The following is a 56,407-nucleotide window of genomic DNA, read 5'->3' on the forward strand; positions in this document are numbered from 1 at the left end:
CCCGCTCCGCACGCTTGCGTTCGTCTGCCTTGTCCTTCTGTCGCCGTCGCTTCCGTTGTGGAGCGCGCATGCTGACGATTTGCCTGATCGTTCCCGCGAAGCGGATGACCTGCCGTCGCACGACGACCTGCCTAAACGGGTCCAGGAAGGGCAGATTCTGCCTCTAGCCGTCCTGAAGGCGAAAGTCCTCGCCAGGCTGCCCGGCGAATTGATCGATGTCAGTGTCGATCGGCATGACGGTGGCATAGTCTACGAGTTCCGGATTCTGAGGAGCGGCGGTCAGGTCACCGAGGTGGAAGTGGACGCCGCGTCAGGCAGGATCGTCGAAATCGAGAACGAATGATGCGCCTGTTACTTGCCGAAGACGACCCGCTCATCGCCCGTGACGTGACCGCCCAGCTCACCAAGGCCGGTTTCAACGTCGTCCACGAATCCGATGGGGAAGCCACCCTGTTCGCTGGCGAGCATGACGACTTCGCGGCCGTCGTCCTTGATCTGGGTCTGCCGAAGATCGACGGCCTAACGATCCTCAAAAAGTGGCGGTCGAACGGTCGTGACATGCCAGTCATCATCTTGACGGCGCGCGGCAACTGGGAGGAGCGCGTCGAGGGCATCAATGCTGGCGCTGACGACTACCTTGGCAAGCCATTCCGTAGCGCGGAGCTTCTCGCTAGGCTCCACGCAGTCCTGCGCAGGTACTCCGGGCACGCCAGTGCGGTCCTATCGTCAGGTCCCGTTTCAATCGACCCCCGTCGACGCACGGTCATGGTCGACGGGATGCCTGTCGACGTCACGCCAATGGAGTATAGGTGCCTGTCGATACTGATGCAAAATCGCGGCCGCGCGATGTCCCAACTCGAGCTTACTGAACACCTTTATACTCAGGACTTTGAACGGGAGAGCAACTCGGTGGAGGTCCTGATCGGACGGCTGAGAAAGAAGCTTGGAAGGGACGCGATCCTCACGCGCCGAGGCTTCGGATACCAGATAGCATCGGGCGAGGGGACATGAGGTCGCTTCACGGCCGCTTCGTCATCACGTCGCTGATAGCTGTGTCGATATGCCTTGCTGCGGCATCCATCGCTCTCGTCCAGATCTTTGCGGACAGCTACAGCAAGCGCGTGCAGAACGAGCTGACCGGACACATAAACCGTCTAGCGGCTGTGATCCGCTTCCTGCCCGGAGGCAGGCTGCAGGTGCCCGAGAACCCTGCGGACAACCGTTTCCTGACACCCTATGGGGGGCTCTACTGGCAGATCGACGATCCTGTGGGGAAGGCGGAGATCCGATCTCCCTCGCTATTCGACTATGTCCTGCCTCTGCCGGAGGAGGAGTCACATCCTGTCGGTATCATGCACCAATATCGTCTCTCCGGGCCGGAGGGGAAAGATGTCCTTGTTCAGGAACGCGTGCTCGCGTTGCCCGCGCCTGAGGGCAGGAGGCCTATTCGCATCGCGGTGGCGGTGAATGCCGACGAGGTCGACAGCGCTCGCCTTGGATTTGCTCTCGACATTCTGCCCTATGTTGCGGTTCTTGCCGCGCTCCTCGTGTTGATGTCGATCGGGCAGCTCTGGATCGGATTGAGACCTCTCGACCGCATAGGTCGTGATCTTGAAGCAGTCCGCGACCGGAGGGCTAGCCGACTGGCGGGGGCCTACCCGCGCGAGGTCCAACCACTCGTCAACCAACTGAACAAGCTGCTGCAAAGCCAGGCCGCGGCGATGGAGAAGGCCAGAAGCAGGGCCAGTGATCTCGCTCACGGGCTGAAGACGCCTTTGACCGTTCTCACAAACAACGCGTACTCACTCAGGGAGAAGGGCGAGGTCGAGATCGCAGATGAACTCGACCATCTTGCCGAGACCATGCTATCGCACGTCGAGCACGAGCTCGCCCGAGCCCGGATCACTCCGAGCCCTGATCAGCGAAGTGGTGATGCTGACGTCGGGAAGATCATAAGCGAAACCGTACGAATCCTCCGGCACACTGAGGCAGGCGAACATCTCACATGGGAAATAGACGTGGCTGGGGACTTCAGCGTTCCCGTCGATCCGCACGACTTCCGCGAGCTCGCGGGCAACCTGCTCGAGAACGCCTGCAAGTGGGCCAAGACCAGGATCGACGTCAGCGCGGTTCGAGATGACGGGCGTTCCCGCCTCGTGATCGAGGACGACGGCCCTGGCGTGTCGCCAGAGAGATTGCCCGATCTTCCTCGACGGGGCGTCCGTCTCGACCGCCTGAAACCAGGCTCTGGTCTCGGTCTCGCCATAGTGTCGGAGATTGCAGTAGTGTACGATTTGACGCTCAGGTTGGAGAACCGCGTCGAAGGTGGCTTCCGTGCGGAAATCGTCTTCCCTGACGTCATCGCCCCCGGACGCTCCATTCCAGAGTAGCGGCGACGACATAACATCTCCGAGGGGATCGACGCCATGTTTCCGCGTTTGACGACGTGCGGGTATTCTTCATCAAATTGCGCGTAATCGTGGCAGGTGCCGGACGCCTGCGTCGATACGGTCACAGTTGGTGTCTTGCACTGGGGGAGGCACGAACGAGCGGAGCCGACAACAAGCCTATGTTGACATCGATCGCGGTGTTCTCTATATGTTCCGATATGGCACACGCTTTTCGAATATCCACAGTCCGTTGACACTGAACGCCGCTTGCGCGGCCGGTATCATCGTGTGTTGGATTTTCAAACATGGAAAAGCGTGCTGCTGACCACTCCGTTCTCGACGCTGCCTTTCGTGAAGCGTCGCTAAAAACCTTCCTTCCCCTATCGACCGTCCGCTGCCCTGATCGACCTGCGTTCAGGAACCAGATCGCTCGCGATCTTGGCTGCCTGCTGGATGTGGACGATACGGTCGTCGCCTGGTCCTGCCTTTGTTTCGGCGCTCATGTCGAGGACCGGGTACATGTGGTCGATTTCATGGTCGACCATTTCGATGGAACACGGGAGTTTCTGGACGTCGCCGAGTTCTTCGGAGACCCCGCGGTGACGGAGACGCTCGCCTGTATGAAGCGGCGGCACCGGTTCGTCACGCTTGGTGAAATCTATTCCGGACATCGGCTTCAGAATGCCAGGGATCTGCTTCGTTATGCACGGCATCGCACGCCCCTCAACGATCGCGTAAGACTGCTCGCCGCGTTGGACGAGGCCGGGTCCATGACGATCGGCGAAACGTTCCACCTTTTCCGGGAGGTGCCGCCTCTGACGGCGATCGCCTGGATGACGCTTCACCGGTTCATTTCCGTCGATTTGGACGAGGCGCTGATCGGGCCTGAAACCATGATCCGCCGTCACAGCAACGAGGTGGCGCGATGAACTTGCCTCGCTCCGCTACTATGACCGCTGCAAGCGCAACCTACGGCGTCGCGCTGAAGGCTGCGATGAGGCTCGGAGGTGCCTTCCAGAAGAGGGTGACAACCCGGCTGACCGTGGTCATCTTGAGGTTGCCTTCGAACGCAGATGTAAGAGGCTATGAAATCGCGGCGGCGCTGCTGGTTAAGCGCACTCCCGAACTCGCTGGCTTCCTAGTTTTCAGAGCAGATGTCACGCGGAGGGGCGTTCTCGACGTCAGGAACCTGGAAGACGCTCTCGACCTCGGTCGTCCTGTCATCTTCCTGTGGCCCTCCGCTTTGAATGTGCCCAACCACATCGTTGCCGCTGCGGACATGCTCGTGGACGTGCACCCAGTCAGACCGTACCATCTCGTTTCCGCGGTCAGGCAAGTCGAAGGACGGACGTTGGATTTTGGCCAGGCGGCCAAGCTTCTTGAATACCCTCTCGCGTCGGTGTTCGCCTCGCTGCGCGCCGGACGTCCCGTCGACTTGGTTCTGAAGCGCCTTGAGGCGTCCCGCCCCGCGCCTGGTTCGGCACCTTCGGGTCCGAGCCTCGACCAGCTCGAGGGCTACGGGGACGCCCGAGATTGGGGACTGTCGTTGGCGGAGGATCTTCGAGCTTGGGGCAGGGGTGAAATCGCGTGGTCGGAGGTCGACCGAGGCATTTTGGTCAGCGGGCCTCCAGGATCGGGGAAGACGCTGTTCGCCTCGGCGCTGGCGCGTACCTGTGGCATCGAGGTCGTGGCGACGTCCGTCAGCCGCTGGCAGTCGATGGGACACCTTGGAGATATGCTGGGGGCCATGCGGAAGAGTTTTCACGAGGCTGCTGCAAAGAAGCCGTGCATTCTTTTTCTCGACGAACTCGACAGCATCGGTAACAGGGCAGCGTTCAGGGGCCACAACGCCGAATACTCGACCCAGGTCGTAAACGGCCTGTTGGAGCTTGTCGACGGACATGATCGTCTTGAGGGCGTCGTGGTGGTGGGAGCAACGAACCATCCAGAGAAAATCGACCCGGCTCTCTTGAGGGCGGGCCGGTTGGATCGGCATGTCGCCATCCTCCTTCCGAACGCCGAAACAAGACGATCGCTGTGCCGGCAATATATTCGCGATGACATGACCGAGACCGATCTCGAAACGCTCGTCCATGCCACCGCCGGATTCAGCGGCGCCGACTTCGAACGGATCGGACGCGATATCCGGCGGCGGGCAAGGAGGGGCGGGACGGAGATCACGGTCGAGCTCGCTCTGTCGGTCTTGCCGCCTTCGCTGAAAATCGACGGCGAACGGCGGCGAACGGTATCTGTGCACGAGGCCGGCCACGCGGTCGTCGGCATTCGCGTTGCGGTCGGAAAGCTGGATTCCGTCGTTGTCGCTCGCGAGGTGACAAGGCACGGATCCGCCGCCGGCTTTGCGCACTTTGTTCTCGACGGCGACGTTGAGCGAGATCGACAGACCTTCCTGAGCCAGATCGCGATGCTGCTGGGAGGAAGGCTGGCCGAAGAGGTCATTCTCGGATCGGCTTTCGAAGGATCCGGCGGCGAGGGATCTGATATCCACAAGGCGACCGACCTCGCAACTGTCATGGAGGTTCAACTCGGCATGGGCGAGACGTTGGGATACTTCCAAGCAAGTTCTTCCGCAGACCTAGAGGAACTTCGTCGTCGAATTCCTGCCGTGCGCGAGCGCGTCGAAAAGGTTCTTCTTAAACAATGGAAACGCGCACGCGCCATCATCGAGGAGCATGTCGACGTGATCGAGTTGGTGGCGTCCCAACTGGCCGCCAAGGGCCATCTCGATGGGAAGGAAGTGGAGCAGATGATGGCGGCGAAGCTCCAGGAGAGATCGCCATGACGGATACAAAGGACGTGCCCTGGAAGTTTGTCGTACAGGGCTTGAAGAGCAAGATGATCGCGGGCCGGAAGGGGTCAATCGCCCAAGTGCTGAAGGAGGTGGGCGGTGACGCCGCGTCTGTCCGACAGGCAAGGAGAATGCTGCTGACGATGTCCGTCGACGCCCTCTCCGGTACGCCACGGTTTATCGACGTATACGGAGAAGGTGAAATCTGCCTGATTTCCTTCGATGATCTTCTAGATATCCTGGCCGATCGTCCGCCAACTCTGGCGGAGGTCATGGGTCGTGTCACGCGCTGATCTCAGCGGACGCTAATACGCCTAACTCCGCGACGTCCGTCGATCGAAAATCCGGGACGATAGGAGGAGCATCGATGAAGCGCTGTCCAAATGGCTCCTCGATGCAGCCTCGCTCCCGCAGCATAACGGAATAGTCAAATCGCTTCCCGGTCAGCGCAGACCGCACCGCAAGCCCGATCGCTTGACCGATCACGGGAGGAACCGCATTTCCGACCTGCCGAGCGGTCGAATCCTTCCCGCCGACGAAGTCCCAGTAATCTGGGAATCCCTGAAGCCGGGCGCGCATCCGAAGCGTAAGTTGAGGCAGGAATCCTGCGCCGGCCTGGTCAGCTTCCTCCTGTGTCGGCGCGGCGTCGGCGACAGTGGCGATGTCGATGCCCTTCTTTGCCCACCGCGCGGCCTCCTTCTCGCGAGAGCCTCCCTTTCGCCCGACTACTGTCGAGGCCAGCGCGCCTCGTAGCTCGACGCCATTTCGAACGACCACATGGTTGCGGCGCGCTTTCGCCCAATCCTTGGCGCCCGTCCAGCCGTTGGCGGCCATGAGGTCTTCGAGGACATCGCCCAGGTTCGAGCGCCAGTGAGGGAACGTCGGCGGAGCGCGGAAGGCGCCCATGGCCCCCTGGCGCAGTCCCACGAAGAGCATCCGGGTCCGTTCTTGGGCCACGCCGTAGTCTTCCGCTTCCATGCGAACGATTTGAACGGCGTATCCAGACTTCTTCAACTGTTTGAGGAAGTTGCCAAGATGGTCTGCGTGTCTAGCATTCAGGAGCCCGACCACGTTCTCGAAGACGAATGCCCGAGGTAGCATCTCGCGCACCGCCCGCGCACATTCCAGTAACAGATCCCTGGGGTCGTCCTTGCCGAGGCCTTTGCCATCTATGGAATAGCCCTGACAAGGCGGGCCTCCGACGAGGAGATCGACTCCCGCAGACCTATAGGCCGTAAAGTCCACTTGGCGGATGTCGCCTTCGACCACGTTCCAGAGCGGCCGATTCAACCGCAGCGTCGCGGCGGCATGCTTGTCGAACTCGAAGAGGGCGAGAGGATGATACCCTGCATCTTCGAGGCCCAAGGACATTCCACCCGCGCCTGCGCATAACTCGACGACGTTCAGCTTCCGAGTTGGAAGGCGGGTGAGCGGCGCCGCCTCCTTCGTCACGATGTCGAATATGTCCGGCGCGACGGTCGACGTGATCGGCTGGATGCACTCTTGGAAGTTGGTCGACCATTGCGCTTCAAGGCTGGATCTGTCGAGCGCCAGTCCGAACTGGCCGCCGAAGCGTCCCTGAGCCAGGGCGTCGATAGCGGCATAGGCAAGCGATAGCCGGCGTTCGCTCGCGTGCATAGGCATCCTGAGGACGTCTGAGAGTGGAATGTCATACGACCCGTAGGCACATACAAAGTCCGGAAGAAGAGCTCTTGCCGAGGCTCGGATGCTCGCATGGGCGTCCGAGCGGCGCTCGTTAGTCATGTTGTTCGAACGATATGCTTGGAGGAGGGAGAGGAGTTCGGCGGCACTCCTGTCGACGTTGCGCGTGGCGTCAACCGCTCTCCGTCGCGCCAACGTAGCCGAGCTCTTGAAGGCCGAGGTGACGGTCTGCTCCGCGAATGTCATCTTTCTATTTCGAAAATTGGCGCGGATGGCTGAAACGTCACGCGTCCCCAACGTTGCGCCACCGGCAATCCTGGATATAGCCTCGCTTCGCGTTTCATCATCCGCAGACGCCAACGCCCTCAGAACCGGAAACTGGATGCGTGCTTCGCGCAACAACACCCCGAATTCTTTCAAGGTCTTGTTGACCTTTAGAAATGTGTTCGCGTCGGCCACATCCATTTCACAGCCGGCATGAAGGAAGGTTGCAACCTCCTTCGGCGACAGATGCTCAAGCAGCCCTTCGACCTCGTCCGCCATCCTGAATAGCCGGTCAGACATCTGCTGTTGAAGGCTCCGGATCGCCTTCTTCGCCTTACTAAGGGCTTCGTTTCTCAAATCTGACATCTGCAACGTCTCGCACGTGAAATCGGACGTGTCATATCGGGACAATCATTGCAGGACCGGCAACCCAATCGCTAAAATTGCTTGCAACTGCAGATTTGTCTCGGTCACACAATTGCCTGCAAGGACGGAGCGATCTACAACCGTTCGGGCGATGCACGACGTCGGACTTTTACAACCTGCAAACTGCCGGTTCTCTTTGGCAGAAGCGCTTTCGGGGGATACCTTTCACGATCGTAAGTGTCGCGCTACTTCGTATTTTACTGAAGTCTTTGCAGACCTTGAAACCTCCAATGTGTATGAGCTCGGTCATTTCCAGAAACGGATGCAATGACCTTGGAGCGGAAACAGATGGCGAAATCGTATAAAAACAAACAAAAGTTTCTGCCTCTCGAACACCGGATCGCGGAACTCCTATCTAAAGAAGAATTTCGCCCTTTCGACAGCCGCCTCAAGGAGATACTTCGAAAGCCTGGTGTTTTGGTAAGGCTGCTGGCGACCGCCAAGGACTTGCCCTCACTGGAACTCGGATTGACGGTGGCCGGCTCGGCGGAGAACCATGACTTTGAGCCGCTTGGCGAAGAGTACCGCACGACACAGATCACATTTCGTGCTGACATTGTCGGACAGATCGGGCCTAACCACATCGTCCATGTCGAGCAACAGACCAAGCATTCAAGGAAGCCGGCCCTCCGACGCATGATGCAATACGGCGCGCTCATCGCCTCGTACTACGACTTTCAAAAGTGCGTCACTCAGCTCTACTACCACACGGGCGACACACCTGCTCGTTGGCACGAGAAGGATTTCGAAGGCGGCCTGATTTTCAATGGCAACGGCAGTATGCGAAATAGCTTCATTTTTATCGACGCAGCCCGCCATGATGCGTGGTCGATGCTTCGAGATCCAAACTTCTTTTACGCAATGCTTGGCCTACTTGCCGAAAACATTCGCGACGAGGCGCACTACTGTTCTAAACTCGTCCAAGAGGCCCGTAAGCGTTTCGCGGACGAAGAGTTGCGGGAGGTTCTAGTAACTTGCATCGTGGTCGGCCAGCTTAGGAATCGAGGGCGGTTGATCTGGCCTCATGTTCTGGATTCCGAGGCTGATCATATGTTCGATGAAGAATTTTTCGCGGGATGGGAGGAGATCATCCGAACTCGCAACGCCGATCACTTTGCGAACATTGCTCGGGCGGTTGAGCTTATCAAAGAAACCGTTCTCTTCGATCTGCCGGAAGATTTTCTTGAGCGCGCGATGAAGTACATGAGCCGCAGTCAAGTGGCGGCGGTCAGGAACACGAAATACGAAACTCTTTCCGAGATTTGTGAGGAGGCAGGCATTCCCGTGGTCTACTTCGACGATGGCCGAGCTCCCGAATATTTTCCTCATCCGAAACAGGCTCCCGTCCGCGAACAGCGTGTGGCAAAGATTTAGGCTCCAGACGGTCGCGGGGTCGGGGGCGCCTTATACCCATCGTCGTGTCGATCGATGGGGTCACCTCCACAGGACCGCGTCCTAGACTTTTCGAAGGTCCAAGAACACCAACGATTCCTCACCCGGCCTGTTGAGGCAGCACTACGACAAGCCGAAATGAACGAGGCAGTCAGCAACTCCCAATTCTACGGGAGCTGACGATGTGGCATCTGCCACCTAATCCCCACATCAACTTTCGTTGCTCTTCTTTGTCTTCTTGTTCGACGCTTCCTTCTCACGACCTTGCTTAGAAGCGATTTTCTCAAGTTTGGATTTCAGCTTCCGGTGATGAGCCAGATTAAGTTTCTGATCGCCGAGCTTCACCTCGAGCTTAACCTCTCTATGGTGATCGCCAAACTCCTTGTTCACTCTGAGCTTCTCTCTGATCGATAGAACCTTGTCGACGATCTCGGCTAGAACTTTGGTGAAGTTCGCGAGCGCCGCCGTGGTGACGCAGATATAGGTGATGGTTTCTATCGTTTCGTGGTCGATCGTTGGAAACTGGTGCTGGACGAATTTGCCGTGGTCCACGCGAAGGAAGTCACTGGTTTTTTCCACGCCTGCGGCATTGGCCTCAATTTCAAGCCGCTTCAGCAACTCGCTCAATTCATGATCCGGGCCGTCCGTGGTGCACGGGTTCATGTTCGTGGTTCAGCGTGCTGATACTTCGTGACGACGTTCGAATCGTAACGACCAGATTTGTGTCCAATGACTTATCCCCGTCTGCAACGTCAATGATGATGGCAGACTTCAATGTCATCGTCACGATCCGCAAATTCGAGATAATCTCGTCGCTTTCCTTTCATCGTAAACCGCGCGTGGCATGCCAATCGCGGTCTGCGATCTACCGGCCTCGACCCAAAAGACGGGCGATATCGTACAAGGTATCATATGGCCGAGCGGGACCGGTTGCGGAGGACGATGCCAGATATCGCCGCAGAAGTCGGTACGATCCTTGCCGACGAGTTCGAGCAGGCCTGCGCGATCGTTCGAGAAAACCTATCCGTCGTGGAGGATCTGGCAGCACGGTTGCACAGGGACGGGGTGGTCGATGGCGCCGAGGTCGAGCAGATGATGAAGGCTTCGGCAGACCGGCGGAGGGCCTGGACATGACTGCAAACTGGAAGCTCGTTGTTCGAACTCACAAAGCCTCCCAATTCCCCGAGCGCCGCGTTCTGGTCGAGAAGGCGGTTCTTGAAGCTGCAGGCTTCCCATGGGTCAGAAACGCGCGGCGTCGTCTCTGCATTCTCACGAACGACGTCTCCAGAGGGCAGCCGGCCCTCACCCAGACAGACGGCGGACTCGTGTGTCTCATTTCGCTGGACGACCTCGTCGACATTGTCATGGTGCCGCCGCCGCCGCTCTATGAGGTCATGATGGGGTCGAGACAGCGCAGTGGCCGGTCCTAGCGAAGGTACACGTCATCCTCAAAGGATTCGACCATGGTCTGCATCGACAACGGCTAGGCTATTCTAACGCACAGAATCGGATTGCGGAGGCTCTTCTGTGCAGCAAGACATTCCTTCGCCGGCCAAGGTCGTTGCGGCAATCGAAAGCAATGCGCTGTTGCCGCTGTTTCGAGAAAATTACAAGTTTGGACAGTCGTCATTCCTCCACTCGTCGGTCTTAGCCGTTAAATGGTCCCAGTTCGATGATGTGCTGGCGAAGTCTGTCGCAGGCGGGCGCAATTAACGATTCCGCAACTCTGCCGCTTTCAAAACGGTAGGGGATCGTCGTGATCCCGCTCAGGTCGCTGGGAAGCTTGACCTTCTCCTCGCGCGGTTCCATCAGGATCGCCCGTTGCCGACCGAGCTTGCCCATGAAGAGGCCCAGTTCGAAGACGACGTTGTCGCGGGGGCTGGGCCAGTCCTTACCCCGGCTCTCCGTAAGGTCGTCAGCATGTGCGATGGCCACAGCGAAATCGGAGTCGTCGACTTCCGCTTCCAGATCCTGAAGGGTGTAGTTGGCAACGCGAAAGACGCCGTCGGTCCAAATCGTCGTAAGGAACGGATCATGCTCGAATGCATTGCGAACCAGTCGCGCGACGGGCAGGGCCTCGGCGGACGAGATGATAAAGACACGCACTTTCTCGCGGTACATGCCGACGTGCTTGTTCCGCTCAAGCAGTCGCCGGGACAGGGACCGCGCAATCTGCCGATACATGCCGGGATATTTCTTGGCGAGCTGAGAGAAATGTTGCTCACTTAACCTGGCTACGAGCGAAGGCTCCTCGGCGACGACTGTGGCAGATCTCCGCTGAGTGGGCTCTATGGCGGCCATCTCGCCAAGCTGTTCGCCACGCCCACGTCCTCCAATCCTGCGGCCGTTGATGTAAATCCCGAACGATCCGGCGATGATGAAGAAGATGTCGTTGTCTTCGCCATTCTGCTCGATCATGGCCTGGCCAGTGTCAAACTCCACGAGTTCTATGACGTCTGCAAGTTCCTCGGCCAGCGCTCGATCGCTTGCAACGATCCATTGGGCAAGCAGAACTTCAACTCTAAGCTCCCGCCCGGCATCTCCTTGAAAGCGCTCGATCATCCTGCTCAAGTGAATATCCTCCAATACGTCGACGAGTAGATTTCGTCGTTGTTGTGATGTGGCCAGCTCCACTTTTTCCAGATGCTTTCACGGCTAGAGCCGAGCTTCTGGTTGTCGTTCAAATTGTGGTAGACACGATTGGTAATCCAAGTCGGATTGTCCGCCGTGAGTGATGTCAGCTTGGCGGCCAAGTTCGCGGCGTTGCCAATCCATACAATATCATTGTCGCCACGAACTCCGGTTCGCGCTGCCCGGATTTCAGATGTGTCGATACCTACGACATGACGGATATTGAAGTCCGTGCTCCAACCCTTTTTCATTGCAGGCTGTACAATGTTCTTAATCGCGTAGTTGATCTCGAGAGCACACGAGACGGCGTCGTTGCACTGAGCATTCGATATGAAAATGCCCATCGCCCGATCGCCGTCGTAAGAGACGATTGAACCGCCGTGTTTCCGGATGAGCCGGGACGTCGCGTATAGGAAGGTCTTGTAGACTTCTCCGGAGAAAGTCCATTTCTTCTTCTCCACTAGGTCTGTTGATCCGTCCAAATCCGCATAGAGGATGGTTGCTCGCTTGAAATAAACGGCGTCGTTCGAGAGCTTGAGATCCGCGGGCTCGGGTACCGTGTTTCCGTCGCGCACGGTCCATTTCGAGCTGAAGATCGAGCTTGCATTTCCGTTGATATCGTCCGCGATCGTCATTCCGAGACACCCCTTCAGTGCCAATGCGCAACGACCCATCGCCCGACGAAGACGACGGGCGGGATTGTCATGAACACGAATGCTATGAGTACGAGGGTTCCAGCCCAATGGAACATTCGAAACTTGCGTCGAGCGATTGTCGCGTGGCTCGCGATCTGAACCGCAAGATCGCGGAGATAGGTGGGAGTGACAGACTCGCTCTCGGTCGGCATGTATTCCTTCTGCGAGATCTCCGCGTAATTCTCTATGCCACCTTTCGCGATGTCGCTGAAGTAGAGCAGATTCATGGCGTCGCCTTCCCGCTTGAGTAGTTGTTCGAGAAGCTTTGGAAGAAACGATATGAGGCAGATTACGGAGGAGATTGCGAGCAAAGGCAGGGCAGCGGCAAGGGCGTACTTGTACCCGAACGGCGGTTCGTCCGTCGACCTTAAGAGGTTGAGGATTGCGCCCATCCAGACTGAGGAGAACGTCAAAAGCGCGGCGTTCTTCGTCTCGGCAAACCTGACGAAGTCTATCATTCGGCCGTGGTTCGCCGACATCAGTTTCTCAAACGCTTCCTGCTGGTCATTCTTTGGCATCGGTTGGCCCCCTCAGTTCGCCGCTGACTTTGCCAAGGGGCAATCGTCCATCGTGCCGCAGCAGACGTGCTTTCCCGTGCGAAGGAGTTTGTAGAAGTCCTCTTCGGCTCGCTGCCATCCGTCGAGATTGAGAACAAAGTCAGCGAGTTGTCGTGCATGTCCGCCGCAAGCAGCCATGGGCAAACGAAGACTGTTCGCGTTGTCGCATTTGCAGCGCTGCCGAAGCGTCATCACCCGTCGCTCACCACGGTGGACCGCTACGAGCCGTTCGCCATCTTTCATCAAGGCGATGCGGTCTCGGCGGCGTCCTTTCGCAAGACGAAGGCGATCCTCTCGGAGAGACGCGAGGAAACGCGGCCCCAGGGCGGCGGCATTCTGTTCGGCCATCGCCTGAAACCTCGCTGCCGTCGAGCCATGGGCGCGCGCATCCGCCTTGCCAGGCCACCGCCTCAGCGCAGCCGCCGAATGTTGGCGAAGCAGGAAGGCAAGGAGCCTTCCCCACCAGACTTCGGCCGCCTCCTGATCGCCAATTTCGGAAGGTTCTGCTTCGCCCCAATAGAGGCAGAACGTACCTCCGGGATTTATGTGACGCTCCGCACAGAACGACGGAAGGAGTGTCGGTTGCTGTTCCGCCACGGTGACAGACTTGCCGTCTCGCCGAATTTCAAGAATGAAGTCCGGGCTCGGCGCGCCAGACGCATTTGGAGGATTGACGGCATAGATCGCGTGCCCGTCTGCCGCCGAAACGAGGCGGGCGTGGTTATTGTGGGCGACGCTGTACAGTTGATCGAGCGGCGACAATGAAGAGCTCAACCGATACTGGCGTGCGGACGGAAAGGTGTCTCCGACGCCTTGACGATGGCCGGGCTGCTGGCGGCGTAAACCGAGGCTCGAGCCGCCTTGGCCACTGCGTCATCTTCGGCTGCTAGGGCTTCCAGGGCAACGTCATAGGTCAGATTGGATACACGCCGCGACGACCCGAACAGATTCCTGACGGAGGCGGGTCCGTCGTCGTATGCCGTCTGACCGATCGCCGTCTGGGTTCCGTTGCAACGCTTTTGCTCGTTCTCAGAGGCCAGCACCGATCGGCCCGTCGAGCAACGAACGCGGCTCCCCTGCATGCCGAGGCGGGTTAATGCTCCGGGGCCGAAATCGAAGCCAATCGCGAGACCTAGGTCGTCGGTATCGACGCCATTTGCCTCAAGACGTTCAAGGGCGAGGTCGAAGCTGCTGCGAAGGCCACCAGCGCACAGAACCGCCGTCGATACAGTCTCGTCAGTGTCGGTTGTATGCGCAGTGCCTTCCAAGATGTGGCCGTGGATGCAGTCGCCGATGAAACGGATCCTTCGGCCGGAAAAGTCCGAGCTGAGAACCCGGTCAAGTTCTGCACGGACGACATGCAGGCAGCGGACGACATCCTCGGGATCATTATCGATATGGGAATTCACGTAAGCCGTGAAATTGTCCACGTCCGCATACACGGAGACCATTTCCATGCGCCGGGAGTTGCCAGGCGTCAGCACGGTGATGTCTAAATTCTTCAGAGGCGGTGTTGTACGCGTGAACGAGAACGCTCCGATCGGGTTCTTTTCGTTGTCATTGCGCCACTCGGCGACGATCTTGTCCTTGCTTAGACCGAGCTTGGCCTCGTCCTCGCAATCCTTGATTTCGCCGTCCGTCAGTTTTGACTTCGCGGGATCGTCGGCGGCATCGAGGTCAATCGCTTCACGAGCCTCGTGGCTCAGATAGATGCCAACCGCCTTGTTGTTCGACGCAAGTTTCGCGGCGATGTTCGCCGGGCGTCCGAGGAAGAGCGGTTCGCGATTACCGTTCCGTCCGTTGTTGACCGCGAGCGTCTTTCCGGTGTCGATGCCGACGCGAATCTTTGCGTTCGGAATCTTCTCGTCATCGTCGCCCGTCTCGGCGAGCACATCCGAGATCAGCTTCGCGATCGCGACCGCCCGGTTGACACGGCCCTCGGCGGCATCTGCTCCATAGGGTTTCGTGACCACGGCGTGAAGGCGCTGATTGTGGAAATCTACTCCGATGGCATTGGCATCGGCAAGGATCCGATGGACAGCACGGTAATGGAGGTTGAGGAAGCGGAGCGCCCGCTTGTGGCACGTCTCGCCTTCGAGGTCCGTCGACCACAGCATGTCTTCAAAGTTCACCATGTCTATGTAGAGGTGTACGCCATCAACGCGGTATGCCTTGTTGGTCGGGATCGATGTCAGGGACGTGTCGCGCGTATAGTCGACGAGCGTGACCTTTTCGACATCCTTGATGCGTGCGTCGATCGCAGCTTTTGCCCGGTCGTGCTTCCATGCATTTACCATTGCTACCTAACTCCGAACTATGGTGCATAAGCGGGTCCCAGCCCAACCGATGCGATTGTTTCACCGTTTGTTCCTTCTGGCATTTCCGGGCACTTTTCAGCGCCCGGATCTTTGACAGCGGCCTCTCTATCGCCCCACTGGCGGCGTTTCGAACGCCGTGACATCTCTTGGGGCAATCAGGCCCTTAATCATTGGTCCTGTGAAATTCAGGTCTGGGGAGGTTTTTGGCTAGAAGAATCCAAACAATCGGCTCCCGTATGATGTTTCGTTGGACGCGACACACTGCAGAACCGCAAGCCTGCTCAGCTGCAGCCGCTCGTCGCACCGCACGTGTCGCATTTCTCGCAGGTGCCATTCCGCACCATCGTGAAGTTCTGGCATTCCGAGCACATGTTGCCGGTATAGCCCTGCATGATCGAGCGCTGGCGGCGTTCGGCTTCCACCTTCTTGGCTTCCGTCTTGGCCGTTGCCGCGTCTGCTTCCGCCTTGTCGGAGAAGAGGGCGGTGGCGTCGCTGGTGATTTCCTCGCTCACTTCTTCGGCGATTTCCTCGGCCAATTCCTTGGCGCGCTCCTCGTAATCGCGCTTGAAGGCGACGATTTCGGAGGTGGAGATGGCGGCGGTCGGCTCCAGCTTGCGGGCCGCGGCACCTGCAAAGGCGGTAACGGTGCCGGTGGAAGCGGCGCGGGCGGGGGCCGCGGTGGCCGCACCCTTGGGTTCGCCCGCCTGGCGTTCGCCGCCGGTGCCGGAAACCAGCGTCGGCTTGTAGCCGCGGGTCCAGCCGGTGGAGAGCAGGTTGGTCTTGCCTTCCTGGATGCCCTTGCCGAGCGCCGTGTTCGAAAAATCCGACGTGTCGACATGCGCGAGGTCATGACGGCCGAGATAGGAGACGGCCAGTTCGCGGAAGACATAGTCGAGGATCGAGGTGGCGTTCTTGATCGCATCGTTGCCGATGACCATGCCGGCCGGCTCGAACTTGGTGAAGGTGAAGGCCTCGACATATTCCTCGAGCGGCACGCCATATTGCAGGCCGAGCGAGATGGCGATGGCGAAATTGTTCATCATCGCGCGGAAGGCAGCGCCTTCCTTGTGCATGTCGATGAAGATCTCGCCGAGGCGGCCGTCGCCGAATTCACCGGTGCGGAGATAGACCTTGTGTCCGCCGACGGCGGCCTTCTGGGTATAACCCTGGCGGCGGTTCGGCAGCTTCTCGCGTTCGCGCGAAACGCGTTCGATCACCCGCTCGATGATCTTCTCGGTGATGGTGACGGCCTGGGCGGCGACGGGCGCCTGCAGCAGGTCCTCCAGCGCATCCTCCTCGTCCTCGTCTTCGATCAGCGAGGCGTTGAGCGGCTGCGACAGCTTCGAGCCGTCGCGATAGAGGGCGTTGGCCTTGAGGCCGAGCTTCCAGGACAGCATGTAGGCGTTCTTGCAATCCTCGACGGTCGCCTCGTTCGGCATGTTGATCGTCTTGGAAATCGCGCCCGAGATGAAGGGCTGGGCAGCCGCCATCATGCGGATGTGGCTTTCGACGGAGAGATAGCGTTTGCCGATCTTGCCGCAAGGATTGGCGCAATCGAAGACCGGCAGATGCTCTGCCTTGAGGAAGGGCGCGCCTTCCAGCGTCATCGCACCGCAGACATGGATATTGGCGGCTTCGATGTCCTTCTTCGAGAAGCCCATGTGGTCGAGCAAGTTGAAGCTCATGTCGGCGAGCTGCTCGTCGGAAACCTTCAGCGTGTCCTTCAGGAAGTCGGCGCCGAGCGTCCACTGATTGAAGACGAACTTGATGTCGAAGGCGCTCTTCAGCGCGGCGTTGACGGCTTCCACCTTTTCGTCGGTCAGGCCCTTGGCCTTCAGCGTCGACGGGTTGATCGCCGGTGCCTGGTTCAGGTTGCCGTGGCCGACCGCATAGGCCTCGATCTCGGCGATCTGGCTTTCCGAATAGCCGAGCGTGCGCAGCGCTTCCGGCACGGCGCGGTTGATGATCTTGAAGTAGCCGCCGCCGGCGAGCTTCTTGAACTTGACGAGGGCGAAGTCGGGCTCGATGCCCGTCGTGTCGCAATCCATGACGAGGCCGATCGTGCCGGTGGGCGCGATGACCGAAACCTGGGCATTGCGGTAGCCGTGCTTTTCGCCGAGCTCGAGCGCCTTGTCCCAGGCCGATTTGGCATGGGCGGCGAGATCCTGATCGGGGTTTTCCGAATGGATCAGCGCGACCGGATCGATCGACAGCGCCTCATAGCCGGAGGTTTCGCCGTAAGCGGCGCGGCGATGGTTGCGGATGACCCTGAGCATGCTCTCGCGGTTCGGCGCGAAGTTCGGGAAGGGGCCGAGTTCGCCGGCGATCTCGGCCGAGGTCGCATAGCAGATGCCGGTCATGATCGCAGTCAGCGAACCGGCGATGGCGCGGGCCTCAGTGGAGTCGTAGGGAATGCCCGACGACATCAGCAGGCCTCCGATATTGGCGTAGCCGAGGCCGAGCGTGCGGTATTCGTAGGAGAGTTCGGCAATGCGCTTCGACGGGAACTGCGCCATCATCACCGAGATTTCCAGCACGACGGTCCACAGGCGAACGGCGTGTTCGTAGTCGCCGATATTGATGCGCTTGGTGGCCTTATCCTTGAACTGCAGGAGGTTCAGCGAGGCGAGGTTGCAGGCCGTGTCGTCGAGGAACATGTATTCCGAGCACGGGTTCGAGCCGCGGATCGGGCCGCCGGCCGGCGAGGTGTGCCAGTCGTTCATCGTCGTGTTAAAGTGGATGCCCGGATCGGCCGAGGCCCAGGCGGCATAGGAAATCGTTTCCCAGAGCTCGCGCGCCTTCAGCGTCTTCATGACCTTGCCGTCCTTGCGGGCGGTCAGCTTCCATTCGCCGTCATTTTCCACGGCGCGCAGGAAGTCGTCCTTGATCGAGACCGAGTTGTTGGAGTTCTGGCCCGATACCGTGAGGTAGGCTTCCGAATCCCAGTCCGTGTCGTAGGTCTTGAATTCGAGGTCCTTGTAGCCCTGGCGAGCGAACTGGATGACGCGCTGGACGTAGTTTTCAGGAACCTGGTCCTTCTTGGCGGCGCGGATCTCGCGCTTCAGGGCAGGGTTCTTGGCCGGGTCGAAGCAATCGCCGTTGTCGCCTTCGCAATTGAAGCAGGCCTTCATGATCGCCTTCAGGTGCTTGGCGACAATCTTGGAGCCGGTGACGAGAGCCGCAACCTTCTGCTCTTCCTTGACCTTCCAGTTGATGTATTCCTCGATATCGGGATGGTCGATGTCGACGACCACCATCTTGGCGGCGCGGCGCGTCGTGCCGCCCGATTTGATAGCGCCGGCGGCGCGGTCGCCGATCTTCAGGAAGCTCATCAGGCCGGAGGAGCGGCCGCCGCCGGAAAGCTTTTCGCCTTCGCCGCGCAGCATCGAGAAATTGGAGCCAGTGCCGGAGCCGTATTTGAACAGGCGCGCTTCACGCACCCAGAGATCCATGATGCCGCCTTCGTTGACGAGATCGTCCTCGACCGACTGGATGAAGCAGGCATGCGGCTGCGGATGTTCGTAGGCCGACTTGGATTTGGTCAGCTTGCCGGTGAAGGGATCGACGTAGAAATGGCCCTGACCGGGGCCGTCGATGCCGTAGGCCCAGTGCAGGCCGGTGTTGAACCATTGCGGCGAGTTCGGGGCGACGCGTTGGGTGGCGAGCATATAGGCAAGCTCGTCCTTGAAGGCGGCAGCATCTTCTTCCGAAGAGAAATAGCCGCCCTTCCAGCCCCAATAGGTCCAGGTGCCGGCGAGACGATCAAATACCTGGCGCGCATCGATTTCGGAGCCGGTCTGCTCTTCCCTGGGCAGGGTCTTCAGCGCTGCATCGTCGGGAACGGAGCGCCACAGGAAGGAAGGAACGTCGTTTTCCTCGACCTTCTTCAGCCGGGTGGGGACGCCGGCCTTGCGGAAATACTTCTGCGCCAGAACGTCGGTCGCGACCTGGGAGAACTGCGCGGGAACGTCGATATTCTCGAGGCGGAAGACGATCGACCCGTCCGGGTTCTTGATCTCGCTCGTCGCCTTGCGGAATTCGATATCCGCATAGGCGCCTTGGCCGGCCTTCGTGAAACGACGTTCGATGCGCATAGTCTTGACCTCGCGTTGGCGCCCGTCCCCGGGGCGCAAATTTCCTATCCGGCGGCACATTGTCGTCGTGCAGCCAGTCTCGTTTCCGTATCGTGACAGGGGTGTCATCCGGAGATGTCCTTCCTGTATCTTGTGGTGATGGTGGCTGCAAACACTAAATATAGTATTAACAGCTTATTATCGCCAGCCCCGATGTCACTTTTTTTGGAGGCAGAAAACCGCGCAGAAATCCTCTCTGGCCTGGGCCGGTTCCGGCACAACAGCCTCAATCTGCGTCTTGTTTTTCAAAGGGAACCGGGCTCGTACCTCCGGTCCTGTCGCCGCCGCAACATCAGAAACAGTAAAGTTGGAAACCGCTGATTCCGTCAAGGGCTGGTTTTTAATTGAATGGTAACCACAACATCTTGTGGATGCGCCTGTGGAGATTGGGGAAAGCCCGGGAGCGCTGAAAATACAATGACTTGCGGGCATTCCCGGCTAAGGAAAATGCCGCAGCGGCAAAAAAGTGTCCTGCGGCAAATCTTGTGATGGCATTTCCGGCGCAAATGCGCATGCCGATTCGCTGAGGAAATCAGCGCTGTCAAAGTGCGCCGGGATAGCGGCGCACTGCGGATTTGCGGCGATCAACGCGCGCCCTTGGCGATTGGTTCCTGGTAGGTGAAGCCCATGTCCCAGGGGAAATAGATCCAGGTGTCCTGGCTGACCTCGGTGATGAAGGTATCGACGGTCGGCACACCCTTCGGCTTGGCGTAGACGCAGGCGAAATGCGCCTTCGGCAGCATGGTGCGCACCTGCGCGGCTGTTTTGCCGGTATCCGTCAGATCGTCGACGACGAGCACGCCTTCGCCGCCGTTTTCGGCAAGCTCGGGCGCAATTCCCTTGAGCAGCACCATGTCGCCCTGGTTCACATAGTCATGATAGGAGGCGATGCAGACGGTCTCGATCAGGCGGATATTCAGCTCGCGCGAGATGATTGCGGCCGGAACAAGGCCGCCGCGGGTGATGCAGACGATCGCCTTGAAGGCCTGATCGAGGCCGGCAAGCCGCCAGGCAAGGGCACGCGCATCGCGGTGGAATTGATCCCAGGAAACGGGAAAGGCTTTATCGGGAAGGGACATTGGGGCTGCTCCGCGGCATGAATAGAGACGAAACGCCGTTCACCGGCGACCGGACGGCTTCAGCGGCAAAACGCAAATCGCGCAGCCGGAACTGCGCGAGATCGCCAGCTGCTGCGCGAGATCGCACCTGCTACTGCGCGAGGCGTGGCCGGGGCTGGAAGCCTTCATCGGTGGCAGCAATTAGCGGGATTTGCCGGTAAAACGCAAGAGCAGCCGCTCATCGCGACAACAGGGTCAGCGCCGTCATCGATTGCAGCAGGCTCTTCGTCGTGCCGCCGAAGATCGCCTGCCAGAGCCGGGAATGGGTATAGGCGCCCATGACGAGAAGATCGATGCTGCTGTCCGACAGCCGGTTTTCGATGACATGCGAGGCATTCCTGTCGACGCTGTGGCCCGTCGCAAGTGTCGTCTTCACGCCATGGCGGGCAAGTGCGGCGGCGATCTCGGCGCCTGATGTGAGCGGCGATTGCAGGGCGGTATCGGCCGGGTCGACCGAAAAAATCTCCACCTCCTCGGCCGCTTTCAGGAAGGGCAGCGCATCGAAGGTCGCGCGCGCCGCCTCCTTCGAGCCATTCCAGGCGATCAGCACGCGCTTGATCGGCTTCGGCTGGCGGATGACGTAAGGGATCATCAGCACCGGTCGCCCGGTCTCGAAGAGGAAGCTGTCGACGTCCACGTGACTGTCGGAGGGATTGGCCGGGTCGGCCTGCGATGCGATCAAAAGATCGGCGCTGCGAGCGCTTTCGATCAGCGGTGCGGAACCGTAGCCGGTGGAGGTGGTAAAGCTGCGCCATTCCGAGGAGGCGTCGGCGGCCTGCGCTTTCGCCTGAAAGATGCGTTCCACGGCGACCGTTTCACCATGCGCCATATCCTGCAGCGCCTGGACGGCCACCGGATCGGGAATTTCCATCGGTGCCACCAGCGGCACGGCCGATATGGTTTCGGCATGCAGGCCGATCACGTGAGCACCGCTTTCTGCGGCAATCGCAAAGGCGAAATCGGCAACGGCGGCGCTATTGTCTGCCGTATCGAGAATGGCGAGAATGGTTTTGTAGGACATATCAATTCTCCTTGCGCTGAAATGACGTGCGCGAGGGACGGAATGCACCGGACCGTTCTCCCGTTCCTTGACGGGGATCAAAGTCCGGCTCCTCAAGCCTCGGCGGAATGGTTTTCTACGATCTCCTTGTTCCGGCGGATGGCGTCGATCAACGCGTGGACCTCGGCGCCGGCTGCATCGATTGCCGGTTGCGAGCGGCCGCGCACGACGATCTCGGTCGAGAATTTCTGGCCGATATAACGCGGATAGGAACCGATGCTGGTATCCGGATGCGCTTTCTGGATTGCGGCAAGCGGCGTGCCGATATCACCCTCGCCATAAGGGCAGGCGATGGCGAGCGAGAGCACCGGCGTGCCGGTTCGAAGCGTCGGCAGCACATTGTCGACCATCGCCTGAAAGACCTGCGGCACGCCTGCCATAACATAGACATTGCCGATGATGAAACCCGGCGCCGTCGACACCGGATTGGGGATATGGACGGCACCCCGCGGCATGCGGGCCATACGCTGGCGCGCCTCGGTGAATTCCATCTCGCGGCGACGGTACATATCGGCCAGCAGGGTCATTGCCGCTTCGTCATATTCGCAGGGCAGACCGAAAGCCTTGGCGATCGCATCGGCGGTGATGTCGTCATGCGTCGGCCCGATACCGCCCGAGGTGAAGACGTAATCATATCGGGCGCGAAGCGCATTCAGCGCTTCGACGATCGCCTCCTCGTCGTCGGCGACGATTCGCACTTCCTTGAGATCGATGCCGGACAGCGTGAGCAGATCGGCGAGGTGGCCAATGTTCTTGTCCTTGGTGCGGCCGGAAAGGAGTTCGTCGCCGATGGCGAGCATGGCGGCGGTGACGACGGTGTCATGGCTCATGGGATGTTCCGTGATGTGAGGCTGGTCAATAGGTAGCGTCCTTGGGCCGCTTTGCAAACACGCGCGCGTGGTGCCGAAAAGTGTCAGCGGTTTTCGGACGATATCATGCTCGTTAGCACCAGCCGATGCGTCACTTTCGCGCCAAATCGGGGACGTTGAACATTGAGTTCTCCCGCGCAGGGCTGCCTTCGCCTTGGGCGCTGTTAGAAATCCGCCGGTTACGAAATTCCCGGTGTTTCAAGGAAAATGGAAGATGGCGAAAGTTCTCGTTCTTTAATTACTCGGCCTACGGCCATATCGAAACCATGGCCTATGCCGTTGCTGAAGGCGCGAGGTCGGCTGGTGCCGACGTAACCGTCAAGCGCATCCCGGAACTGGTTCCGGAAGAGGTCGCCAAGGCTTCCCTTGATCTCGATGCGTAAACGATGAAGGCGCGATTGGCGTGAGCCCGCCGCGCCTTTTCCAGTTTCTTGGGCCAGACGAACGAGCGGCGCTGACGCTCGATTTCTCGTTGATATGCCTGCTCATTCATTCCGTGGCGGCGGCCGGCAGAGCCGATATTATTTTTACGCCCTACGGCTCTTCCCATCGCCCATGACGCAAGATATTGAAAACGCCGCAAGCGGGCGTGGCGAAACTGGTAGACGCAAGGGACTTAAAATCCCTCGGCCTTAGGCTATACGGGTTCGATCCCCGTCGCCCGCACCAGCCTACGCTCTCTGTGCTTCTGCTCGGCGAGCCGAAGAGAGCAGCCAAACGAAGGCAGTCGCGCCGTAGTTCTGTTGGGAACGAAGGCGGACTGGTTCGATAATGCTCCGGTTAGCTGCAACAATCTTCATAATCGTGTTTGAATATGCCTGTATATTGCGCGCAAAAGCGCGTTATTGCTTGACAATGACATTTTCGGTGCAAGGATTGCGCCGCGGCGAGTAAGTGTTGTCTTCTGGGAGTAAGACGATGGTTTACGATTGGAGCGGGACCAGGGTTCGGCGCGTCCGGATATTCAAGACGAGCGTCGCACTTGTTCTTGCAACTGTTGTGGCTGCGATACCGCTGTTTTTCTGGGCATTGGATTTGCCGGGTTTCTGATCCGCAATAATCAGCGTTCTGCGAAAGGCAGGCCGTTTGGAGCTCTGCTCTCGCGCCATCTGTTGATCACCCAGCCGGCGACGAGGCCGAGAGCGGCGCCCATGGCCTTGATGCCCGCATCATGCAGGCGCGGATGGCGGGTCGGCGAGAAATACTGCAGATATTCGATGCCAACTGCCCCAATGATCAGCAGCACGGCCACCAGTTTCCACTGTTTTGGATAGGCGAGCGCAAAGGCGAGGCCGAGAAGAACATAGGCGGCGCCGCGGTCCGTATCGACCGTCGTGACCGTATCCGGTCTCAGCCCGATCGGCGAAACCGTGACAAAGAGGATGAAGGCGAGCAGCAGCCAGGCGAGCGGTCTTGCGAATTTGAAGATCATCATCGCTCCATATAAGTGGCAAGCCTTTCCATTGACAGTTAAAATCAGTTCATCTGCCGCCGATTTTGCGATTGGCTTAAGAAAGGCTCTATGGGCTGAGCCGGCCGGTCAGTGAATCCTTTCCTTTGGCCGCCAGCCTGTGCCATAGCGGCGGTGACCAATCATGAGAATGGACCACGCCCGTGACGAGACTTGAAGTCGAAAGCGCCGAAGAGGCAATGCGTAGCCTCTTTCCGGCAACGCCGCTGCAGCTCAATGATCATCTCTCGGCCCGCTACGGCGCCGACATCTGGCTGAAGCGCGAGGATCTGTCGCCGGTGCGCTCCTATAAGATCCGCGGCGCCTTCAATTTTTTCCGCAAGGCGATCGGGCAGGGGGCGGCCGGCAAGACCTTCGTCTGCGCCTCGGCCGGCAACCATGCCCAGGGCTTTGCCTATGTCTGTCGTCATTTCGGCGTGCCGGGCGTCGTTTTCATGCCGGTGACGACGCCGCAGCAGAAAATCGACAAGACGCGCATGTTCGGTGCGCAATTCATCACCATCCGGCTGTTCGGCGACTTTTTCGATCAGTGCTATCAGGCGGCGCGCGAGCATGTCGAGGCGGTCGGCGGCGTCATGGTGCCACCTTTCGACCATGCCGATATCATCGAGGGGCAGGCGACGGTCGCTGCCGAGATCATGCAGCAGCTGCCTGAGGGAACGGTGCCCGATATGGTGGTTCTGCCGGTCGGCGGCGGCGGACTGGCCGCCGGCATCACCGGTTATCTCGACGGCGTCGTGCCGAAATCGTCCTTTGTCTTCGCCGAACCGTCCGGCGCGCCGAGCCTCAGACGCAGCATCGAGGCAGGCAAGGTGACGACGCTTGCTAAGGTCGACAACTTCGTCGACGGCGCAGCGGTCGCCCGCATCGGCGATCTGAATTTCGCCGCTCTTCGCGATTTTCCGGCAAGCCAAGTGCAACTGTTGCCGGAAAACGCCATCTGCGTCACCATCCAGGAGATGCTGAACGTCGAGGGCGTCGTGCTGGAGCCGGCCGGCGCCTTGTCGCTGACGGCAATCGCCGCGATGGATCGGCAGGCGATCCGCGGCAAGACCATCGTCGCCGTCGTCTCCGGCGGCAATTTCGACTTCGAGCGCCTGCCTGACATAAAGGAAAGAGCCATGCGTTACGCAGGGCTGAAGAAATACTTCATCCTGCGGCTTGCCCAACGTCCCGGGGCGCTCAGGGATTTCCTCAATCTGCTCGGACCCGACGACGACATCGCCCGCTTCGAATATCTGAAAAAATCGGCGCGCAACTTCGGCTCGATCCTGATCGGCATCGAAACCAAGGCGCCCGAGAATTTCGCCCGGCTGATTGCAAATTTCGAAGCCTCCGGCATGGGTTACGAGGATATCACCGAAAACGAGATCCTCGCTAACCTGATCATTTGACTTGGCGATCGTAATGCCGCCGTGCTAGAGACACGACATGGCTTCATTCATTTCCAATCTTTTTTCGATGTTCTCCGGCGGGGCCAAACCGGCCTCGCAGGCGGCAGGCCCGTCCGGCGAGCCGCAGCTTTACGGCGATTGCACGATCTATGCGGAGCCGCGGAAGGAAGGCAGCCAGTATCGCCTTGCCGGCCGCATTGAAAAGAAGGTCGGCGACGAGGTGCTGGTGCGCAGTTTCATCCGCGCCGATATGTTTTCCTCCTCCGACGACGCAATCGAATGCACGGTGCGCAAGGCGCAGCAGATTATCGATCAGCATGGGTCGTCACTCTTCAGTGATGGCGAGAAGATCCGTCAGGTCTGAAGTCGGAATCCAGTCCCGCTCGGCGATTGCCTTTCAATCGTATGTCGTCGGTTCTGATTCCGGTCAGGTGATCTTGCACACGCAATTTTAAAGGATTGCGGCGAAAGCTATCGTTTGCAGGATTTGCGGGGCCGCTTTTGTGCTTCAATTTTTCAGACGATCGATCAAAGGATCCGCTGTCGTGATCGCAGTGCCCGCCCGGCCGCGAAGACGCCTGCCGGACGTCTCGGTGCCGTGATGGAGGCACTCAACCTCGCGCTCTTCGTCGTCGAAGCCATCGCCTATTTCGTGCTGATGGTGACGCTTCTGCATTTCCGCCATCGGCTCGGCCTCGGGGTTTTCTTGACGGCGCTCGGCGTCATGCATTTCATGGAGACCTACCTAGCGGCGGTCTTTTACGTCTCGCTGCCGTTCGGCGATGTGTCCCCGGGCTCATCCGTCTTCTTCTCCGGCAAGCTGATGATGATCCTGATGCTGTATCTGTGGGAGGATGCCGCGACGGTGCGCCAGCCTATCTACGGCTTGTTTCTCGGCAATCTGCTTACCGTCGGCATCGCCTGGGTGCTGCAGTTGCATCAGCCGCTACAGCTGTCGTCGAACAACACGCCCGACGTCGATTTCCTGAAGGAGATGGGCTGGCTGATGATCTGGGGCACGGCGCTGCTCTATGTCGATTCGCTCGGCATCATCCTGCTCTACGAAAAACTCGGCGATTTCTTCCGCAGGCATGTCGTCCTGCGTTTCATGATCTCCGGCTTTGTGCTGCTGACTTTCGATCAGGTCGGCTTCTTCGCCGCGCTGCACTATTTCCTCGATGTTCCGGTCGCCGTATTCTGGGGTGGCTGGAAGGCGAAGATGCTCTCCGTCTGCCTCTATGGGGCGATGTTTGCCGTCTATGAATATCGGATCCGCCGCCTTGGCGCCGACGCCGCCGCGCGCTCCATCAGCGACGTCTTCGGTGATCTCACCTTTCGCGAACGCTATAACGACCTCCTGGAGCGCACCGGCCGCGATATGCTCACTGGCGTCTATGACCGTACGCGCATGGAACTCGAAGCGCCGCTGATGCTACGCGAGGCCTTGAGGCAGGGGCTGTTTGCCACCGTCCTCATTATCGACGCCGATCACTTCAAGGATGTCAACGATGGTCACGGCCATCTTCAGGGCGACGAGGTGCTGAAGGCGATCGCCGCCCGGCTCGGCACGACGCTGCGGTCCAGCGACCGCATCTTCCGCTTCGGCGGGGAGGAATTCGTCGCCGTCTGCCCCGGCACAAGCCATGAGGAGGGGCTGCTGCTTGCCGATCGCCTGCGCTGGACGATCGAGACCAGCGTCAAAACGCCGGATGACAAGCCGGTGACGGTCAGCATCGGCGTTGCCACAGCTGACGAGGACGGCATCAGCTTTACGACGGTGCTCACCGCCGCCGACGGCAGGCTCTACGCGGCAAAGAAAAGCGGACGCAACTGCGTCGTCGGCCGCTCCGGCATGGTGCAACCGAGTTAGGTGGCTGATCGTGTCGATCACCGTAGCAGGATGGCCGGTGTTCGCGATGTTGCGAAAATCGCAACATGTTCCTTCGAGCCTGTGGTTTTTGCCATCCTTAATGTGCTCACCGCGCCATGCGTAAGAGTTGGGACAATGTAACCGTAGCAAGGCTGGCTGCGCAGGGACGGGGGGCTGGGCAAGTTTTGCCAGCCCCCACTGCAGTCAGGCGGCGCGGAAGATCTTGGCGCCGGATGGCGCGCCCGTCATGCCGCCATCGACGGTGATTTCGATGCCGGTGACGTTGGCGGAATCATCCGAGGCGAGATAGAGCGCTGCCTTGGCGATTTCGTCGGCTTCGCTCATGCGGCCGAGCGGGCTCAGGCCGCCCATCCGAGCTTCGAGCGCCGACATCGCATCTTCCGTTGGCGCCATCGGCGACCAGATCGGCGTCTTCGTGCCGCCTGGTGTCACCTGGTTGACGCGGATGCCGCGCGGCGCAAGTTCCGACGCCATATTGCGCGTCATGGCGCGCACCGCCGCCTTGGTCGCCGCATAGGCCGACCAGCCGGGAGCGCCGAGCACGGCATGCACTGAACCGTTGAGAACAACCGAGCTGCCGTCGCTGAGATGCGGCAGGGCCGATTGCACGGTGAAGAATACCGCCGTCAGATTGGTGCTGATGATTCGATTGAACTGCTCCGGCGACGTGTCACCGAGTGGTGTTGCGCCGCCGATGCCGGCGTTCGCGAAGACGATGTCGAACTTTCCGACCTTCGCGGCAGCTTCCGCAAAAGCCTTCTCGGTGGCGGCGGCATCGGTGACATCGACCTTCAGCGCCAGCACACCGCTCCCAAGCGCCTTTTCGGCAGCGGCAAGCGTTTCCGGGTTGCGGCCGGTGATCACCACCTTGGCACCCTCGTTGATGAAGACTTTGGCGGTCGCAAGACCGATACCGCTGTTTCCGCCGGTGATCAGGGCGACCTTGTTTCTTAGACGCATGATTCATGCTCCTCTTGGAAATGGCAACGATCTGGATTATAATCGTTATCTATAAGGATTATGATTGTAATCCATGGGAGTCAACAGACAATTCGATGAGGTTCCGATGGGGCGTTCGCAGCTGGAAAAACAGAAGACGCACGAGAAGATCGTCGAGACCGCGTCAAAGCGGCTGCGCGAAGAGGGGCTTGATGGCATCGGCGTCGCCGACCTGATGAAGGAAGCCGGTCTGACCGTCGGCGGCTTCTACAAACACTTCGCCTCCCGTGACGATCTCGTCGCCGAAGCGATCGAGTCCGCCTTCGATTCATGGGGGCGCAGGCTGGAAGCAGAGGGGGTTGACCCGGCGAAGATGACGGCTGCCGATGTCGCCGATCGCTATGTCAGCGCCTATCACCGCGACAATCCGGGCGAAGGCTGCCCTTTCGCCGCGCTGACCTCCGATATCGCGCGCAGCGGCGAGAAGGCGCGGCGCATTGCGACGGAGCGGCTCGAACGTAATTTCGAGGCTTTGGCCAGCAAGGCCACGGGAGCGAATGAGGGGGAAAGACGGCAAAAGGCCATCATGACTTTCGCGATGATGGCAGGCGGCGTCGGCCTTGCCAGGGTTTCCTCGAATGAGGGGCTTTCGGGCGAAATCCTGGAGACGATCCGGGATTTTGTCGCCGATATCGGCAAATGACGAACGGCCGGCACGTGCCGGCCGTTCAATGGAGGGTTCGGCAGCCGATCAGGCTGCGAGTGCGATTTCCTCGACGCGCGACTTGGCGGCGCCGATGGCCTTTTCAGCGGCTTCCGGGCCGAAAGCCAGGCCTTCGACATAGATGGTCTCGATATCGGTGATGCCGAGGAAGCCGAGAACCGATTTCAGGTAAGGCACGGCATGGTTCAGGGGAGCAGCCGGTCCCTGCGAGTAGACGCCGCCCGAAGCAAGCACCACATAGACTTTCTTGCCGGTCACGAGGCCGACCGGGCCGCTTTCCGTGTACTTGAAGGTCACGCCCGCGCGGGCGACATTGTCGATCCACGTCTTCAGCGACGAATAGATGTTGAAGTTGATCAGGCCGGTGCTGATGACGATCGTGTCGGCGGCAAACAGTTCGGCGACCAGTTCGTCGGAGGTCTTGATGGCGGCGATCTCTTCGGCGGTGCGGGCTTCCGCCGGCTTGCGGATCGCGCCGGTGAAGAGGTCGTCGATATGCGGCAGCGGGGTGGCGGCAAGGTCGCGGCGGACGACGACACTGCCCGGTTTCTGGTTTTTCAGCTTTTCGGCGAGATCGGCGGCGATCGGCGTCGAGAGTGATTCGGCACGCGGGCTGGACGTCAGAAGAAGAATGGACGACATGGATCATTTCCTTTCGAATTGAACGGAACGGCTCGTTGCTGGGAGGTGAGCCGCGGTGTCGAACAGGAAAATAAGTCTGGCCTGCTATCGAAAAAACGGAGATAATGTCGATCGAAACTATCGATGGAATGGATGGAAGATGCTTCCGAACCCGACCCTGGATCAATTGCAGGTGTTTTTGACGGTTGCCGAAACCGGCAGCTTCTCGGCCGCTTCAAGGGCATTGAACCGGGCGCAATCGGTTATCAGCTATACGATCGCCAACCTGGAGGCGCAGCTGGAAGTGGCGCTTTTCGAGCGTTCCGGCGCGCGCCAGCCGAAGCTGACTGAGGCGGGCAAGGCGATGCTCGAGGATGCGCGCCGTATTCTGGGTGACCTGCAGGTCATGCGGGCGCGCGTCAAAAGCCTGAGGGAAGGGCTTGAAGCGGAGGTTTCCGTGGCCATCAGCGTCATGGTGCCCTCGCGGGCCGTGGTGGACGTGCTGCACGAATTCCGCGAGACGTTTCCGACCGTTTCATTGAACCTCAATGTCGGCGAGCTCGGAATGGTCATGGACCTCGTATTGAGCGGCAAGGCGACGATCGGCATTGGCGGCGCTGTGCTGAAGCAGGATGATTCGATCATCACGGAGCGGATTGGCCATTCCTTCATGTTGCCCGTTGCCGCACCCGACCACCCGCTTGCCCGCATCGACCGGCCGTTGACACTCGGCGACGTGCGCGAGGAAGTGCAGCTCGTCGTCACCGACGCCTCAGGCCGCACCAAGGGACGGGATTTCAATGTCTTGTCGTACAAGACGTGGCGGGTCAGCGATATCGCGACGAAACACCAGCTTATCAAGGCCGGACTCGGCTGGGGCGGACTTCCGGCATCCATAATGCATGACGACTTGCGCAGCGGCGCGCTCGTCCATCTCGATCTCGAGGCCTATGAACAGGGCGAGTACGCCATCTACTCGATGCGCCAGCTCGCCAACCCGCCCGGACCTGCCGCCAGCTGGATGATCGACGCGTTCCGTACGCGGTTATCAAACTGCCCGAACCAGGCCGATTTTCATGCGCAGATGGCGGAACTGCGCGATACCATTCCACCGCTTGCAGCCGAGTGACGAAGGCGCGGGTGTGCCGCGCCTTCGTCGGGATTTGCCTGCCTATAGAACGAGCCTGAACTTCGAGAAGCCATCCGCTCCTTCGCCGGCCTCCTCGATCTTGACGCTCTTGACTGCGGCGAGGAACTGCTTTGCTTTCGGCCCGCTGTCGAAGGTAACGGTCGTGCCCGGCAGCGGCTTGAAGGTCCAGTTCGCATCGGCCGACGGATTGATCGTGCCCTGGTCGTGGACGTAGCGGACGATGACGTCGCGATTGGTATCAGGCGCCTGGAAGATCACCTTGTCCGCTGCGATCTCCGGGAAACTGCCGCCGCCGCCGGCGCGGTAATTGTTGGTGACGACGACGAACTTCTGAGTCGGATCGATCGGCTTGCCATCAAAGGCGAGGTTCTGGATGCGGTTGGCATCCGGATTGATGGCCTTGCCGGAGGAATCATATTTCGGCGGCTGCGACAGGTCGATCTGATAGGTCACGCCGTCGATGACGTCGAAATTATAGGATGGGAAGTCGTTGTTGAGCAGCGGCGCGTCCTTCGAGCCGGCTTCGATGTGATTGAACATGCCGGCCGACATTTCGAGCCAGTTCTTCACCTGCGCGCCGGTGATGGCGACAGCCTGCACCGTGTTCGGATAGAGGTAGAGGTCGGCGACGTTCTTGATGGCGATATCGCCGGCCGGAACGTCGGTATAATAATCCGCGCCGCCGCGACCGCCGGCCTTGAAGGGAGCCGCAGCTGAAAGCACCGGCAGATCCTTGAATTCGGTGTCGGCGAGCATCTGCTTGATATACCAGGTCTGGGCCTGGCTGACGACCTGCACGGAAGGATCGTCGGCGACCAGCGCGAAATAGGAATAGAGCGGCGCGGAGGTCTTGCCGACGGGCGTGCGGACATAGGCGAGCGTCGCCTCATGCTCTGATTTGGCGGCCTCGATCACCTCTTTCTTGTCGGCGTAATCGGCGACTACTTTCTTCTTGTCGTCGCGATGATAGATCGGCCGGGCTTCCGAGGTGAAGTCGACGATCTTCCAGCTGTTGCCGTCCTTTTCGAGCAGCAGGTCGATAAGGCCGAGATGCGAGCCCCAGAAGCCTGCCATCACAGCCGGCTTGCCATGCAGTGTGCCCTTGACCGGGTCGGCATTGGCGACGCCGTCCCAGCTCTTCGGGCCGGGGAAGACGAGATGCTGGTGACCGGTGAAGATCGCGTCGATCCCCTCGACGGCGGCCAGATGCAGTGAGGCGTTTTCCATTTTTTCGGACGGCGCGCTGCCGTCGATGCCGGAATGGGAGAGTGCGATGACGATATCGGCACCGGCCTCCTTCATCGCGGGGACCCAGGCCTTGGCGGCCTCGACGATATCTCGCGTCTGCGCCTTGCCCTCGAGGTTCTTGATATCCCAGAGCATGATCTGCGGCGGCACGAAGCCGATGAAGCCGATCTTGACCGGTCTTTCCTTGCCGGCGCCGTCCTTGATCTGCTTTTCGACAATGACGTAAGGCTTGAAGAAAAGGTCGTCCTGCTTCGGGTTCGAGGCGAGCTGGCCTTTGGTCAGGTTGGCGCAGACGAAGGGGAAGTTGGCGCCCGACAGCACCTTGAACATGAAGTCGAGGCCGTAATTGAACTCGTGATTCCCGAGCGTGCCGACAGTATAGCCGAGCGTGTTCATCGCCTTTATCACGGGATGGACGTCACCGTCCTTCATGCCGTGCTGATAGGCCATGTAGTCGCCCATCGGATTGCCCTGCAGCACGTCGCCATTGTCGATCAGCAGCGAGTTGACGGCTTCCGCACGGATATTGTCGATGATCGTCCCGGTGCGCGCCAGACCCATCGTGTCGTTCGGCTTGTCGGCATAATAGTCATAGGGGAAAACGTTGACGTGAATGTCCGTCGTTTCCATCAGCCGGAGATGCGCCTGGTTGGCGCTGGCACGCGCACTGAATGGGTGCAGCAGCACCAGGGCGGAGGTGGCGGCAAGGCCGCCAAGCAGGGAACGACGGCTCATCAGGCCGACATCGAAAATGGAAGACATGGAAGCTCTCCTTCAAAGATCATGCATCGTCCGGCCCCTCAGCATTAGGACGATTTGGCGAGGAGTACACTGCGAAAATGACAGGACGGAAACAATCCGTGGCAAAGGCGAAATGGTTTTAAAACGCAACTTATAGCGAGATCTTCCGACCGAATCCCTCGAGGAGGGGCGCGAGCAGGGTCGTCATTGGAAAGGGTCAAAGATTTCGGGCGCACCGCGCCCGGTGTGGTCGACAAAGCGCAGCCGCTTTACGGCCGCGATGTGCCTCGGCGCAAAAGCGGTGCGGCCTTACGATTTCAGCGTTGACGTCGCCAAATGAGGCGGGCGGTCGCCGCTGGTCGCGGCTCTCAGCTGACGAACCGCCAGCACCGGCCGTATTTCCTTATGGAAAAAGCGGAAATAGGAGGCGACCTGTGCCCGCGCATTCGAATTCACATCGAACTGCACGCCGATGCGGCCATTGTGCTTCCAGCGGATGATGCCTTCGAGCAGTCCGATATTTTCGGCTTCGATGCGCACCTTGCTGCCGGAAGCGGCATGGAGCGGCGTCTTCGTCTCCAGGGCGGCGCCGGTCACCGACAGGTTGAGAATGCGGACATCCACTTGGCTGTTCAGATATTTGACGCTGCCGAAGACACGGCAGTTTTGCCGATCGGCCTTTCTCGCCGTGATTTTCAAGTTGCGGGTCATACTGTCTCCCTCGGATACAGTCGGAGAGCATACCGCCCGAAAATTGAAATGGTTTTAGTGGCTTGGCTAAAATTGCAATGAAACTGTCGGTTGGCGTTACTGCATGTCGCCGAGATGCGTGCAGCGATTCTGGAAAGCCAATGGTGTACGACCGGCTAGCGCAGGTCGCCTGAATCAAATGCGGCGCCACGGGCGGCGGCCGTTCTGCGCGCCACCAGATGTTCGCGCCAGACTGTGAAGATGCCGGCGGCGACCACGATCGCCGAGCCGACGATCGTGTTGAGACTGAGCGTTTCGCCATAGATCGTCACGCCGATGATCGAAGCGTAGACGAGGGACAGATAGGTCAGCGGCTGAACGGCGGCCGCATCGAGACTATCATAGGCGCGGATCAGGAAATAGTGGCTGGAAATGCTGGTCACGCAGACCAGCGCCATCCAGCCCCAGTCGCCTGATGACATCCAGCTCCAGTAGAACGGCCCGATCAGCGTCATCGCGACGGCGCCGACGACACCGGTATAGAAGAAGCTGGTCGTCGAAGAATCGTCGCGGCTGACGAGCCGTGTGGCGATGACGTAGAAGGCGAAATTGAAGCAGGAAGCGACGGCGAGAAGCAGCTTCAGGTCGAAAAAATCGCCTTCCGGTTTAAGGATCAGCAGCACTCCGAAAAGCCCGGCGCCGATTGCCGCCCATCGCCGCCATCCGACTCGCTCGCCGAGGATCGGCATTGCCAGCAGTGCGATCAGGATTGGCGTCGCGGAGAAGATCGCCTGTGAACGGGCAAGGCCGATCACGGCAAAACAGGTGATGGCCAGAACCACCTGAACCGCAAGCAGCAAGCCGCGCGCCACCTGCAAGGCGGGTCGTTTGGTGCGGGCCGTCGCCTTGAGACCGCCGCGCATCTTCGAAGCGAGAATGACTGTGAAAAGCCCGAAGGCCCAGTAGCGGATCATCGTCACGAAGATCGGCGGATAGGTGGATGCCAGGTGTTTGGAGATGGCGTCCTGCAACGAAAAGATGGTGAGCGCCAGCAGGGCGAAAATATAACCGTGGGTCTTCGATTTCATGACATGCCAATAAGCGGGAGATGCCCGCGCGCGCCGAAAGTCTGGTCAGGCATTCGGAAAATAAGCAAGGCCTCAAAGCCCCACATTCGGCCTGTCGATGATTTCTCTGAGCGCGAAACTCGAATTGATCTTGACCACATGGGGGAGGGCCGACAGCCAGTCGCGATGGATGCGCTCATAGTCTTCGAGGTCACGGGCGGCGACCCTAAGGATGTAGTCGTATTCGCCCGACATCAGGTAGCAGACGAGCACGTTGGGGCAGAGCTTCACCGCCGACTCGAACTCCGCCAGCGTCTTGGCGAACTGGCCTGAGAGTGAAATATGCACGATGGCGATCATCTTGTAGTCGAGCGCCTTGTGCGAAAGCCGCGCATGGTAGCCGTCGATGACGCCGCTTCTTTCAAGAATGTCGAGCCGGCGCGAACAGGCCGAAGGGGAAAGCCCGATCCTCTCGGCGAGCTCAGCATTGGTGATGCGGGCATCGGCCTGCAAAACCTTCAGAATCGCAAGATCGATGGTGTCGAGATCGGCCATTCGAAGAACCTTCGAAGATAAGAGTTGAAGACGCAATAATCACCGAAAAACCGCGTCTGCGCAAACCGTCTTTGCAAGGACATTTCGCAGCCTTGGTGGTTGGATCGGTCGCAGAGGAGATCCGCGATCGCGGAGACAAAAGAGAGAGGAACGCGAAATGCGTGTCGGTTGCCCGAAGGAAATCAAAAATCATGAATATCGCGTCGGCCTAACGCCTGCTTCGGTGCGCGAATATGTGGCGCATGGCCACGAGGTCTGGGTCGAGACCAAGGCGGGCGCCGGCATCGGTGCCGATGATGCCGCCTATGCCGCGGCTGGCGCGAAGATCGCCGCCTCCGCCAAGGATATTTTCGAAAAGTGCGACATGGTCGTCAAGGTCAAGGAGCCGCAGCCCTCCGAATGGGCGCAGCTTCGCGATGGTCAGCTGCTCTACACCTATCTGCATCTGGCGCCCGATCCCGACCAGACCAAGGGTCTTCTCGCCTCCGGCGTCACCGCAATCGCCTATGAGACGGTGACCGACGAGCGCGGCGGCCTGCCGCTGCTGGCGCCGATGTCCGAAGTCGCCGGGCGCCTGTCTATTCAGGCCGGAGCGACAGCCTTGCAGAAGGCCAATGGCGGTCTCGGTGTCCTGCTCGGGGGCGTGCCCGGCGTGCTGCCGGCCAAGGTCGCAGTCATCGGCGGCGGCGTCGTCGGCCTGCATGCCGCCAGAATGGCCGCCGGACTCGGCGCCGATGTCAGCGTCCTCGACAAATCCCTGCCGCGCCTGCGTCAGCTCGACGACATCTTCGCTGGCCGTGTCCACACGCGTTATTCCAGCATCCAGGCGCTGGAGGAGGAGGTCTTCTCGGCCGATCTCATCATCGGCGCCGTGTTGATCCCGGGTGCTGCCGCTCCGAAGCTCGTTACCCGCGAAATGCTGTCCGGCATGAAGAAGGGTGCCGTCATCGTCGACGTCGCCATCGACCAGGGCGGCTGCTTCGAAACCTCGCATGCGACGACGCATTCCGATCCGACTTATGAGGTCGACGGCGTCGTGCATTATTGCGTCGCCAACATGCCCGGCGCAGTACCGGTCACGTCGGCGCATGCGCTGAACAACGCCACGCTGGTCCATGGGCTTGCGCTTGCCGACCGCGGCCTGCGCGCCATCGCCGAGGACAAGCACTTGAGGAACGGCCTCAACGTGCACAAAGGCCGTATCACCAACAAGCCGGTCGCCGAGGCGCTCGGTTACGAGGCTTTCGCGCCGGAGAGCGTGCTCAACGTAGCGTAAGCTGCCTGACTCAAGGTCAACTATAGGCGCCGGTCTCCGCAAGGGCCGGCGCCTTTATCTTGTCGATCCGGCATTGAAAGCAGTTGTTGCGTGCCGAGCGCACATGCACGTAGGCGATATCCGGCCGCGCCAGCAATGTCCCGGCATAGGCCGGAATATCGGCGATATCGGTCACCGCGCCGGTGCCGTAGACGATGCGATCATCGGCGCTATAGCCGCGGACGATGAAATCCGGGCTCATTGTCAGCATCGGCGGCTGGATTTCTTCGGCGGCGTAACGCCGGCAGGGCTGTTTGTGGAGGAAAATCGGCCCGGTTTCGGCATAGGGCTGCAGCTCCGGGAAGGGCCGGTAGGCGAAAACCAGCATCTCCTCGCCCTCTCCGATATTCTGCAGGCAATGGCGGCAAGGGTTGCCGTCACCGTCTGAAATCATCGTCTCGGGCGGGTTGTCATAGGCGTCTCGGCCACCATTCCAGAGGGCTTCGGCATCAGCGGTCGGCATGGCGATAAAACAAATGGCGTTCATGGTAAATCTCCTCTGTGATTGCCATGAAATGCACCCGCGTCATCGTGGAAGCCACCCGTTTCTTGCGACGCTGCATCGTGAAAGGAGAATGCCTTGATCGAAGTCGATCTGCCGCTGCCGGCGCAGCAGAACACCGAAATATTGGAAGAACTCACGGCTTTGCGCCGGGAAGTGGCGGAACTGAAGGAGCAGTCGAGCCGTATGTTCGACCTCGAGCGCCGCAATGATCCACACCGCCCAGGCAGCCTGACGCAGCGTTAGCTGTTTCTGCTTGCGCGACCGATCTCCACGCTGAAGTCAGCCACGTCAGCCTTGGGACCGCACAGCTTGCTGCGCTCCTATGGCCGGCATGGGAGCAGCGGCAAGCGCCTTGGTGATCAAAAGAGCGGCGACGATAACGGGGACCACCGCCCAATAGGAAAAGCGGATACCGACATATTCGGCAATAAAACCAAGCAGGGGCGGGCCGGCAAAAAACACGAGAAAGGTCGTCTGCCCAAGTGCTGCGACGTTGACCGGAGCCGGTCGGTCCGCACGCCGGGCCGCAGCCGAGATGGCAAGCGGATAGACCGACGAGCAGCCGATACCGGTCAGGCCGAAGCCTACGAGCGCTATCACGGGGTGTGCTGCCGTCGCGACCATAAGAAGCCCGGCGACGACGATTGCGAGAAGGACTATTGCGACCGGCTGTGGATTGAAACGGTCGATCACAGGATCCATTGCAAGCCGTCCGATGGCGATGCAGAAGGAGAATATCGTCACGCTGAGCCCGCCGATGAAGGGCTCGGCGGCAAAGACGTCACGCATGTAGATCGCTGACCAATCGACGCTCGCGCCTTCAGCCAAGAGCGGTGCTGCGCCTATCAGGCAAAGGGGCAACAGCCCGATAGTCGGAAAAGCGATGAGGGGGATCTCTCCGGAGTGCGCGTCCTGCCGCGGAGGTGCGGTCTCGATCTTCGAGAAGACGATCGAGCCTGAAATGAGAACGGTCAGGAGGACGAGGAAGATGTGTAGTTCGATGGAGATGCCGGCCTGCCGCATGCTGGCGGCGACAAGGGCGGTCATGCAGAAGCCGAGGCTCCACATGCCGTGCGCCCGGCTCATGATGCGATATCCAAGCAGGGCCTCGTGACGATCGGTTTCGATATTGGCGTTGATCTCGAATGCGCCGGTGAAAAGACCGGCGATGAAGAACAATGGCATTGCGGGGAGAGCTGAAGGCATCCAGGAGATCATCGATAAGAACAGGGATGCACCGAACACCGTGACGAAAGCTGTGGTGCGCGCACCAAGCCTCTCGATGATCCTCACCGAAAATGTCAGCCCGCAGAGAACCCCCAAGGACATGATGGCGAGCAAAAGCCCGAGCTCGCCCTCCGTGAGGCCGAATTTGCGCTGAAGATCAGGCAGGCGCGAAAGAAAAGCCCCCACGGAAAGGGCGACGGCAAACTGGATGAAGAAAATACGGTGGTGCGGCTTCATCTCAGGACCTGCTCCGATGGGATATGGACTGAAGCCCAGCGAGCGCCAGCATAGTGAAGCTTTCCGGGTAAGATGGCTCGGTTCAGAAACCAGCGGTTTCCAGATTATCTACACCGCTGCTGACAACCAATGTCAGCATAAAGCTCCTGTCAGCAACAGCCTTAGCTTTTCCGCGCAAGCTCCAGAAGCTCCTTGTCACTCAGCGGTCGCACAATGCCGGTGCCGGTCGAGACAGGGGAAAAGCCGTACATCTGATAGAGCTGCAGCGCGCGCGGATGGTCGAGATTGTTGGTGGTCGTGGTGACGCGCTTCGGATCGAGCGCCCAAATGGCATAGAGCGCCTGCAGCAGAAACCATTTGCCGATGCCGAGGCCGAGCGCATGTTCGATCAGGCCGAAATGGCTGAGTTCGATCGTCTCCTCGTCTTCGCAGAAATATTCGTAGAAGCCGGCTGGTGCGCCGTTCACGTAGAGGACGCTGATATTGTTGCGCTTGTCGTTCAGCGTCTCTGCCAGTTGCTCGTCGCTCATGCGCAGCCGGTCCACCCACTGCCAGCGCGCGCCTACCTGTCGATAGAGATAGCGGTAAAAGGGCAATGGTATGCCTGGCGCACGCATGATCGCCGTCTGGATATTGACCGGCACCGGCATGCTGGCCTTCGGCGGCGCCGTCATTTCAAGACGGGTGATATGCGCTTTGAGCGAAGCGGGCGTCTTTCCCATGGCGGTCAGGCTTTGACCGGCGTCGGTGGACCGGTGACAACAGGCGTATCGTCACGGCTGCCCCATTCGCTCCATGAACCGTCATAAAGCTTGTTGTCGTGGTGGCCGAGGGATTCCAGCGCCAGCGTGATGATCGCGGCCGTGATGCCCGATCCGCAGGAGGTGACGACCGGCTTGGAGAGATCGATCCCGGCATCTTCGATCGTCTGCCTGAGTTCGGGCAGCGACTTGAACCGACCCTGGTTGGCGAAGACACCGGAGGGCAGGCTTCGGGCGCCGGGCATATGGCCGGAGCGCATGCCGGCACGCGGCTCGGGTTCGGTAGCGGCGAAGCGGCCGGCGCTGCGGGCATCGGCGATCTGCATCGCGCCGCTCGAGACAATGTCGCGCATGGTATCCAGCGTCACGACGCGGCTGTCGTCGAAGTCAGGCGTAAATGTCGCCGGGGCATAGTTAGGGGCCGCTGTTTCGAGCGGACGGCCCTCGGCCTTCCAGCCGTCGAGACCGCCGTCGAGGACGAAGACGTTCTTGGCCCCCATCACCCGGAACAGCCACCAGACGCGGGGCGAGGCAAACACGCCGATACCGTCATAGACGACGATGCGATGATTCTCGCTGATGCCGAGCTTGCCGACTTCGGCGGCGAAGTAATCGGGCGAGGGGATCGTGTGCGGCAGCGCCGTCGAGTGGTCGGCGATCTTGTCCTGATCGAAGCGGATGGCTCCGGGAATATGGCCGGCCGCATATTCGGCATCGGCATCGCGCTTCTGCGCCGGCAGGTAGAAGGAGGCGTCCAGCACGCGCAGATCCGGTTTGCCGAGCTCGGCCTGCAGCCAGTCGGCCGAGACGACGAAACGGCTCTTGCTCTCAGTCATTATGGTCTCCCCTGTCAGGCTTCTTCGCCGGGCGCGCCGAAGCGGATGCGGAAGCGCCGGTTCTCCTTGCCCTTCTTTTCGATCTTGGCGATGTGGATCTGGCCGACTTCCTGCGTCTCCGACACATGTGTGCCGCCGCAGGGCTGGCTGTCAATCGAGGAGTTCTCGCCGATGCAGACGAGGCTGACCCGACCAAGCCCCATCGGCGGGCGCACGTTCTTCGACTTGACGATGTCGGGGTTGGCCGCAAGCTCGTCGTCGGTGATCCATTGCAGATAGACCGGGTGGTTCTGGCCGACCAGTTCCATCAGCTTTGCCGTGACCTCGTCCTTGTCGATCGTCTCGCTCATGTCGAAGTCGACGCGGCTTTCTTCCTCGCCGACCGCGGCTCCGGTGATCGGATAGGAGCAGATGACCGAGAGCAGGTGGCAGGCCGTATGCATGCGCATCAGCCGATAGCGACGCGGCCAGTCGACATGCAGCACCAGCGTCTCACCAACCTCCGGCCGCGGCTCGTTTTCGAGCGGCACGTGGATGATGACATCCTTGCTGATGCCGTGTTTCGTCTGGCCGAGTATGATCTTGGTACCATCGGCGCGTTCAAACTGACCGGTGTCTCCGGGCTGGCCACCCGATGTGGCATAAAAGCAGGTCTGGTTGAGCTCGATGCCCCCGTCGTCGTGAACGGCGGTGACGACCGCCTCGCATGTCGAGAGATAGAAGTCGTCGCGATAGAGGGCATTGACGGGCATGACGTCTCACACGGGCTCGTAGGGAACGTGTATGTCGGACGAACCAGTCATCCAGGCCGGAACGGGCAGTCCTTTCGACTTCAGGAAATCCGGATTGAAGAGCTTCGACTGGTAGCGGTTGCCGTAGTCGCAGAGGACTGTCACCACCGTGTGACCGGGCCCGATATCCCGGGCGAGATTGACCGCGCCGGCAATGTTGATCGCGGTCGAGCCGCCGAGGCACAGCCCCTCGTTTTCGACGAGGTCGAAAAGATAAGGAAGAGCTTCGGCATCGGAAATTCGATAGGCATAATCGGGCGTGAAACCCTCGAGATTGGCAGTGATGCGACCTTGGCCGATGCCTTCGGTGATCGAGGATCCCTCGGATTTCAGTGCACCGTTCTGATAGAACTCATAGAGCGCGGCGCCGTCGGGATCGGCAATGCCGATCTTGACGTCCGGCTTGAAGGCCTTGAGGCCGGCCGCCACACCCGCCAGCGTGCCGCCGGAGCCGACGGAGCAGATAAAGCCGTCGATCTTGCCGGCGGTATCGTTCCAGATTTCCGGCGCCGTCGTTTCGATATGCGCCTGGCGGTTGGCGACATTGTCGAACTGGTTCGCCCAGATCGCCCCGTTCGGCTCGCTCTTTGCCATTTGCTCGGCAAGCCGCCCTGATACCTTCACGTAGTTGTTCGGGTTCTTGTAGGGAACGGCGGGCACTTCGACGAGTTCGGCGCCGAGCAGTTTCAGCGCGTCCTTCTTTTCCTGGCTCTGCGTTTCCGGGATGACGATAACGGTGCGGTAGCCGAGCGCCTTGGCGACCAGCGTCAGCCCGATGCCGGTATTGCCGGCCGTGCCTTCGACGATGACGCCGCCGGGCCGAAGCAGCCCCTTCCGCTCCGCATCGCGGATGATGTAGAGCGCGGCACGGTCCTTGACCGACTGGCCGGGATTCAGGAACTCGGCCTTGCCGAGAATGGTGCAGCCGGTTGCCGCGGACGCGCCCTTGAGTTTGATCAGGGGCGTATTGCCGATTGCTTCGAGGACGGAGGGATGGAAGGTCATGGAATCTGCCTCTTTCGAACTCTTACTTTAGGAACGGTCTTTTCCCTTCACAAGGCTGTGTTGGCAAGAAATGCTATTCCATGCCCCTGGCGGTCACGATAAAATTTCGCTTTCCTTGCGCGCGACCGCGATCCCACCGTGCCGCGATGATCCGAAGATTGACTTTCCCCGTACGGATGATGACAAAGCGACAACGGAACACGGGCAGTGGGGCGTGGCCGAAAACCGACATGGTTCACGAGCAGATCGACACGATTGACGCATTGATGGCGCACTATGTCGCCGGCTCCCTGCCCGAGCCGGCTCGCGTGCTCATACGCTCCCATCTGGAAATGAAGCTGGACAATCGCAACCTGGTGAACGCCCTAGAGCTGCTGGCCGGAGAGGCGCTGGAAAACACGCCGGAAGCCGCCATTGCCGACCGAAAGCAGCGCCTTGCGGCAATCTTCTCCTCCATTTCTCCCGATTCTGAGCCGCAGGCCGCCAGGAGACCCGAAACTGCTCTGTTCCCCCAGGCATTGCGCGCTCTTGTTGGCTTCGAGGTCGAGGACGTCCCCTGGCGCAGGCGGCTGCCCGGATTTAAGGAATATTCGCTCGACATGGACGGCTGCGAGGTCCGTCTGATGTGGATCCGCCCTGGTCGCGCTTTGCCGGCGCACACTCATAAAGGCGTGGAGCTGATCCTCGTTGTCGACGGGGCTTTCAACGATGCGCGCGGCCATTTCGGCCCCGGCGACATTTCGATTGCCGACGAAACTGTCGATCACCGGCCGGTTGCCGAGAAGGACAGGCCTTGCATTGCCTTCGCCATTTCGGACGGACCGATCCGGCTGACCGGGTCCTTTCGTCAGATGATCGGCGACCTGATCGGCTGAAAGCAGCCACAATGGTGTGATAGAGCCGTAAATCCGGGAGGCGCAAAGAACTTCCGGACCTGTTTTCGTGCTGGTCAGGCTGAGCCGGAGGAGCATGTCATGAGTGATTTCATCGCCCGCCCCGAACATGGAATCGTCTGGATCTCAGGCGCGAGCTCGGGTATCGGCCGGGCGCTTGCGCTGAAGCTTGCCGGCGAAGGATACAAGGTCGCCGTCACCGCCAGAAGCCACGAAAAGCTGGTCGAGCTGCAGGCCGAAGCCAGCGGTCTTTCCGGCAATATTATCGTCCTCGACGGTGACGTCACCGATGCCGAGGACATGGAACATGTCCTGGCCTCCATCGAATATGAGCATGGCACGCTCGCCATGGCGATCCTCAATGCCGGTATCTATCTGCCGGTTCATGCCGAAGACCTGAACCGCGCCGATTTCGAAAACAGCTTTGCCGTCAACCTTTCCGGCGTCGTCAACTGTCTGTTGCCGGCGATCCGCCATATGAAGGCGAAAGGGCAGGGACAGATCGCCATCGTCTCTTCCGTCACCGCCTATGGCGGCCTGCCGACGGGGGCTGCCTATGGCGCCACCAAGGCGGCGTTGATCAACATGGCCGAAAGCCTGAAATTCGATCTGGACAAGATGGGCATCCGCATTCAGCTCATCAGCCCGGGCTTCGTTGACACGCCGACGGTGGGCAAGAGCGCCTTTCCTATGCCGGCGGCGCTGGTGTCGTCCGAAGAGGCTGCCCGCCAGATTGCCGCCGGGCTGAAATCGCAGGCTTTCGAGATCGCTTTCCCCAGACGCTTCACCACGATGTTGAAGCTGGCGCGTCTGCTCCCCTATGGCGCTTATTTCCCACTGATGAACTATCTGACTGGCTGGCGGCAACGGCCGCCGCTGGATGGTCACCATCCGGTGATGCCGCACCCTGCGGAATGATCAAGGGCGCGGGAATGGCCGAAACGCGCTGATCAAAAGCCTCTGCGGAGGCAGTCTTTATCTGCCACGACATGAAAAGGCCGGCATAAACCGGCCTTTTCCGAAGTGGTGCGCTTTTGCGCGACATGTTTCAAAGCGGGCGATTGCCTGCTCAGTTGTCGTATTCGCGGCAGGCTTCGCTGATCGATGCGCCGCTCTCACCGCCGCGCGTATCGACACCGGTCCCCTGCTGCGGCATGCCGGCGCATTCCATCGCCTGCGGCGGTCGGATGCTCTGGGTCGTGGTCGGATCGACGGGTGCGACCTGGACAGGGTGCATGCCATTGTCGCTGTTGGTGTAATCGGACGAATAATTACCCGAACTTGGATCGGTCGAGCCGCCATTCGTCGGTCCGATAGGATCCGGATTCGACTGGGCAAAGGCTGACGATGCCATGCCGATCGCGAGCAGCGAAGCGGCAATAAGGGATTTGGTCATGAGGATATCCTCCTTTGATTTTCATCATGGATGACCTCTGGGTAACCACTTGCAGGAATCATTGTTCCGATCTTTTTGAAAAACCTGCACGCGCACTTTGCATGGTTACGCGTAAATCTTAACGGCCGACGCGGCAGCCTGCCGCTAGTGGCATGGGGAAACGCTGGCAATCAGTAGTACAGGCCTATCTGCGCGCCGATCCGGTCACGGCGCCGAAGAACTGTGCCGTGACCGGATCGGCTTGCGCCTCTCCTGCGACTTGATCACTACCTTGAGCACCACGGCTTTCTAGAGCATTTCAGCTTTTAACGGAAGCATAGCCTGCGTTTCGGAAGTAGTTTGAGCATTCGTCTGGTGCAATGGCTCTGGTGAGGAATCCGATGTGCCTCCAGGTGTCCTCGATTGTTCGCTTTTGGGCGTGGCGCATCCAGTGCTTTACCTTTGAGAAGGCCTGCTCGATCGGATTGAGGTCCGGAGAATATGGCGGCAGATACCAGAGGCGCGCACCGGCGGCTCGGATCATCTGTCGGATAGCGTCGGACTTGTGGGAGCCAAGGTTGTCCATGATGACGATATCGCCAGGCTTGAGGACCGGCACAAGCAGTTGTTCGACATAGGCGCGGAAGCATTGCCCGTTGATCGGCCCGTCGAAGACGCAAGGGGCGGTCAAACGATCGTACCTGAGAGCCCCGAGGAAGGTTAGAGTGCGCCAATGGCCGTGAGGGGCAAAGCCACGCAAGCGCTTTCCTTTCTCTCCCCAGCCATAGAGTGGTGCCATATTGGTCTTGATCCAGGTTTCATCGATGAAGACCAATCGTTTGGGATCGAGACGATCTTGCAAGCCGCGCCAGCGTTGCCTGCGGCGAGCGATGTCAGCGCGGGCCTGCTCAAGGGCAAACAGCGTTTTTTTTGAAGCGCAGTCCTTCGCGGCGTAGATACTTCCAGATCGTGTCGTGGGAGACCTTTACACCCTTCGATGCCAACTCCGCCTTCAGTCCATGCAGCGACAGATTCGGGGTCTGGTGGAGCCGCTCGAGGATGAAAGCGCGATGTGGCGCAAGAACGAACTTGCGATGACCGCCCATCTTTGAGGGCGCAACCGAGCCGCTCGACCGATAGCGTTGCGACCATTTCACAGCCGAAGACACGGCAATCCCGAACCGCGCAGCGACGGATCGGCAGCTCTCACCGGCGACAATTGCCATCACAACGCGCTCGCGCAGATCATTCGAAAGAGGTGCTGTCATCCGATGCTGGCCTCCTTTTCCAGCCAGCATCTTGAATCACAAATCCGAAGCCTTGGGAATCCCACGGGATTCAATAAAAAACGGAAACGCTCTAAAGCATGCCGCGTCGCTGTCCTCCCCAGGCTTGCAAAACGCAGCGATTTGCCGTTTCATCGGCTCCAGCGACGACCATCCGACACTCCTCCTTAATGAGATACGCCCTTGTACCCGCCGATGCCCCACGGCTTCGAGAAGTCTTATGCCGCCTTCCTCTTCGATATGGACGGCACCATCCTCAATTCGATCCTCGCCGCCGAGCGTGTATGGAGCGACTGGGCCAGACGCCATGGGCTCGATGTCGCCGCCTTCTTGCCGAAGATGCACGGATCGCGCGGCATTGACACAATCACCCGGCTGAACCTGCCGGGCGTCAATCCCGAACACGAGGCAAGGCTGGTGACCGAGGCCGAAGTTGCCGATGTCGGCGATGTCGTTGCCATTCCAGGCGCAGCCTCCTTCCTGGCTTCGTTGCCGCCGGATCGCTGGGCGATCGTCACCTCTTCGCCCTTGCGTCTTGCCCGCCGCCGGCTGGAAGCGGCTGGCCTGCCTCTGCCGAGATTCATGGTGACGGCGGAGGACGTGACGGTCGGAAAGCCCGATCCGCAATGTTATATTCTCGGTGCCGAACGCCTCGGCGTCAGCACGCGGGATTGTCTGGTGTTTGAGGACGTCGCAGCCGGCATCAAGGCCGGCGAGGCGGCGGGCGCCGATGTCATGGTCGTTACGGCAACCCATCACCATAAAATTGAGACGCCGCATCCGACCATTTCTTCCTATGACGAGATCGCGGTCCGCATCTCAGCCGACCATAAAATGCTTGTCGTCCCGAGCGCAGCCTGACATCCGACGTCAGCATCGACGGTTGCGCATTCACTCCGCGGCTGCGGCGAGACAGCGATCGATTATCCTGCCGATCTCGCTGCGGCAGGAGCCGCAATTGGTTCCGGCACTCGTTTCCTTGCCGACCGCTTCGACGCTGTGGCATCCGCCGCGCACCGCGGCAGCGATCTGGTTGACCCCGACACTGAAGCAGGAGCAGACGGTGGCACCGGGATCCGGTCTGCCGGCCCCTGGACGGCCTGCGACCAGCGCAAAGCGCTTCCTCAGATCGCCGTGGACGGCAGAGAGTTGCGAGATTGCCCAGTTGCGTGCGACGGCAACCGGTTCGCCCGCAAGAAACAGCGCGGCAAGCAGGATCTCGCCATCGAAGAAGGCGAGCCTGAGATCGCCCGATTGCCGGTCGGCGTAACCCAGGGGTTCGATCTCGGCCGGAATGGCGAACACCCTCCGGCACCAGGCCGTCCAGTCTTCGACAGCCTCGGTGAAGGCAAGTTCCAGCCGCCAGCCGCCGGCAGCCTTCGCCACCGCCCAATAGGCCGCGTCGGGTTTGTCCGGTTTGATGGCCGAGACCGCGAAACCGTAATGGCTGGCGCGGAAGGGCCGAACGGCGACGGCAACGTTCTTCGACGCCGGCTGGCCGGAAAGAGGGTCGGTGATCGGCGCGACCACGGCGTCGATCCGCGCTTTTGCTGCGAACTGGTCGTTCCAGTGCATGGGTGCGAAAACACCGCCGCGCGCCTGGCGGTCGGTCACCAGCGCTCGCACGATCGCTTTGCCATGGGGGCTCTCGATCTCGACGAGGCCGGCGCTTGATATGCCGTTTTCGATCGCATCGCGCGGATGGATCTCGGCAAAGGGTTCGGCGATATGGGCGGAAAGCCGCGCGCTCTTCCCGGTTCTTGTCATCGTGTGCCACTGGTCGCGGATGCGGCCGGTGTTCAGGGTGAAGGGAAAATCGGCATTGGTGCGATCGGTTGCCGGTGGTTTGACCGCAACGAAGCGCGCCTTGCCATCGGGATGGAAGAAGCCGCCCTCGGCGAAGAAGCGGGTGACGCCGGGTACGACGCCTGCCGGCTGCGGCCATTGAAAGGGCGACAGCTCGTCGTAGGCGCCGCCGCTGATGCCGGCGCGGGCGCCGATATCGAAATCGCGGCTGCCGTCATTTTCGAAGGCGGAAAGGGCGGCATGTTCGGCAAAGATCTCGACCGGTGCCTCGAAATCGAAGGCCTCTGCAAATCCCATGCGGCGGGCGACTTCCGCAAGCTGCCACCAATCGGCCTTTGCATCGCCGGGGACGTCAAGGAATGGCCGCTGCCGTGAGATGCGCCGCTCGGAATTGGTGACGGTGCCGTTTTTCTCGCCCCAGCCGAGCGAGGGCAAAAGCACGTGTGCGTGCCGAGTCGTATCGGTCTCTCTCAGAATGTCCGATACGACGACGAAGGGGCAGGCGGCGATGGCGCTTTCGACGTTGTCGGCATCCGGCATCGAAACGACCGGATTCGTGGCCATGACCCAGAGCGCCTTGATGCGCCCGTCTGCCACCGCGCGGAACATGTCGACCGCTTTCAACCCGGGCTTTGCGGCGATGATCGGCGAATTCCAAAAGCGCTGCACGCGGTCGCGGTCATCCGCATTCTCGATCGCCATATGGGCGGCAAGCATATTGGCGAGGCCGCCGACCTCACGCCCGCCCATGGCATTGGGCTGGCCGGTCAGCGAGAACGGCCCCATTCCGGCGCGGCCGATGCGGCCGGTCGCCAGGTGGCAATTGAGAATGGCATTGACCTTGTCGGTGCCGGAAGAGGATTGGTTGACGCCCTGGCTGTAGCAGGTGACGACTTTCTCAGTCGTCTCGAACAGGCGGAAGAACTCCCGGATCTGCATGACCGGCAGGCCGGTCCGTTCCAGGAGATCATTGATGTCAAGCTCGGCTGCTGCCGCGAAAGCGTCGCCGAAGCCTTCTGTATGGGCAGCGATATAATTCTGATCGATCGCCGGGCTCGTGGCGAGATGGGCAAGCAGCCCCATGAACAGCGCAATGTCGCCGTCCGGGCGAATTGCGAGGTGCAGGTCGGCGATATCGCACGTCATCGTCCGGCGCGGATCGATGACAACGATGCGCATGTTGGGTCGCGCCGCCTTTGCGGCGGCAAGCCGCTGGTAGATGACGGGATGACACCAGGCGAGGTTGGAGCCGGTCAGAACCACCAGATCGGCAAGCTCGATATCCTCATAGGTCCCGGGCACCGTATCGGCACCGAAGGCGCGGCGATGGCCGGCCACCGACGAGGACATGCAGAGCCTGGAATTGGTGTCGATATTGGCTGAGCCGACAAAACCCTTCATCAGCTTGTTGGCGATGTAATAATCTTCGGTCAGCAGTTGCCCCGAGACGTAGAAGGCAACCGAATCCGGCCCGTGTTCGGCGATCGTTTCGGAAAAGCGCCGGGCGACGAGATCGAGCGCCTCCTCCCAGCCGCTGCGTTCGCCCGAGATTTCGGGATAGAGAAGCCGGCCGTCGAGATCGATGGTTTCGGCAAGGGCCGAACCCTTCGAGCAGAGCCGGCCGAAATTCGATGGATGCTCGGGATCTCCCTTGACGCTGACGGCGCCGGCCTCGTCAACCGTGGCGATAACGCCGCAGCCGACGCCGCAATAGGGGCAGGTGGTCTTGACCTCAGCCGCCATTATTCAGCCGCCATCAACAGGCTTTCCAGCGCGATGAAGAGGGCGCCGTCCTCGTTGCGGACGGGTATGGTCCGCACCTCGCCCTCATCGGCGCCGAGCGCCTTGCCGGTTTCCAGGGAGATCACCCAATTGTGCAGCGGGCAGGTGACGGCCTTGGCATGCACGATGCCCTGGGAGAGCGGGCCGCCCTTGTGCGGGCAGTGATCCTCGATGGCAAACACCTCGTTTTCGGCCGTACGGAAGACGGCGATCTTGCCCTGCGGCGTCTTTACGCAGCGCGCGCCCCGCAGCGGGATATCGGAGATGTCACCGATCGAATGCCAGTTTTCATTGGGCCAATTCATGTTCATCTCCTTATTCGGCTGCCTGCGGATAGCCGATCGTCGCCATCGGCTTGAATTCGTGCTTGTCCTTGCCGGAAACACGCTCCGACCAGGGATCGACCTGGGCAAATTTCTGGGAGAAGACGAAGCGGTCGTAATAGGCCTTGCGCTTTTCGGCATCGCCCATGATCTGGCGGCGGATTTCGTCCAGACCGACCCGCTTGGCCCATTTGTAGATGCGCTCGAGGTAGCGGGCCTGCTCGCGGTACATCTGCGTCAGCGCCACGATATGCTCCAGCGCCTCGTCCTCGGTCTTCACAAGACCGAGCACCTCGGTGCCCTTGATGTCGAGACCGGCTGCGCCTGCGAAATGGATCTCGAAACCGGAATCCACGCAGATGACGCCGATATCCTTGCAGGTTGCTTCCGCGCAATTGCGCGGGCAGCCGGAGACGGCCATCTTCAGCTTCGCTGGCGTCCATGAGCCCCACATGAATTTCTCGATGCGGATGCCGAGACCGGTGGAATCCTGGGTGCCGAAGCGGCACCAGTCCGAACCGACGCAGGTCTTCACCGTGCGCAAGCCCTTGGCATAGGCCTGGCCCGAGACGAAACCGGCCTTGCCGAGATCGGCCCAGACGGCGGGCAGGTCTTCCTTCTCGATGCCGAGAAGGTCGATACGCTGGCCGCCCGTCACCTTGACCATCGGGATCTCGAACTTGTCGACGACATCGGCGATGGCGCGCAGCTCGTTCGAATTGGTGACGCCGCCCCACATGCGCGGCACGACGGAATAGGTGCCGTCCTTCTGGATGTTGGCGTGGACGCGCTCGTTGATGAAGCGCGACTGGTAGTCGTCGGCATATTCGTCCGGCCAGTCGCAGACGAGGTAATAATTGAGCGCCGGCCGACACTTGGCGCAGCCGCAGGAGGTCTTCCATTCCAATTCCTGCATGACGGCGGGAATGCTCTTCAGACCTTTCGCCTTGATCAGGCGGCGAACGTCGTCATGGCCGAGTTCGGTGCAGGTGCACATCGGCTGCACGGCGGCCGGATTGTAGCCGTCGCCGAGCGTCAGCGCCATCAGCTGTTCCACGAGGCCGGTGCAGGAGCCGCAGGAGGCGGATGCCTTGGTGTGGGCGCGCACGTCGTCGAGCGACGTCAGCCCTTTGCTCGTGATCGTCGAGGTAATCTTGCCCTTGCATACGCCGTTGCAGCCACAGATCTCCGCGTCATCCGGCAAGGCTGCAACGGCCGCCATAGGGTCCAGCGGCGACCCTCCCTGGTAGGCCTGACCGAAGATCAGCGTCTCGCGCATCTCCGAAATATCGGTCGCTTTTTTCTTCAGATCATTGAACCAGGCGCCGTCGGCGGTCTCGCCGTACAGCACCGTGCCGATGATCTTGTTGTCCTTCAGCACGAGGCGCTTGTAGACGCCGGCGCTGGCATCGCGCAGGACGATCTCCTCGCGGTCATCGCCGTCGGCGAAATCACCGAGCGAATAGAGTTCGATGCCGGTGACCTTCAGCTTGGTCGGCGTGTCCGTATGCACGAATGCAGGCGTGCGGTCGTCCGAGAGATGTGCCGCGGCAATGCGGGCCATCTCGTAAAGCGGCGCGACGAGGCCGTAGACCATGCCGCCCACCTCGGCGCATTCGCCGAGCGCAAAGATATCGCCGTCCGAGGTCTGCATACCGGCATCGACGACGATGCCGCGATTGACCGCAAGGCCGGCGTCCTTCGCCAGGCCGACGCTCGGACGAATGCCGACGGCCATGACGACGAGGGTTGCCGGGATGATGCGGCCGTCGTCGAGCTCGATGCCCTCGACCTTGCCGTTGCCGATGATCGCCTTGGTATTGGCCTTGCAGATGACCTTGATGCCGCGTTCCTCGACCGCTTTCTGCAAGAGATAGCCGGCGGCCGGATCGAGCTGGCGCTCCATCAGTGTCGGCATGACGTGCAGAACGGTGACGTCCATGCCGCGCTGGGCGAGGCCGGCCGCCGCTTCGAGGCCGAGCAGACCGCCGCCGATGACGACCGCCTTTTCGCGCGACTGGGCGGCAAGCAGCATGGCCTGCACGTCGTCGAGATCGCGATAGGTGATGACTCCGGGCAGATCCTTGCCGGGAACCGGGATGATGAAGGGCACGGAGCCGGTGGCGATCACCAGCTTGTCATAGCTTTCAGTAACGCCGTGGTCGGAGGTGACCGTCTTGGCATCACGATCGATGTTGATGATCTTGTGGCCCTTGTAGAGCATAATGCCATGCTTGATGTACCAGCCGTCACCGTGAATGATGATCTGCTCGTAGTCCTTCTCGCCCGAGAGGACCGGCGACAGCATGATACGGTCGTAATTGACGCGCGGCTCGGCATTGAAGATCGTGACTTCATAGCGTCCGGGCGCCCGTTCGAAGAGGTGCTCCAGCATGCGCCCGGGCGCCATGCCATTGCCGATGATGACGAGTTTTTCGGTCATACGTTCAAGTCCCTTGGATTAGGTTGCAGCCACGGGCGCCGAGTGCCCTTGACGCGACAGTTGCTTGACGGACAGGTGCATCCAGATCAGCGAGATCGCGACGATTGCGAAAAGCAGCAGGAAGCAGCTGGACCAGAGGCCGGTCATGTCCTTGAGGAGGCCGAAGGCGATCGGCAGGATGAAGCCGCCGAGACCACCCATCATGCCGACGATGCCGCCGACGGCGCCGACGCTGTCCGGATAATAGGCCGGAATGTGCTTATAGACGGCGGCCTTGCCGAGGCTCATGAAGAAGCCGAGCACGAAGATGACGACGATGAAGATCATAGGTGTGATGGTCGCGGCCGGCAGCGACAGGATGAGGGTGGCCACGGCCGAGACGGCAAACATCGCATACATGACGCTGCGTGCACCCTTCTTATCCGACAGCACACCGCCGAAGGCGCGGAAGATGCTGCCCGGGATCGAGTAGGCCGCCGCGATCATGCCGGCCGTTTCGAGGTTGAAGCCATAGACGCCGACCAGGTAGCGCGGCAGCCACAGCGACAGGGCGACGAAGCCGCCGAAGGCGAAGAAATAGTAGAGCGAGAAGCGCCAGACCTGGACGTTCTGCAGCGGTGCGAATTCCTGGGCGAGGCTCTTGGAGGCGACGCCGCGCTCGCGGCGCAGACGGAAGGCCGGATCGTCAGTCGTGGTGAACCAGAAGACGATTGCCATCAGCGCCAGACAGACGGCCCAGATCTCGGCAACCGCCTGCCAGCCCCAGGCGAGCAGAACGAAGGGGGCCGCGAATTTGGTGACGGCCGCACCGACGTTTCCGGCGCCGAAGATGCCGAGCGCCGTGCCCTGCTTCTCGGCCGGAAAGAAAGGCGAGACATAGGCGACGCCGACTGCGAAGGAGCCGCCGGCAAGGCCAACACCGAGGCCGGCGATCAGCATCTGCGTGTAGGTGTGGGCGTAGGAAAGCAGGAACGTCGCTACTGCCGCGGCAAGCATCGTCAGCGTGTAGACGAGACGACCGCCGTAACGCCCAGTCCAGATGCCAAGAACGATGCGCACGACCGAGCCGGTGAGCACGGGCGTGCCGATCAGCAGGCCGAACTCGGCCTCGTTCAGCCCGAGTTCCTGTTTGATGCGGATGCCGATGATCGCGAAGATCGTCCATACCGCAAAACAGAGGGTGAAGGCCACAGTGGAGATCCACAGTGCTTTGGCTGGTTCGCCGGCTGACATGGGCTGCACTTTCTCAATGGCAGACATAGCTTCTCCGTGGCCCGACAAGGTCGTGCCGATCCATTGCTGGGGGTTAAAACAAAAAGCCGCTGGTCAGGACGCGCTTGCACGAGGCGCGCGAATATCCTGATCAGCGGCTTTGCTGGTGGCGCCCGCCGTTGGACGCCCAATCATTGGCCTTCCGGCCTATCTACCTCAAAGCAATCCGAACACCGGGTTGCTGAATTTGATCGACTACCGTTTGCTTTGCATGTCGCAACGTAGCCCGTGTCTTGATGAGCGCCTGCGTGTGCCCATTTTGCCCCGATCGCCGTTGATCCGTGCAATACAAGCAATGCAAACCGCGTGCCAATTTTCTACGTGTTACTCAAGTCTTTGAAATAAAAGCTTTTCGAGGGAGATTTTAGCCTTGCCTGTTTTTCGAGCAGCTGCAGAGGTGCAAATCTTTTGTGCGTTGCGATAGGGTGAGTGCCGATCCGTGCTGGCGTTTTGTGCAGGCCGGCATGGCATCAGGTTTCGTCGTTGCCGGAGAAGAAGGGCAGGGTGCTCCTGACGGCAAAGCCCGCGACATAATCCGGCAGCTCTGCGGGATCGAAGATCCGACCATCCATGAAGCGATCGTTCTCTTCGCCGCCTTCGACGCGGATATCGGCGTCAACAGGCGCGTTGTTGTCGCCCAGAGCTGCGCGATAGAGATCCGGGCGATAGGCGGAGGTGGCGGCCCGTGCCTTGTTGAGGCTGGTCTCCGCCTGTCCCCAGCGGATCATCTGACTGTAAATCCAGAGGGCATGGCTCGGCCTCGGATAGTTGGCGAAACCGGAATGGAATTGGAAATAATCGGGAATGACGCGGCGGTTGCTCCTGGCATCGAGGTTGAATTCGCCGGCGAGAACGCTGCGGATGATGTTTACCGGGGCGGCGATGTAACGGGGATCGGCAAGGGCGGCCGCCAACGCGTCGTGATTGTCCGGGCGGTCGCACCAGCGCGCTGCAGCGTCGAGCGCCACGATCAATCGGGAAACGGTCTCGGGATGGCTTTCGGCCCAATCCGGCCGCATGCCGATCACCTTTTCAGGAGCCGAGGGCCAGATATCCTGCTTGGCGGCGACGATGCGGCCGAGCCCACGCTCCGAGGCAACCATATTCCACGGGGCGCCTACACAGAACCCGTCGATCGCACCGGCCGCCAGCGCGTCTGATGTCATCGGCGGCGGCACGACGACGAGCTTGACGTCGTTGTCGGGATCGATGCCGCCCGCCGCCAGCCAGTAACGGAATTCGTAATTGTGGGAAGAGAAAGGATAGGTAACGCCGAAGGTTGGCAGCGGCTCTTCGCGCGCCTTCATTGCCGCCAATGTCTTTGCCAGGGCGCGGGCATTGTCGAGCGCGCCTGCCGTTTCCGGCAGGCGCGCGTCCTCGCGCATCCTCTCGAAGAGCCGGGCCGATAGGGTGATGGCGTTGCCGCCGCGCCCCAACGAAAAAGGCGTGATCGTCGGCGACGGGTTGGAGCCGAGGCCGATCATCGAGGCGACCGGCATCGGCGAAAGCATATGGGCGATGTCGAACTGGCGAAACGCCAGGCGGTCGCGAACATTCGCCCAGGAAACGTCCTTGACGAGATCGAGAGTCAGGCCTTCTTTCCGTGCAAAACCGAATTCTGCCGCCGCAATCAGCACCGATGCGTCGACAAGCGGAATGAACCCGGCTCGCAGCACCTTGGGGCCTTCGTTGTTCACGCGTGCGGGCAAGGGCAGCCCGCCGGAATTGGCGGTCTTCGTCATCATATCCACTCCGGTTTCCTCCGGAAATTCGCACAGTCGGCCATTACATCAAAAGCCCCGCGGCGGTGACAACGCTCTGGGCGATTTCCGACATCTTCTTCTTTTCGTTCATCGCCGTCTGACGCAGCAGGGCGAAGGCCTCTTCCTCGGAGAGGCCGCGCATCTTCATGAGTATGCCCTTGGCGCGCTCGATGAGCTTGCGTTCTTCAAGCGCCGAGCGGGCATCGGCGAGCTCGCGCCGCAGCCGGCTGAAGGCGTTGAAGCGGCTGACGGCCATGTCGAGGATCGGCTTGACCCGCTCCTTCTTCAATCCGTCGACGATATAGGCCGAGACGCCGGCGTCGACGGCGGCCTCGATCGAGGCCGTATCGGAGCGATCGACGAACATGGCGATTGGGCGGCTGACCGTGCGCGTCAGCTGGAACAGGTGTTCCATCATGTCGCGGTTGGGATTCTCGATATCGATGATGATCACGTCGGGCATCAGCGTTTCGATCGTTCGCGCGATGCCGTTGACTTCATGCACGACGGTGACGCGCGCATGCCCTGCCTCGCGCAGTCCTTCCTCGATGATGGAGGCGCGTATGGCATTTTCGTCGATCACCAGAATTGTCAGATCGCGATGCGTCATTCGTATATTTATGACGCGCTGCAGCAATTTTTGCAAGGTGTTCGCCTGAAAAATGTGCATAAAATGGTATGCATAAAAAATAATCAAATGCCGCAGTTTCGGGCTCGCGACGAGGTCGATCGTCACCGTACGGTCAGCGCTGGTCGTGTGTTTTGGCGGCGGCGATCGTTTCGCCCGCGTCTCTTTCGTCGCGCGTCTCTGCCGGAAAAATAATGCCGCAGCAGGCCGGAAATCGAAAGAGCATGCCTTCGGTTATCGTGGTATATGACTTACTTAAAATCCTGGACTGGGAAAAATATGCCTTCGGCGGGTGCGATTAAAGAGTCGCAACCTCACGGCCGCTTCCGGCGGACAGATCCTATGGCCTCGATTTGAGATGAATAAGATTGGACACAAGGCTTTGGAGGGCCGACCATGAGCTTACGTATCAACGATATTGCCCCCGATTTTACCGCCGACACCACACAGGGACCGATCAGCTTCCATGATTGGATCAGCAGCGGCTGGGCCGTCCTGTTCTCGCACCCGAAGAATTTCACTCCTGTCTGCACGACGGAGCTCGGCGCCATGGCCGGCCTCGCCGACGAGTTTTCCAAGCGCGGCGTCAAGATCATCGGCATCTCCGTCGATCCGGTCGAAAGCCACGCCAAGTGGAAGGGTGACATCAAGACCGCAACCGGCTTCGACGTCGATTATCCCCTGATCGGCGACAAGGACCTGAAGGTCGCCAAGCTCTATGACATGCTGCCGGCCGGCGCCGGCGACAGTTCCGAAGGCCGCACGCCTGCCGACAATGCGACGGTGCGCTCGGTCTTCGTCATCGGCCCGGACAAGAAGATCAAGCTGATCCTGACCTATCCAATGACGACGGGCCGCAATTTCAATGAGATCCTGCGCGCCATCGACTCCATCCAACTGACGGCCAAGCACCAGGTGGCGACGCCGGCAAATTGGAATCAGGGCGAAGATGTCATCATCACCGCCGCCGTTTCCAACGACGACGCGATCGCGCGTTTCGGCTCCTTCGATACGGTTCTGCCCTATCTCAGGAAGACGAAGCAGCCATCAGCCTGAAAAGGGCTTTCAAATCCGTTCCCGAAGCCGCCGCGGCGATTGCCCGGCGGCTTTTTTCATGCCCGCATTGCCAAATGGGGAAGCTTCGCGCCCTGATCGATGTTATCTAACATGAGCGTCGCGATGGAAGTTAACCTGCTGAGATCCGATGATAGGGCGAAAGCGTCAGTCCGGCATTTTGAGGAGATCGGCGAAGGCCCTGCTTTCGCTCTGTTTTCTATTTTCCGTCATCGATACGCCGAAAGCTCAGCCGGAAGAGAGTGCTGCCGAGCCGGCCTGTCTCTATTCGGG

Annotated in this window: 53 protein-coding genes, 1 tRNA gene and 1 pseudogene (2 of these 55 cut by a window edge); 24 read left to right on the plus strand and 31 right to left on the minus strand. The window is 60.2% G+C overall.

Going from position 1 to position 56,407, the window contains the following annotated elements; all coding sequences use genetic code 11:
* The 6 genes from Tal182_RS09645 to Tal182_RS09670 form a co-directional block, all read left to right on the plus strand.
* Positions 1-343: the 3' portion of a PepSY domain-containing protein gene (locus Tal182_RS09645; protein WP_245344841.1), read on the plus strand. Its footprint begins 8 nt before the window's first position; 343 of the gene's 351 nt are visible here — the last part of the coding sequence; the start codon falls outside the window, past its left edge; the stop codon is at positions 341-343.
* Positions 340-1,011 (plus strand): response regulator transcription factor, encoded by a 672-nt coding sequence (locus Tal182_RS09650; protein ID WP_085859277.1) that lies wholly within the window; start codon positions 340-342, stop codon positions 1,009-1,011. The genes Tal182_RS09645 and Tal182_RS09650 overlap by 4 nt, the downstream gene beginning before the upstream one ends.
* Positions 1,008-2,390 carry a HAMP domain-containing sensor histidine kinase gene (locus Tal182_RS09655; RefSeq protein WP_125461467.1) on the plus strand — a complete coding sequence of 461 codons (1,383 nt, stop codon included), beginning with the start codon at positions 1,008-1,010 and terminating at the stop codon, positions 2,388-2,390. Before Tal182_RS09650 ends, Tal182_RS09655 begins: the two co-directional genes overlap by 4 nt.
* A 305-nt stretch (positions 2,391-2,695) precedes the next feature.
* Entirely contained in the window at positions 2,696-3,319 is a 624-nt protein-coding gene (locus Tal182_RS09660) for a hypothetical protein (RefSeq protein ID WP_085859278.1), read from the plus strand.
* The gene (locus tag Tal182_RS09665) at positions 3,316-5,190 is read left to right on the plus strand and encodes an AAA family ATPase (RefSeq protein WP_085859279.1); all 1,875 of its coding nucleotides are present in this window, start codon (positions 3,316-3,318) and stop codon (positions 5,188-5,190) included. The genes Tal182_RS09660 and Tal182_RS09665 overlap by 4 nt, the downstream gene beginning before the upstream one ends.
* A complete protein-coding gene (locus Tal182_RS09670; protein WP_085859280.1) occupies positions 5,187-5,489 on the plus strand; it encodes a hypothetical protein in 303 nt (100 codons plus the stop codon). The genes Tal182_RS09665 and Tal182_RS09670 overlap by 4 nt, the downstream gene beginning before the upstream one ends.
* Here Tal182_RS09670 and dcm read toward each other — a convergent pair.
* Positions 5,479-7,488: a DNA (cytosine-5-)-methyltransferase gene (dcm, locus tag Tal182_RS09675; protein ID WP_085859281.1), complete on the minus strand. Its 2,010-nt coding sequence runs from the start codon at positions 7,486-7,488 to the stop codon at positions 5,479-5,481. The two genes, Tal182_RS09670 and dcm, sit on opposite strands and share 11 nt — an antisense overlap.
* Before the next feature lie 348 nt (positions 7,489-7,836).
* Between dcm and Tal182_RS09680 the strand changes: the two genes are divergently transcribed.
* Positions 7,837-8,922, plus strand: coding sequence for a hypothetical protein (locus tag Tal182_RS09680; RefSeq protein ID WP_125461468.1), 1,086 nt, complete (start codon positions 7,837-7,839; stop codon positions 8,920-8,922).
* A gap of 228 nt (positions 8,923-9,150) precedes the next feature.
* Here Tal182_RS09680 and Tal182_RS09685 read toward each other — a convergent pair whose 3' ends face one another.
* A complete protein-coding gene (locus tag Tal182_RS09685) occupies positions 9,151-9,567 on the minus strand; it encodes a hypothetical protein (protein ID WP_125461469.1) in 417 nt (138 codons plus the stop codon).
* A 315-nt stretch (positions 9,568-9,882) separates the two neighbouring features.
* On the opposite strand from Tal182_RS09685, the gene Tal182_RS09690 reads away from it, so the two are divergent.
* Both Tal182_RS09690 and Tal182_RS09695 read left to right on the plus strand, forming a co-directional pair.
* The gene (locus tag Tal182_RS09690; RefSeq protein WP_125461470.1) at positions 9,883-10,074 is read left to right on the plus strand and encodes a hypothetical protein; all 192 of its coding nucleotides are present in this window, start codon (positions 9,883-9,885) and stop codon (positions 10,072-10,074) included.
* Positions 10,071-10,370: a hypothetical protein gene (locus Tal182_RS09695; RefSeq protein WP_085859285.1), complete on the plus strand. Its 300-nt coding sequence runs from the start codon at positions 10,071-10,073 to the stop codon at positions 10,368-10,370. Before Tal182_RS09690 ends, Tal182_RS09695 begins: the two co-directional genes overlap by 4 nt.
* 217 nt (positions 10,371-10,587) lie before the next feature.
* On the opposite strand, the gene Tal182_RS09700 is transcribed toward Tal182_RS09695, so the two are convergent.
* The 3 genes from Tal182_RS09700 to Tal182_RS09710 are packed head-to-tail and all read right to left on the minus strand — an operon-like array spanning position 10,588 to position 12,784.
* Positions 10,588-11,502, minus strand: a complete 915-nt coding sequence (locus Tal182_RS09700; protein ID WP_085860900.1) for a TIR domain-containing protein — start codon at positions 11,500-11,502, stop codon at positions 10,588-10,590.
* 5 nt (positions 11,503-11,507) lie between these two features.
* Positions 11,508-12,206, minus strand: a complete 699-nt coding sequence (locus Tal182_RS09705; protein WP_085859286.1) for an adenylate/guanylate cyclase domain-containing protein — start codon at positions 12,204-12,206, stop codon at positions 11,508-11,510.
* Between the two features lie 14 nt (positions 12,207-12,220).
* Positions 12,221-12,784 (minus strand): Pycsar system effector family protein, encoded by a 564-nt coding sequence (locus Tal182_RS09710; protein WP_085859287.1) that lies wholly within the window; start codon positions 12,782-12,784, stop codon positions 12,221-12,223.
* Between the two features lie 66 nt (positions 12,785-12,850).
* On the opposite strand from Tal182_RS09710, the gene Tal182_RS09715 reads away from it, so the two are divergent.
* On the plus strand, positions 12,851-13,588 hold the full coding sequence (locus Tal182_RS09715; RefSeq protein WP_085859288.1) for a hypothetical protein: 738 nt from the start codon (positions 12,851-12,853) through the stop codon (positions 13,586-13,588).
* Positions 13,589-13,593: 5 nt separating this feature from the next.
* Here Tal182_RS09715 and Tal182_RS09720 read toward each other — a convergent pair whose 3' ends face one another.
* From Tal182_RS09720 to Tal182_RS09740, 5 genes are all read right to left on the minus strand, one after another.
* Positions 13,594-15,120, minus strand: a complete 1,527-nt coding sequence (locus Tal182_RS09720; RefSeq protein ID WP_085859289.1) for an adenylate/guanylate cyclase domain-containing protein — start codon at positions 15,118-15,120, stop codon at positions 13,594-13,596.
* Positions 15,121-15,422: 302 nt separating this feature from the next.
* Positions 15,423-19,235 carry a vitamin B12-dependent ribonucleotide reductase gene (locus Tal182_RS09725; RefSeq protein WP_085859290.1) on the minus strand — a complete coding sequence of 1,271 codons (3,813 nt, stop codon included), beginning with the start codon at positions 19,233-19,235 and terminating at the stop codon, positions 15,423-15,425.
* 623 nt (positions 19,236-19,858) lie between these two features.
* The gene (gene gpt / locus Tal182_RS09730) at positions 19,859-20,353 is read right to left on the minus strand and encodes a xanthine phosphoribosyltransferase (protein ID WP_064810155.1); all 495 of its coding nucleotides are present in this window, start codon (positions 20,351-20,353) and stop codon (positions 19,859-19,861) included.
* 217 nt (positions 20,354-20,570) lie between these two features.
* Entirely contained in the window at positions 20,571-21,413 is an 843-nt protein-coding gene (locus Tal182_RS09735; RefSeq protein ID WP_085859291.1) for a universal stress protein, read from the minus strand.
* 92 nt (positions 21,414-21,505) lie between these two features.
* Positions 21,506-22,282: a competence/damage-inducible protein A gene (locus tag Tal182_RS09740; RefSeq protein ID WP_085859292.1), complete on the minus strand. Its 777-nt coding sequence runs from the start codon at positions 22,280-22,282 to the stop codon at positions 21,506-21,508.
* 253 nt (positions 22,283-22,535) lie between these two features.
* Between Tal182_RS09740 and Tal182_RS31645 the strand changes: the two are divergent.
* Together Tal182_RS31645 and Tal182_RS09745 are read left to right on the plus strand one after the other, a co-directional pair.
* A pseudogene (locus tag Tal182_RS31645) lies at positions 22,536-22,686 on the plus strand (flavodoxin domain-containing protein); the annotation flags it as partial.
* Between the two features lie 218 nt (positions 22,687-22,904).
* Positions 22,905-22,990: transfer RNA gene (locus tag Tal182_RS09745), tRNA-Leu, on the plus strand.
* Positions 22,991-23,381: 391 nt separating this feature from the next.
* Here the strand turns inward: Tal182_RS09745 and Tal182_RS09750 are convergent.
* Complete coding sequence (locus Tal182_RS09750; protein WP_064802017.1) at positions 23,382-23,756, minus strand: VanZ family protein; 375 nt, start codon at positions 23,754-23,756, stop codon at positions 23,382-23,384.
* Between the two features lie 179 nt (positions 23,757-23,935).
* On the opposite strand from Tal182_RS09750, the gene ilvA reads away from it, so the two are divergent.
* The 3 genes from ilvA to Tal182_RS09765 all read left to right on the plus strand — a co-directional run bounded on the left by ilvA (position 23,936) and on the right by Tal182_RS09765 (position 27,056).
* On the plus strand, positions 23,936-25,186 hold the full coding sequence (ilvA, locus tag Tal182_RS09755; RefSeq protein ID WP_085859293.1) for a threonine ammonia-lyase: 1,251 nt from the start codon (positions 23,936-23,938) through the stop codon (positions 25,184-25,186).
* Between the two features lie 37 nt (positions 25,187-25,223).
* Positions 25,224-25,550, plus strand: a complete 327-nt coding sequence (locus tag Tal182_RS09760) for an HlyU family transcriptional regulator (RefSeq protein WP_064802021.1) — start codon at positions 25,224-25,226, stop codon at positions 25,548-25,550.
* Between the two features lie 234 nt (positions 25,551-25,784).
* Entirely contained in the window at positions 25,785-27,056 is a 1,272-nt protein-coding gene (locus Tal182_RS09765) for a GGDEF domain-containing protein (protein ID WP_170965909.1), read from the plus strand.
* Between the two features lie 204 nt (positions 27,057-27,260).
* Here the strand turns inward: Tal182_RS09765 and Tal182_RS09770 are convergent, their stop codons facing one another.
* A complete protein-coding gene (locus Tal182_RS09770; RefSeq protein ID WP_085859294.1) occupies positions 27,261-28,037 on the minus strand; it encodes an SDR family oxidoreductase in 777 nt (258 codons plus the stop codon).
* Between the two features lie 106 nt (positions 28,038-28,143).
* Between Tal182_RS09770 and Tal182_RS09775 the strand changes: the two genes are divergently transcribed.
* Positions 28,144-28,719 carry a TetR/AcrR family transcriptional regulator gene (locus Tal182_RS09775; RefSeq protein WP_085859295.1) on the plus strand — a complete coding sequence of 192 codons (576 nt, stop codon included), beginning with the start codon at positions 28,144-28,146 and terminating at the stop codon, positions 28,717-28,719.
* Positions 28,720-28,767: 48 nt separating this feature from the next.
* Here the strand turns inward: Tal182_RS09775 and Tal182_RS09780 are convergent, their stop codons facing one another.
* Entirely contained in the window at positions 28,768-29,382 is a 615-nt protein-coding gene (locus Tal182_RS09780) for an FMN-dependent NADH-azoreductase (RefSeq protein ID WP_064802027.1), read from the minus strand.
* A 139-nt stretch (positions 29,383-29,521) separates the two neighbouring features.
* On the opposite strand from Tal182_RS09780, the gene Tal182_RS09785 reads away from it, so the two are divergent.
* Positions 29,522-30,490, plus strand: coding sequence for a LysR family transcriptional regulator (locus Tal182_RS09785; protein ID WP_064802029.1), 969 nt, complete (start codon positions 29,522-29,524; stop codon positions 30,488-30,490).
* A gap of 42 nt (positions 30,491-30,532) precedes the next feature.
* Here Tal182_RS09785 and Tal182_RS09790 read toward each other — a convergent pair whose 3' ends face one another.
* From Tal182_RS09790 to Tal182_RS09805, 4 genes are all read right to left on the minus strand, one after another.
* Positions 30,533-32,521 carry a bifunctional 2',3'-cyclic-nucleotide 2'-phosphodiesterase/3'-nucleotidase gene (locus Tal182_RS09790; protein ID WP_085859296.1) on the minus strand — a complete coding sequence of 663 codons (1,989 nt, stop codon included), beginning with the start codon at positions 32,519-32,521 and terminating at the stop codon, positions 30,533-30,535.
* 288 nt (positions 32,522-32,809) lie between these two features.
* Positions 32,810-33,211, minus strand: a complete 402-nt coding sequence (locus Tal182_RS09795; RefSeq protein WP_064802033.1) for a PilZ domain-containing protein — start codon at positions 33,209-33,211, stop codon at positions 32,810-32,812.
* Between the two features lie 155 nt (positions 33,212-33,366).
* Positions 33,367-34,278 (minus strand): DMT family transporter, encoded by a 912-nt coding sequence (locus tag Tal182_RS09800; protein WP_085859297.1) that lies wholly within the window; start codon positions 34,276-34,278, stop codon positions 33,367-33,369.
* A gap of 72 nt (positions 34,279-34,350) precedes the next feature.
* Entirely contained in the window at positions 34,351-34,812 is a 462-nt protein-coding gene (locus Tal182_RS09805) for an Lrp/AsnC family transcriptional regulator (RefSeq protein WP_064802037.1), read from the minus strand.
* A gap of 157 nt (positions 34,813-34,969) precedes the next feature.
* On the opposite strand from Tal182_RS09805, the gene ald reads away from it, so the two are divergent.
* Positions 34,970-36,088: an alanine dehydrogenase gene (gene ald, locus Tal182_RS09810; protein WP_085859298.1), complete on the plus strand. Its 1,119-nt coding sequence runs from the start codon at positions 34,970-34,972 to the stop codon at positions 36,086-36,088.
* 16 nt (positions 36,089-36,104) lie between these two features.
* Here ald and Tal182_RS09815 read toward each other — a convergent pair whose 3' ends face one another.
* Entirely contained in the window at positions 36,105-36,614 is a 510-nt protein-coding gene (locus tag Tal182_RS09815) for a DUF1203 domain-containing protein (RefSeq protein ID WP_085859299.1), read from the minus strand.
* Positions 36,615-36,707: 93 nt separating this feature from the next.
* Here Tal182_RS09815 and Tal182_RS32205 point away from each other — a divergent pair, with 93 nt between their 5' ends.
* On the plus strand, positions 36,708-36,875 hold the full coding sequence (locus tag Tal182_RS32205; RefSeq protein ID WP_164517782.1) for a hypothetical protein: 168 nt from the start codon (positions 36,708-36,710) through the stop codon (positions 36,873-36,875).
* A 45-nt stretch (positions 36,876-36,920) separates the two neighbouring features.
* Here Tal182_RS32205 and Tal182_RS09820 read toward each other — a convergent pair whose 3' ends face one another.
* The 5 genes from Tal182_RS09820 to Tal182_RS09840 all read right to left on the minus strand — a co-directional run bounded on the left by Tal182_RS09820 (position 36,921) and on the right by Tal182_RS09840 (position 41,489).
* Positions 36,921-38,096, minus strand: a complete 1,176-nt coding sequence (locus Tal182_RS09820) for an MFS transporter (RefSeq protein ID WP_085859300.1) — start codon at positions 38,094-38,096, stop codon at positions 36,921-36,923.
* A 161-nt stretch (positions 38,097-38,257) separates the two neighbouring features.
* A complete protein-coding gene (locus Tal182_RS09825) occupies positions 38,258-38,818 on the minus strand; it encodes a GNAT family N-acetyltransferase (protein WP_085859301.1) in 561 nt (186 codons plus the stop codon).
* A 5-nt stretch (positions 38,819-38,823) separates the two neighbouring features.
* Positions 38,824-39,693 (minus strand): 3-mercaptopyruvate sulfurtransferase, encoded by an 870-nt coding sequence (sseA, locus tag Tal182_RS09830; protein ID WP_085859302.1) that lies wholly within the window; start codon positions 39,691-39,693, stop codon positions 38,824-38,826.
* 14 nt (positions 39,694-39,707) lie between these two features.
* Positions 39,708-40,445 (minus strand): alanyl-tRNA editing protein, encoded by a 738-nt coding sequence (locus tag Tal182_RS09835; protein WP_085859303.1) that lies wholly within the window; start codon positions 40,443-40,445, stop codon positions 39,708-39,710.
* A gap of 6 nt (positions 40,446-40,451) precedes the next feature.
* Positions 40,452-41,489: a cysteine synthase A gene (locus Tal182_RS09840; protein ID WP_085859304.1), complete on the minus strand. Its 1,038-nt coding sequence runs from the start codon at positions 41,487-41,489 to the stop codon at positions 40,452-40,454.
* Positions 41,490-41,719: 230 nt separating this feature from the next.
* Between Tal182_RS09840 and Tal182_RS09845 the strand changes: the two genes are divergently transcribed.
* On the plus strand, positions 41,720-42,364 hold the full coding sequence (locus tag Tal182_RS09845; protein WP_085859305.1) for a ChrR family anti-sigma-E factor: 645 nt from the start codon (positions 41,720-41,722) through the stop codon (positions 42,362-42,364).
* 99 nt (positions 42,365-42,463) lie between these two features.
* On the plus strand, positions 42,464-43,300 hold the full coding sequence (locus Tal182_RS09850; protein ID WP_085859306.1) for an SDR family NAD(P)-dependent oxidoreductase: 837 nt from the start codon (positions 42,464-42,466) through the stop codon (positions 43,298-43,300).
* Positions 43,301-43,451: 151 nt separating this feature from the next.
* Here the strand turns inward: Tal182_RS09850 and Tal182_RS09855 are convergent, their stop codons facing one another.
* Complete coding sequence (locus Tal182_RS09855) at positions 43,452-43,778, minus strand: hypothetical protein (protein WP_085859307.1); 327 nt, start codon at positions 43,776-43,778, stop codon at positions 43,452-43,454.
* Between the two features lie 298 nt (positions 43,779-44,076).
* Positions 44,077-45,025 (minus strand): IS630 family transposase gene (locus tag Tal182_RS09860; RefSeq protein ID WP_094299087.1). Its coding sequence is split into 2 segments (ribosomal slippage): positions 44,077-44,688 and positions 44,690-45,025, totalling 948 coding nucleotides; the frame shifts between segments, so codons are not numbered across the junction.
* Positions 45,026-45,226: 201 nt separating this feature from the next.
* Between Tal182_RS09860 and Tal182_RS09865 the strand changes: the two genes are divergently transcribed.
* Positions 45,227-45,904: an HAD family hydrolase gene (locus Tal182_RS09865; RefSeq protein ID WP_094299092.1), complete on the plus strand. Its 678-nt coding sequence runs from the start codon at positions 45,227-45,229 to the stop codon at positions 45,902-45,904.
* 30 nt (positions 45,905-45,934) lie between these two features.
* Here Tal182_RS09865 and Tal182_RS09870 read toward each other — a convergent pair whose 3' ends face one another.
* The 6 genes from Tal182_RS09870 to Tal182_RS09895 form a co-directional block, all read right to left on the minus strand.
* Positions 45,935-48,592, minus strand: coding sequence for a nitrate reductase (locus Tal182_RS09870; protein WP_085859309.1), 2,658 nt, complete (start codon positions 48,590-48,592; stop codon positions 45,935-45,937).
* Positions 48,592-48,936: a nitrite reductase small subunit NirD gene (gene nirD, locus Tal182_RS09875; protein WP_064802059.1), complete on the minus strand. Its 345-nt coding sequence runs from the start codon at positions 48,934-48,936 to the stop codon at positions 48,592-48,594. Before nirD ends, Tal182_RS09870 begins: the two co-directional genes overlap by 1 nt.
* A 10-nt stretch (positions 48,937-48,946) precedes the next feature.
* Positions 48,947-51,397 carry a nitrite reductase large subunit NirB gene (gene nirB, locus Tal182_RS09880; protein ID WP_085859310.1) on the minus strand — a complete coding sequence of 817 codons (2,451 nt, stop codon included), beginning with the start codon at positions 51,395-51,397 and terminating at the stop codon, positions 48,947-48,949.
* An 18-nt stretch (positions 51,398-51,415) separates the two neighbouring features.
* A complete protein-coding gene (locus Tal182_RS09885; protein WP_085859311.1) occupies positions 51,416-52,657 on the minus strand; it encodes a nitrate/nitrite transporter in 1,242 nt (413 codons plus the stop codon).
* A gap of 482 nt (positions 52,658-53,139) precedes the next feature.
* Positions 53,140-54,420, minus strand: a complete 1,281-nt coding sequence (locus tag Tal182_RS09890) for a CmpA/NrtA family ABC transporter substrate-binding protein (RefSeq protein ID WP_170965917.1) — start codon at positions 54,418-54,420, stop codon at positions 53,140-53,142.
* A 34-nt stretch (positions 54,421-54,454) separates the two neighbouring features.
* The gene (locus Tal182_RS09895) at positions 54,455-55,042 is read right to left on the minus strand and encodes an ANTAR domain-containing response regulator (protein WP_011425077.1); all 588 of its coding nucleotides are present in this window, start codon (positions 55,040-55,042) and stop codon (positions 54,455-54,457) included.
* A 414-nt stretch (positions 55,043-55,456) separates the two neighbouring features.
* On the opposite strand from Tal182_RS09895, the gene Tal182_RS09905 reads away from it, so the two are divergent.
* Positions 55,457-56,116, plus strand: a complete 660-nt coding sequence (locus Tal182_RS09905) for a peroxiredoxin (RefSeq protein WP_085859313.1) — start codon at positions 55,457-55,459, stop codon at positions 56,114-56,116.
* Between the two features lie 148 nt (positions 56,117-56,264).
* Positions 56,265-56,407 carry the beginning of a lytic transglycosylase domain-containing protein gene (locus Tal182_RS09910; RefSeq protein ID WP_085859314.1) on the plus strand. It continues 814 nt past the right edge of the window, so the window shows 143 of its 957 coding nt (coding positions 1-143); its start codon is at positions 56,265-56,267; the stop codon falls past the right edge of the window.

Origin of the sequence: Rhizobium sp. TAL182 (assembly GCF_002117725.1) — a bacterium.
Lineage (GTDB): Bacteria > Pseudomonadota > Alphaproteobacteria > Rhizobiales > Rhizobiaceae > Rhizobium > Rhizobium esperanzae.

Excerpts from the sequence above, each read along its gene's own strand:
- Tal182_RS09650 (WP_085859277.1), top strand. The coding sequence starts at position 340 with ATGATGCGCCTGTTACTTGCCGAAGACGACCCGCTCATCGCCCGTGAC.
- Tal182_RS09655 (WP_125461467.1), top strand. The coding sequence starts at position 1,008 with ATGAGGTCGCTTCACGGCCGCTTCGTCATCACGTCGCTGATAGCTGTG.
- Tal182_RS09660 (WP_085859278.1), top strand. The coding sequence starts at position 2,696 with ATGGAAAAGCGTGCTGCTGACCACTCCGTTCTCGACGCTGCCTTTCGT.
- Tal182_RS09665 (WP_085859279.1), top strand. The coding sequence starts at position 3,316 with ATGAACTTGCCTCGCTCCGCTACTATGACCGCTGCAAGCGCAACCTAC.
- Tal182_RS09670 (WP_085859280.1), top strand. The coding sequence starts at position 5,187 with ATGACGGATACAAAGGACGTGCCCTGGAAGTTTGTCGTACAGGGCTTG.
- dcm (WP_085859281.1), bottom strand. The coding sequence starts at position 7,488 with ATGTCAGATTTGAGAAACGAAGCCCTTAGTAAGGCGAAGAAGGCGATC.
- Tal182_RS09680 (WP_125461468.1), top strand. The coding sequence starts at position 7,837 with ATGGCGAAATCGTATAAAAACAAACAAAAGTTTCTGCCTCTCGAACAC.
- Tal182_RS09690 (WP_125461470.1), top strand. The coding sequence starts at position 9,883 with ATGCCAGATATCGCCGCAGAAGTCGGTACGATCCTTGCCGACGAGTTC.
- Tal182_RS09695 (WP_085859285.1), top strand. The coding sequence starts at position 10,071 with ATGACTGCAAACTGGAAGCTCGTTGTTCGAACTCACAAAGCCTCCCAA.
- Tal182_RS09700 (WP_085860900.1), bottom strand. The coding sequence starts at position 11,502 with ATGATCGAGCGCTTTCAAGGAGATGCCGGGCGGGAGCTTAGAGTTGAA.
- Tal182_RS09705 (WP_085859286.1), bottom strand. The coding sequence starts at position 12,206 with ATGACGATCGCGGACGATATCAACGGAAATGCAAGCTCGATCTTCAGC.
- Tal182_RS09710 (WP_085859287.1), bottom strand. The coding sequence starts at position 12,784 with ATGCCAAAGAATGACCAGCAGGAAGCGTTTGAGAAACTGATGTCGGCG.
- Tal182_RS09720 (WP_085859289.1), bottom strand. The coding sequence starts at position 15,120 with ATGGTAAATGCATGGAAGCACGACCGGGCAAAAGCTGCGATCGACGCA.
- Tal182_RS09725 (WP_085859290.1), bottom strand. The coding sequence starts at position 19,235 with ATGCGCATCGAACGTCGTTTCACGAAGGCCGGCCAAGGCGCCTATGCG.
- gpt (WP_064810155.1), bottom strand. The coding sequence starts at position 20,353 with ATGTCCCTTCCCGATAAAGCCTTTCCCGTTTCCTGGGATCAATTCCAC.
- Tal182_RS09735 (WP_085859291.1), bottom strand. The coding sequence starts at position 21,413 with ATGTCCTACAAAACCATTCTCGCCATTCTCGATACGGCAGACAATAGC.
- Tal182_RS09740 (WP_085859292.1), bottom strand. The coding sequence starts at position 22,282 with ATGAGCCATGACACCGTCGTCACCGCCGCCATGCTCGCCATCGGCGAC.
- Tal182_RS09750 (WP_064802017.1), bottom strand. The coding sequence starts at position 23,756 with ATGATGATCTTCAAATTCGCAAGACCGCTCGCCTGGCTGCTGCTCGCC.
- Tal182_RS09760 (WP_064802021.1), top strand. The coding sequence starts at position 25,224 with ATGGCTTCATTCATTTCCAATCTTTTTTCGATGTTCTCCGGCGGGGCC.
- Tal182_RS09770 (WP_085859294.1), bottom strand. The coding sequence starts at position 28,037 with ATGCGTCTAAGAAACAAGGTCGCCCTGATCACCGGCGGAAACAGCGGT.
- Tal182_RS09775 (WP_085859295.1), top strand. The coding sequence starts at position 28,144 with ATGGGGCGTTCGCAGCTGGAAAAACAGAAGACGCACGAGAAGATCGTC.
- Tal182_RS09780 (WP_064802027.1), bottom strand. The coding sequence starts at position 29,382 with ATGTCGTCCATTCTTCTTCTGACGTCCAGCCCGCGTGCCGAATCACTC.
- Tal182_RS09785 (WP_064802029.1), top strand. The coding sequence starts at position 29,522 with ATGCTTCCGAACCCGACCCTGGATCAATTGCAGGTGTTTTTGACGGTT.
- Tal182_RS09790 (WP_085859296.1), bottom strand. The coding sequence starts at position 32,521 with ATGTCTTCCATTTTCGATGTCGGCCTGATGAGCCGTCGTTCCCTGCTT.
- Tal182_RS09795 (WP_064802033.1), bottom strand. The coding sequence starts at position 33,211 with ATGACCCGCAACTTGAAAATCACGGCGAGAAAGGCCGATCGGCAAAAC.
- Tal182_RS09800 (WP_085859297.1), bottom strand. The coding sequence starts at position 34,278 with ATGAAATCGAAGACCCACGGTTATATTTTCGCCCTGCTGGCGCTCACC.
- Tal182_RS09805 (WP_064802037.1), bottom strand. The coding sequence starts at position 34,812 with ATGGCCGATCTCGACACCATCGATCTTGCGATTCTGAAGGTTTTGCAG.
- ald (WP_085859298.1), top strand. The coding sequence starts at position 34,970 with ATGCGTGTCGGTTGCCCGAAGGAAATCAAAAATCATGAATATCGCGTC.
- Tal182_RS09815 (WP_085859299.1), bottom strand. The coding sequence starts at position 36,614 with ATGAACGCCATTTGTTTTATCGCCATGCCGACCGCTGATGCCGAAGCC.
- Tal182_RS09820 (WP_085859300.1), bottom strand. The coding sequence starts at position 38,096 with ATGAAGCCGCACCACCGTATTTTCTTCATCCAGTTTGCCGTCGCCCTT.
- Tal182_RS09825 (WP_085859301.1), bottom strand. The coding sequence starts at position 38,818 with ATGGGAAAGACGCCCGCTTCGCTCAAAGCGCATATCACCCGTCTTGAA.
- sseA (WP_085859302.1), bottom strand. The coding sequence starts at position 39,693 with ATGACTGAGAGCAAGAGCCGTTTCGTCGTCTCGGCCGACTGGCTGCAG.
- Tal182_RS09835 (WP_085859303.1), bottom strand. The coding sequence starts at position 40,445 with ATGCCCGTCAATGCCCTCTATCGCGACGACTTCTATCTCTCGACATGC.
- Tal182_RS09840 (WP_085859304.1), bottom strand. The coding sequence starts at position 41,489 with ATGACCTTCCATCCCTCCGTCCTCGAAGCAATCGGCAATACGCCCCTG.
- Tal182_RS09845 (WP_085859305.1), top strand. The coding sequence starts at position 41,720 with ATGGTTCACGAGCAGATCGACACGATTGACGCATTGATGGCGCACTAT.
- Tal182_RS09850 (WP_085859306.1), top strand. The coding sequence starts at position 42,464 with ATGAGTGATTTCATCGCCCGCCCCGAACATGGAATCGTCTGGATCTCA.
- Tal182_RS09855 (WP_085859307.1), bottom strand. The coding sequence starts at position 43,778 with ATGACCAAATCCCTTATTGCCGCTTCGCTGCTCGCGATCGGCATGGCA.
- Tal182_RS09870 (WP_085859309.1), bottom strand. The coding sequence starts at position 48,592 with ATGGCGGCTGAGGTCAAGACCACCTGCCCCTATTGCGGCGTCGGCTGC.
- nirD (WP_064802059.1), bottom strand. The coding sequence starts at position 48,936 with ATGAATTGGCCCAATGAAAACTGGCATTCGATCGGTGACATCTCCGAT.
- nirB (WP_085859310.1), bottom strand. The coding sequence starts at position 51,397 with ATGACCGAAAAACTCGTCATCATCGGCAATGGCATGGCGCCCGGGCGC.
- Tal182_RS09885 (WP_085859311.1), bottom strand. The coding sequence starts at position 52,657 with ATGTCTGCCATTGAGAAAGTGCAGCCCATGTCAGCCGGCGAACCAGCC.
- Tal182_RS09895 (WP_011425077.1), bottom strand. The coding sequence starts at position 55,042 with ATGACGCATCGCGATCTGACAATTCTGGTGATCGACGAAAATGCCATA.
- Tal182_RS09905 (WP_085859313.1), top strand. The coding sequence starts at position 55,457 with ATGAGCTTACGTATCAACGATATTGCCCCCGATTTTACCGCCGACACC.